This is a genomic window from Synechococcus sp. W70.1, from assembly GCF_047461515.1.
Classification (GTDB): domain Bacteria; phylum Cyanobacteriota; class Cyanobacteriia; order Thermostichales; family Thermostichaceae; genus Thermostichus.
Map to the genome: position 1 here is coordinate 1 of NZ_JANSHH010000010.1, position 55,196 is coordinate 55,196.

The window sequence follows — 55,196 nt, forward strand, 5'->3', positions numbered from 1 at the left end:
GTTGACGCTTTCTTCCTGCTTCCACGACCCGTAGCTAGTGGCAGAGCTTACCCCTACCACCCCGCCAGAGGGATCTCCACAGGCGTCACTTCCCCGCGAGCTGCAGGTAGGTGCTCCTTGCCCCCATAAGGCACACCGGCTAAAGACGGAGCCAACTTTAGCCTAGGCAAAGTGCCTACCAGAAAAGATGTACTCGCAAGCCTACTCGCTCAGCCCATCTCCGTCAAGGCAGGAGGTTGGTTATGCCACAAAGTGGCTGATTATCCAGGGAATCAAGGACTAGAGGAGAGCCATAGAATGAGGAAAACCTGAGGACAAGAAAGCATGGGACGGCAACAACGGGTGGCCATCTTGGGGGCCACAGGAGCAGTAGGAGCGGAGCTGCTGAAACTGCTGGAAGAGCGCCACTTTCCGGTGGCAGAGTTGAAGCTGTTGGCCTCGCCCCGCTCAGCGGGCACCTATTTGACCTTCAAGGGGGAACGGATCCCAGTGGAGCCAGTTTCAGAAGCGGCCTTTCGGGGTCTGGACCTGGTGTTGGCCTCTGCCGGTGCCAGTGTCTCCAAAACCTGGGCCAAAACCATCGTCGAGGCAGGAGCGGTGCTGATCGACAACTCCAGCGCCTTTCGTCTGGATCCCGATGTTCCGCTAGTGGTGCCGGAGGTCAACCCCCAGGAAGCCTTCCGTCACCAAGGGATCATTGCCAATCCCAACTGCACCACCATCCTAATGTGCGTGGCTATCTACCCCCTGCATCGCCACATCCCGCTGCGCCGCGTGGTGGCTGCTACCTATCAATCGGCGAGTGGAGCTGGGGCCCGCGCGATGGTGGAGCTAGAGGAGCAAACCCGCGCCTACCTGCAAGGCCAGCCCTTTCAGCCCCAGGTGTTCCCCTACCCCATCGCCTTCAACCTCTTCCTCCACAACAGCCCCCTGCAGGAGAACGGCTACTGTCAGGAAGAGATGAAGATGGTCAACGAGTCGCGCAAGATTATGGGATCCCCCAACCTGCGGCTCACTGCCACCTGTGTGCGGGTGCCGGTGCTACGTACCCACGCCGAGGCCCTCAATCTAGAGTTTGAACAGCCCTTCCCTGTGGAAAAAGCCCGGCAAATCCTGGCCCAGGCCCCTGGGGTGGTGCTCATTGAAGATTGGCAGCAGAACCGCTTTCCCATGCCCATTGATGTAGCCGGCAAGGATGAAGTGGCGGTGGGCCGCATCCGCCAGGATATCTCCGAGCCCAACGCTCTAGAGCTATGGCTGTGCGGGGATCAAATCCGCAAAGGTGCGGCCCTCAACGCCATTCAAATTGCCGAGCTGCTTTTGAAGGACTAATTCACTACAACTGTCCAGGTTACTGGCCCCGCTGTAACAGGGGCAGCCTGAGTGCTGTTCAACGTCACCGGGGAGTTGGGGTAAGTATAGGTACCGGCTGGTGTCAAAGCTACCGCTGTTTTTACAGGGATGGTCACTGTGCAAGTTCCTCCTACGGCTACTTGTCCTCCGGTGAATTGAATGGTGTTCCCGTTCACCGGAGCTGTGAGAGTGGGGGAGCCGCACGAAGGTGTAAAAATCCCCGCAGCGGCAACTTGCAAACCAGAAGACGGCGCTCCTGGCAAGGTGTGGTTAAAGGCCAAGCCCGTCAATGGAATGGCTGCGTTGTTGGTTATTGTAAACGTCAGAGTTCCATTCCCGGTAACGGGAGCTGGGCCAATTGGGCCAAGTGGGTTGGGAGCAAAGGCCATGGTAAAGGTGGGAGCTGGCACCGTTACCGTTAAGTTGATAGCAGCAGCGGTGGCATTAGGCGCTTGGTTGCTGCTCAGGGTTACCGCGGGGCTGGTCAGGGATCCCGCTGTGGTGGCCGTAACTTGAAGATCCAGGCTGATGGTGCAGCTAGCGTTGGCTGCCAATGAGCCGTTGACCAGCAAGATGGAAGTTGCTCCTGGTGCAGCTGCCAGCGTCCCGCCACAGTCGTTGTTCAAGTTATTAGGATTGGCAACGATTAGGCCGGCAGGGAGTGGATCGGAGAAAGAGAGGCCAGTCAGCGGCAGGGCGGTTGTGTTGGTTGGGTCGGGGAGGTGGGGTTAAATGCCTTGTAATCGCTTTTCTTGTCATCTCTGCTTTCCTTTTAGTCATCGCCAATTGAACACACTAGAAGTGCGTTTTCCGTAGGGGTGAGCCTAGCGCTACTGGGGAGTCATTTTCAGAGGAGAAAGAGGCGGTGAATGGGAATTAGCCGGAAAAAGGGGAAAATTGAGAGGCATTGGGCCTTCAGGGAGAGTGATCTGTGCATCCAATTGCAACGGGATCCCTGGCTAGCTTTGTGGCCGGCTTGGCGACGGGGTTAGGGGCTTTGCCGGCGCTGTTTCTTCCCTCGCTCTCGGAGAGGGTGCAAGGGATCTTGCTAGGGTTTGGGGGTGGAGTGATGTTGGCAGCCACCTCGTTTTCGCTGCTGGTGCCGGGTACCGAAGCGGCCCTGGCGCTGGGACATTCCCAATTCCAGGCAGCGGTAATTATGGGGGCGGGCCTGTTGTTGGGGGCGATCTTTCTGGAAAGTGCCCACCAGCTTTTTCCCCACGAGCACTTTTTCAAAGGGCCTGAGGGGGTGAACCGCGCCCATCTAAAGCGGATCTGGCTCTTCATCATTGCCATTGCCCTGCACAACTTCCCAGAGGGTCTGGCGGTGGGGGTGGGATTTGCCACTGGCCAAGTCAGCGATGGGTTGGCGCTGGCGCTGGGGATTGGCCTGCATAACATACCGGAGGGACTAGTGGTGGCCTTGTCGCTGGCAGGCCAGGGGTATTCGCGGCTGTTTGCTTTTGCCATCGCTTTGCTGACGGGTTTGGTGGAGCCCATCAGTGGCATCTTGGGAGCGACGGTGGTTGCCTTGGCTCAGCCGCTGCTGCCCTGGGGCATGGCTTTTGCTGCCGGCGCGATGCTGTTTGTTATCTCGGGTGAGATCATCCCTGAGTCGCACCGGCAGGGGTTGGAGCGGGAGGGCACCTTTGGCGTTCTCAGTGGGTTTGTGTTGATGCTGCTGCTCTATATTGCGCAGGGCTAGAAAGGGATCCTCTCCTGTCTTGACGCGAGGTTTTCAATGCTGAGCAACGAGCCTTTTCTGTGGCCGGGGATCAGGGGAGCATGCCTGCCTGCGGCTACAAGGGTTGGGGGGTGGCGTATACGAGTTGCAGTGGCTGGCGGAGCGGCTGTTGGCGGCTGGCCTAACGGTGCAGGGGTTTAACTACCCCGGCCATGACCGCCCAGCACCCCGCATGCCTCCTTCCCGCTGGACGGAGTGGTATGGGCGGGCTTTGGAACATTACCTAGCCCTGCGGCAGGAGTACCCGCGCGTTTCCTTGGTGGGCTTTTCCACCGGCTGCCTGTTGGCGTTGCACCTGGCCTTTTCCCATCCTGTCCACAAATTGGTGCTGCTGGCGCCGTTTTTTGCCATTCGCCACCGCTGGTACTACCTCTTTCGCCTGGAGCAGTACCTCAACAGCCTAGGCTGGATCTTGGACGATGTCCCCCGCTTCCGCCTGCCGATCCGGGATGGCAATGTCCGCGCTTTGGCAGAAAAAGTGGCTCATTTTCGCAGCTTCAATCTGACGGCGGTGCGCAGCGCCCTCGAGCTCATCGAGCGGGTCAAGGGGGAGGTAGCCAGCATTCAAGTGCCCACCCTCATCCTGCAACCGCGCCAAGATACGGTAGTGGACCTCAACCAGGCGGTGTGGCTGTATTGGGAACTGGGATCTGCCGAGAAGAGCCTGCATTGGCTGGAGCACTCCGACCACGTTCTGACTTTGGACTGCGAGCGGGAGACCGTGTTTGCCCAGGTCTGTGCTTTTCTCACCCAGGATCCCGCTCCAGCCGCACTAGGGTAACCCGCTGCCAAGCGCCGCGCTCGTCGTAGTCACGCACCAGGCGCAGCAGGTGGCGGCCCTCCGGCCCTTCTGGAAACCAGCTTAGGCTGACGGAAAAGCGGCGATCCCGATGAAGGGTAGGGATGGGCAAGGGATCCGGCCCGCCAATCCACAGCCCTCCCGGCAGAGGATCCCGAGTCTCTATTTCCCCCCAGAACTGAACTTCAGTTTCGCTGGGCAAGCTATCGACCGCAGAAAAGCTCTGGGCAATCCCCCGCCATCTTCCTTGCAGGGCTGCGCTCAGTTGCGCTTGGGTAACCGAGGGAAAGTCGGCAACCAGATCCAGCGCTTGGCCGCGCCGCTCTAAGATGACGGTCACCCGCGCCAGGCAGCCCTGGGCGTCCCACTGTTGCACCACCCGCGCCTTGCGATCTCCCCAGAGAAAGCCTTGCTCAACGGCAAAGTCGCTAAACGGCGCTAGTTGCAGCCGCCCGTTAGAAAAGGAGCCATCGGGGAAAAAGCGCAGTCCGGGCGAGAAATCTCGGTAAACCCAGCTCTGGCGGCTTGTTGGGTTAGGGGATCCCTCCAGGGGGTAGTAGGCATTGGTTTGGCGGATCGCGCCCAACTCCAAAGCCTCAAAGGTAATGAGGCTGCGCTTTTGGCCTACTAGCTCCCAACCACCGTGGGCAGTAGGTCGATAGTCAGAAAAGAGGCCGTGCCATTCTCCCAAGTGTAGGGCTAGGCATTGTATCGGGGTTTTCATGAAGAAGCCTGAAGTGCAACGTTGAAGACAGAGCCGATGGGGAAGAAGCTCCGGGGTGGTATTTTACCTTTTGGGGATAACATCAGCTTTCTGATGAAAGGGTTGTGGTTTACCGCGGCTCAGAAAATGACAATGCAGCCTGCAGTTGCGGAGGCTTTAGTGGAACGAATAGGACACCGAGTACCTTGGATCCTAATGGGGTTATAAAAATGGAGCTTGGAGATAGCTTCTGTGATCCCGCTGCCATAGCGGGAAGGAGTTCTTTCAAGTTTTCGTCGTTTACCAGTCTGAAGTAGGACTCCACATGGTGGCATCGACGCAAAGCAGCCATACCCTAACCCGTAAACTGTTAAGGGGGTAGCAAGAGCAGATTAAGTCAGAAAAAACTAGCTAAGGACTCCGTCCCGCTAACGCGAACGAAGAATCCTCAAAAGATCCCAGAATGCGTACTTCTGGCTCCAGCAGGATCGACCATTGTTGATAGACTTTTTCCTGGGCTAGGCGAATTAGGCGGTAGATGTCATTGGCGCTGGCCTGGCCACAATTGACGATGAAGTTGGCATGGCGCTCGGAGATTTGGGCTCCGCCGATTCGGTAGCCCTTTAGACCCACTTGCTCAATTAACCAGCCAGCGGGATAGGTTTCGGGGTTGCGAAAGACGCTGCCACAACTGGGCAGATGATAGGGCTGAGAGCTTAGGCGCTGGTTGAGGTGGCGCTGGGTTTCCCACTGCACCTGGGCTGGATCTTGGCCCGGGATCAACTGCAATGTTGCCCCTATAACCGTCCAGGGCAAGTCCTGCAGCCGCGAGCGGCGGTAGCCAAATTGCAGGTCGGCGGGTTTCAAGCGGCAGGGCTCTTGCTCTTCATCCAAAATCTGCACCTCCACCACCACGTCCGCTATGGCATGCCCGTGGGCGCCAGCATTCATCACCACTGCTCCCCCCAGCGTGCCCGGGATCCCAATCGCCCACTCCAGTCCACTCCAGCCTTGCTTGGCAGCCGCCCGCGCCAGGTTGACCAAAGGTTCTCCGGCAGCGGCCCAGATCCTCCCCCCCTCCAGCAGTTGCAGCCCGCGCAAACGCCGGGTGTGGATCACTAGCCCCGGCAAACCGGCGTCACTGATGAGCAAATTGCTGCCTGCCCCCACCAGAGTGGCAGGGATCCCTTCTGCCCGCGCCCAAGCCAAACACTGCCGCAGCTCCAGGTTGCTGCCGGGCTCACAATACCACTCCGCCCTGCCCCCTACCCGCAAAGTGGTCAGAGGGGCCAGGGGGATCCCTGGGCGAATCCGTCCAGACAGCAGCGCTTCTTGCCCAGCAGGAAGAAGCTCCTCGTTACCAGCATGGCCTGCGGCGTCGGGCCCACAGGACCTGTTCTGCTGAGGCACCAGCGGAGCTGTCGTCATAGTGTTGATACCTCAGAAGCAGCCATGTTGAAAGCGTGGGTTCTTTGGCCAGGCTATTCTCCCTCCGGAGGAGTCTGGAGCTGTTCCCCCACCTGCGCTGCATATGCCCGCATCGTAGCCGCTATCTGCTGATTGAGGTCGCCTGCACCCAGAAAGATAGCGAGATCCCCGGCTTGCAAAATGGAGGTCAACACCTGCGGCAGTTGCGCTAAAGAAGACACATAGCGCACCTGGGGATGGTGTTCCGCCACCGCCACGGCCAGCCGCAAGCTGTCAGAATGCTCCGACGCTGGCTCTCCTGCCCCGTAGGTGGGCACAATCACCACCACATCTGCATTCTCAAAGCAGCAGGCAAAATCCTGAAACAGGGCGGCCAAGCGGCTGTGGCGATGGGGCTGAAATACTGCCACCACGCGCCGCTGTTGTAGCCGTGCTGCCTGCAGCGTAGCGCGAATCTCGCTGGGATGGTGAGCATAGTCATCGATAAAGGTAACCCCGCCCACCTCCCCTTTGGCCTCAAAGCGGCGCTGCACCCCTCGAAACTCGGCCAGGGCAGAGGCAATTACCGGAAACTCCAAGCCCAACTGTCGCCCAACGGCAACCGCTGCTAGAGCATTGCTGAGGTTGTGGGATCCCGGCACTTGCAGCCGTAGCTGACCCAGCAGGGATCCCCTTTCCCAGATCTCGGCGGCAGTGGAATTGCCCTTGTAGACAATCTGCCGCGCTTGGTACTGGGCTTGGGGATGTCCGGCCAGGCTGTAGCCCACGTCCACCTTGAGGTGGGTGGCCACGTTGGGGCAATCCAGGCAGGCCACTAGGGTTTGGCTCTGCTGACCATACTGCTGAAAGGCCCGGATGACCTGCTCCAGATTGGCATAGTGATCTGGGTGGTCTAGCTCAACATTGGTGATCACGCCAATCTTGGGATAGAGACGCACCAGCGAGCCGTCTGACTCATCCACCTCCGCCACCAGGTATTCTCCCTGGCCTAGGCGAGCGTTGCCGTCCCACGCCTCCATCTCCCCGCCTATGATGAGGGTGGGATCCCAGCCCGCAGCAAGCAGCATGTAGCCAATCATGCTGCTAGTGGTGGTTTTGCCGTGGGTGCCCGCCACACCGATGCTGGGGCGATGGTTAAACAAAGCCGCCAGTAAATCGGCTCGGTGCCAAACCTTTAGTCCCTTGTTTAGAGCCGCCGCTAATTCCGGGTTGGTGGGGCGAATGGCGCTGGAGTAGACCACCTGGGGATTCCCAATCAACCCCTCTGCCGTGTGACCTTGAATAACGCGCACCCCCAACGCCTCTAAGCGGCGAGTGCGGTTATTGGCAACAATATCGGACCCCGAAACGCGAAACCCTTTCTTCGCCAAAATATAGGCCAAAGCGGACATGCCGACCCCCCCAATTCCAACAAAGTGATAGGCCGAAAGGGAGGAGTTCGACAGCTCCAAGCTTTGCCCAAGTAGAGATGAAGACGGAGCCTGCACCGAAATGCCGGGATCTTCTCCCCCCGCTGTCTCCACCATTGCAACGTTGCCTCACTCCTCGCACACACCTAAAACCAAAGCTGCTGCCTGCCAAAAGGCTCGGGCAAGCCAGATCATATCAGCAGTTTTTCGCTTTCTGCAGCAGGGAAGCAAAGCCTAAGGAAAAGAAGCTGCTTGAAGTGCAATTTCGAACTTGACACTCTTTTCCACGAAGCTTTAACTTTCTTAATAAGGGGGTAGCTGTAGGCTTGAAGTTGACGGCAAAATGAGACCCCGACTGCTGTGGTTATTGGCAGGAGCCGGGCTGGTTGGCTGGGCAGCGCTAGCTACCTTAGGGTTGAGCCAACAAGGAGCTATCCAAGGAGCAACGCCGCCGCCAGCCGAAACTCCGGCAGCAGGCGGGGCAACGCCGTTGGCTACCTCGGTCGGGGCTCTGGGCCGTCTGGAGCCGGCGGGGGGCGTTATCCGTGTTGCTGGCCCTCCTGGCGAACGACTGGGGGAGCTGTTGGTAGCCGAAGGGGAGCGGGTGGTGGCGGGGCAGGTATTGGCCCGTCTGGAAAGCTACAGCGAGCGCTTGGCGGAGAGGGAGTACGCTGCCGCCCAACTGCAAGAGGCCCGTGCCCGTCTCGAGGCTGAGACCCGCTTTGGCCAGGCTCAAATTGAAGAAGCACGCACTCGCCTTAGCCGGCTGGACGAGCCCCAACAGTTGCAGATCCGCTCCCAGGAAGCCGTGGTGGAGCGCATTCGGGCGGAGCTAGCCGATGCTGAGGCCAACCTGGCTCGCTTTCAGGCTCTCTGGCAGGAGGGAGCTATTTCCCAGCAGGAACTCGATCAAAAGGCTCTGGTAGTGCGACAGCGCCAGGAGGACTTACAAGCTGCCGAGGCCACCCTCAACCAACTGCGTCTGGCCCGCGAGCGGGATCTGCGCAACGCCCAGGCCCAAGTGCAAGCTGCTGAAGCGGCGTTGAGACGGGCCCAAGCGCAGGTGCAGCTGCAGTCTTTGGCCCGCAACCTGGAACTGGCGGAAGCCCGCTTGGAGCGCACCCTCATCCGTGCCCCCCGGGCTGGCCAGGTGCTGAAAATCCACACTCGGCCGGGGGAAGTGATCGCTGCTAACCAAGGGATTCTCGAGCTGGGCAACACCGACCAGATGATGGTGGTGGCCGAAGTTTACGAAACCGACATCCTGCGGGTGCGACCAGGACAACGAGCTACCATCAGCAACCGCGTGCTGCCAGAAACCCTACAGGGCCGAGTGGAGCGGGTAGGCTTGCAAATTGGCAAGAAAGACGTGCTCAACACTGACCCTGCTGCTGATGTAGATGCGCGGGTGGTGGAAGTGTACATCCGCCTGGATCCAGAAAGCAGTGCCCGCGTGGCCGGCCTGACCAACCTGCAGGTGAACGTGGCCATTGATGCTGAGGGGTAGAGGGGGCGATGTCCAGCCTGTTCAGCTTTATTGGGCGCCGCATTCCCCTAGCCTGGCTGCAGTTGATGCGGGAGAAGATCCGCCTGCTGGTGGCTCTAGCAGGCATTACCTTTGCCTGCATCCTCATGTTCATGCAGCTAGGCTTCCAGGACAGCTTGCTGGAGAGCGCCATCCGCTTCCATGTTGCCCTCAAAGGGGAGATTTTCCTAGTCAGTCCCCAGTCCAACGCCCTTATTGCCATGAACACCTTTTCCCAGCGGCGGCTCTATCAGGCGTTGGGCTTTGAGGGAGTGCGAGCTGTCTCGCCTGTGTATTTGAGCTTTGCCCTCTGGAAAAACCCTGAGACCCGTCGCACTCGCAGCATTTTTGTCGTGGGGGTGGATCCCTCTGCCGACCTTGTGGATTTGCCAGGGCTAACCCCCGACGAGCTGGAGGAGATTAAAAAAGCCGACGTAGTGCTCTTTGACCGCCGCTCCCGCAGCGAGTTTGGTCCAATTGCCCAATGGTTTGAGGCCGGACAAGAAGTCGTTACCGAAGTGGGCAACCGCCGGGTGCGGGTAGGGGGGTTGTTTGAGATGGGGGCTACCTTTGGCGCCGATGGCACCATCCTTACCAGTGACCTCAATTTCCTGCGGATTTTTCCTCAGCGCGAGCGTGGCCTGGTGGATATTGGCGTGGTGCAACTCCAGCCAGGGGTAGATCCCAAGCCGCTGCTGGAGCAGATGCGGGCTCTGCTGCCCGAGGACGTGCGGGTACTCTCGCGGGCAGAGTTCATTGACATGGAGCGGAGCTATTGGGAGGAAGGCACGGCCATCGGCTTTATTTTCGGCCTGGGGGTGGCTATGGGCTTTATCGTCGGCATTGTGATTGTCTATCAGATTCTCTACACCGATGTATCTGATCACCTAGCGGAGTATGCCACCCTCAAAGCCATGGGCTACACCGACACCTACCTGTTGGGGGTGGTGCTTCAGGAGGCCCTTTTGCTGGCTGTTTTGGGCTACATTCCCGCTTTTGCCTTGGCAGTTTTGCTTTACGATTTGACGGCCAGTGCTACCCTATTGCCTATTGCCATGACCTTTAACCGAGCGATGTTGGTCCTGGGGCTAACGGTGAGTATGTGCTTTATCTCAGGAGCCATTGCTGTGCGGCGGCTGCGGGCTGCTGATCCTGCCGACATTTTCTAACTGCTGAAGCAGGAATCCAGAATGGTGGCTTCCTTAGTTAGTAATTTGAGATTCTGAGCTTCCTATGCTGACTTCCCTTCTCAATCAAACTGCCTCTAGCCCCCCTCAAAATACTGCTGAGCCAGTGGTCAAAGTCGAAGGGCTAAACCACTATTTCGGTGAGGGATCCCTGCGCCGGCAAGTCCTTTTTGACATCAACTTTGTCCTGCACCCGGGGGAGATTGTGCTGTTGACTGGACCCTCTGGCTCGGGTAAGACCACGCTGCTCACTCTCCTAGGAGCCTTGCGCTCGGTGCAAGAGGGCAGCCTGCAGGTGTTGGGGCAGGAGCTGCGAGGAGCCAAGCCCAGCACCCTTGTCCAGGTTCGCCGCAAAATTGGCTATATTTTCCAGGCTCACAACCTGCTGCGATCCCTGACGTCAGCCCAGAATGTGCGCATGGCCCTAGAGCTGCACAACGGCCTGTCTCCCCAGGAGAGCCAACGGCGGGCAGAAACAATGCTGGCAGCGGTGGGTCTTGGGGATCGCGTCCACTACTACCCGGAACAGCTTTCAGGGGGTCAAAAGCAGCGAGTGGCGATTGCCCGCGCCCTCGTCAGCCACCCCAAGTTGGTGCTAGCGGATGAGCCGACGGCCTCCCTCGATAGCAAGTCGGGCCGCGAGGTAGTGACCCTGATGGAGAAGTTGGCGCGGGAGCAAGGTTGCACCATCCTGCTGGTAACCCACGACAACCGCATCCTTGACATTGCTGACCGGGTGCTGCACATGGAGGATGGACGGCTGGAGAGCCAGCCCATTGCCTAGGTTGCTCCCTGGGAGGCGTGACGGCGGTACCAGTCGATGGTGCGCTGCAGCCCTTCCCGCAACCCCACCTTGGCCACAAAACCAATCTTCTCGCGGGCCTTGGAGACATCTAAGCAGCGGCGGGGCTGGCCATTGGGCTTGTCAGTTCGCCAGCGAATCTCTCCCTGAAACCCCATCAGCTCGCAGATGAGGGCAATCAGATCCCGAATGGAGATCTCTTCGCCGGTGCCCAAATTCAGGGGCTCGGGGCTGTTGTAGAGCTGGGTGGCTAGAAGGATCCCCCGAGCTGCGTCTTCGGCGTAGAAAAACTCGCGCGTGGGGCTGCCATCTCCCCACACCTCCACGTAGTTCTGGCCCCGCTGCTGGGCTTCATGCACCTTGCGGATTAAAGCGGGGATGACGTGGGAAGTTTCGGGATCGAAGTTGTCCATGGGGCCGTAGAGGTTGACCGGCAGGAGGTAGATGCCGTTGAAGCCGTACTGCTGCCGGTAGGCCTGCAGTTGCACCAGCAGGGCTTTCTTGGCAATGCCGTAGGGGGCGTTGGTCTCCTCCGGGTAGCCGTTCCAGAGATCCTCTTCTTTGAAGGGGACAGGAGTGAACTTGGGGTAGGCACAGATGGTGCCCACGCAGACAAACTTCTCCACGCCCGCCAGGTAGGCAGCATGGATAAGCTGGGATCCCATGATCAGGTTGTCGTAGAAGAGTTCTGCTGGCTTGGCCTGGTTGAGGCCGATGCCCCCCACGTGGGCCGCCAGGTGGATGACGATATCCTGTCCCTGCACCACCTCTTGGCAAACTTCCCAGCGGCGTAGATCCTGGGTGCGGGAGCGTGGGATTCGCACCTGCTCCGGCTTGACGCCCAGGAGGTACAACTGTTGCAGGACATGTTTGCCCAAAAAGCCACTCCCTCCGGTCAGCAAGATGCGCTTTTGGCTGAGATCGATGGCAGTGGACATGGCTGGCGCGGAAAATTCCCGGCTTTCATTATGGCAGGGCGGCAGCTCCTAACTGCCCAAGCTTGAAGACAGCTCTGCCTGCAGCCGCTCTTGAGCCGCTTGGAGAGCTTGCGCCAGTTTCTCCGGCTGTTTGCCACCAGCCTGAGCTAGGTTGGGCCGCCCCCCGCCACCGCCGCCGGTGAGCTTGGCAATCTCGCCGATAAAGGAGCCCGCCTTCAGGCCAAGTTTCTGGACAGCCGGGCTAAAAGCCGCTACAAAGCTCACCTTGCCCGCTTCGGGCACCGATCCCAACACCACTGCCCCTTCCCCCAGCTTGTGGAGTAGGTGTTCGGCAGCGGTTTTTAGCGCCTCTGGGGGAGTGGCTCCCAGTTCCGCCACCAAGATCTGCAGAGGGCCCACGGCTACAGCCTGGGGCAAGAGCTGCTCTGCCTGGAGCAAGGCCAGCTGGCTGCGGGCCTCCTCAAGGGCCTTCTGGGCGGCCTTTAGCTCCGCCTGCAAAGCAGCAACCCGCTCTGGGATCTCCTGGGGCTTGGCCTTAAACTGGGCGCTCAGCTCCCGCACCACCCTGTCGCGCTCGTTCAAGTACTCCAGCACCGCCGGCCCGGCTACAGCCTCGATGCGGCGGATCCCGGCAGCTATGCCCGTCTCAGAGATGATCTTAAATAGGCCAATCTCGGCGGTGTTGCTGACGTGGGTGCCGCCACAGAGCTCCATCGACACCCCCGGAAAGTCGACCACCCGCACCTCGGCGCCGTATTTTTCCCCAAACATGGCGATTGCCCCTCTGGCTTTGGCCTCTGCCAGGGGCAGGATGGCTACCTGAGCTGGATGGGCCTCGGCAATCCAGGTGTTGACCAGATCCTCAACTTGCTGCAGCTCTTCGGGAGTAAGGGGACGCGAGAGGGTAAAGTCGAAACGCAGCCGGTCAAAAGCCACCAGGGATCCGGCTTGGCTAATAGAGGGATCAACCACCTTCTTCAGGGCTGCCTGCAGGAGGTGAGTGGCGCTGTGGTGGGCCTGGGCGCGCCGCCGACAGGCCAGGTCAATTTGGGCCTGCACGGGATCCCCCACCCGCAGGATCCCCCGTTCCACCTGGCCAAAGTGGACAAACAAATCCCCCCGCTTCTGCACGTCCTCCACCCGCACCCATACTCCATCCCCAGCCAGGTAGCCGCGATCCCCAATCTGGCCCCCGGATTCGGCATAAAAAGGTGTGCGATCCAAAACCACCTGCACCACTTGCCCCGCCTCCACTTGGGGCACGGATTTCCCCTCCACCAGCAGGGCTTCGACCACGCCGCGGGCAGAGGACTGGCTGTAGCCAAGAAACTCCGTCTCGATTAAAAACTCGGCCAGCTCATCCAGGGATCCCTGGACCATGACGTCAAGGGTTTGGTGGGCAGCGCGGGCCCGCTGCCGCTGTCTTTCCATCTCCTGCTCAAAGCCCTGCAGATCCACACTGAAGCCGTGCTCCTGGGCAATTTCTTGGGTTAGCTCCAACGGGAAGCCGTAGGTGTCAAAGAGCTTGAAGGCGTCGGCCCCAGAGATCTGCTTTGGCGCGCCACTGGCTGTAACGTCTGCAAACAAATCAAACAGCAGCCGTTCCCCCCGCTCCAGGGTCTTGAGGAACTGCTCCTCTTCCCGCTGCAGCTCGGCTTTGATCACCGCCTCCCGCTCCCGCACCTCAGGATAGGCAGCCTCCGCCAACTGGATGGCCGTCTCCACCACCGGCAGGCTAAAGGGCTCGCCAATCCCTAGGAGGCGCCCGTGGCGCACCATCCGCCGGATCAGCCGCCGCAGCACATAGCCCCGCTCCACGTTGGAGGGGATCACCCCATCGGCAATTAGGTGCATCACCGCCCGCGCGTGATCCCCGATGATCCTGAGGGAGACTTTCTGCTCGGGGCTGGCCTGGAAGTAGTCCACCTGGGCGATCTCGGCCGCCTTCTGCACAATGGGGAAGAGCAAATCCGTCTCATAGTTGTTGGGGACTCCCTGGAGTACCTGAGCCAGACGCTCCAGCCCTAGGCCCGTGTCAATGTTTTGCTTGGCCAAGGGGGTGAGGTGGCCCTCGCTGTCCCGGTTGAGCTCCATGAACACCAGGTTGTAGATCTCGAGAAAGCGGGAGTCGTCCCCTAGGTCGATCTGCTCGTCCCCCAGCTCCGGCTTGAAGTCGTAGTAGATCTCCGAGCAAGGGCCGCAGGGGCCAGTGGGGCCAGCAGCCCAGAAGTTGTCTTCCTCCCCCCTGCGCTGGATGCGTTGGGGCGGGATCCCTATCTCATCGCGCCAGAGGGCAAAGGACTCCTCATCCTCCCGGAAGACGCTCACCACTAGGCGCTCCGGCGGCAGGCCAAACACCCCTGTCACCAGTTCCCAGGCCCAGGTGATGGCCTCTTTTTTGAAGTAGTCGCCGAAGCTAAAGTTGCCCAGCATCTCAAAAAAGGTGTGGTGGCGGGCTGTCCGTCCCACGTTCTCGATGTCGTTGGTGCGCACGCATTTCTGGGCAGTTGTCACCCGTGGGTAGGGCGGATCCTGATGCCCCAGGAAGATGGGCTTGAAGGGCAGCATGCCAGCAATGGTTAGCAGCACTGTCGGATCCTCCGGCACCAAGGAGGCGCTGGGCAACACCTGATGGCCCCGCTGGGCATAGAAATCTAGAAAAGCCTGCCGGATGGCGGCCCCAGAGAAAGATGAAGGCATGGCCAAGGCGAAGGGTAACTGTATTGATAATTCTAGGTTCTTTGCTACGGGGGCAGTCGAACTCTGGAGGTCTGGGTTTTGTCGACACTGCCAGTCAAAGCAGCACAATCTAAGCATTTCTCCGATTGAGCCCGCGTGGGCAAACGCTAGAATCATCCTGTTAGAGCTAGAGGTGTAAAATTCACCTCTCCTTGGTCTAGCCTAGGGGTGTCTCTAGCGACGCGCTTGCCTAGCCATTGGCCCCGTCTTGGTTGACTAGACGTCAGCCGGTAGCGTTTGGAGGGGTATGCTTAGCTGCTACTGCCTCAACCCCAACTGTCCGCAGCCAGAAAATCCGCCGGATGCCTCCACCTGTGCTGCCTGTGGACAGCCGCTGCTGCTGCGCAATCGCTACCGGGCCTTCAAGCGCTTGGGACAGGGGGGATTTGGCGCTACTTTCTTAGCTCGAGATGAGGACATGCCCTCCAAGCCCTGGCGGGTGATCAAGCAGTTGCGCCCAGTGGAAAATTCGCCCCAACTGGCCAAGCTGGCGGAGGAGCTGTTTAACCGCGAAGCCGAGGTGTTGGAGCGCCTGGGGGAGCATTCGCAAATCCCCACGCTCTATGCCCACTTCCAGGAAGGCGGCAAGTTTTACTTGGTGCAGGAGTTTATCGAGGGAATCACCCTTGCCCAGGAGGTGCGGCGTAACGGGCCTTTTTCCGAAGAACAAGCCCGGCAAGTGATGCAGGAGGTGCTGCTCATCCTCAGCTATGTCCACAGCCACAACACTGTCCACCGCGATATCAAGCCGGCCAACCTCATTCGCCGCAAGGAAGATGGCCGCCTGGTGCTGATTGACTTTGGGGCCGTGAAGCAGCTCGGGCCGGGCTACAAGGTGTCGGAGGAGGGAACGGCTATCCGCTCCCTGGGCTTTTCTCCGCCGGAGCAGATGGCTGGCCAGGCGGTAGGCCCCGCCAGCGATCTCTACGCGCTGGCTGCTACCTGCCTCAATTTGATGACGCTGGAGTCGCCGGCCAAGTTCTACAACCACAACACAGGCCAGTGGGATTGGTCGGATCGCCTGCAGCTCAGCCCTGAGTTCGACGCCATTTTGCGCCGTATGCTGCAACCGGCCATCAGCCAGCGCTTTGCCACGGCTACCGAGGTGCTGCGGGCTCTACAAGGAATCGGCTCCACCCCCCAGCCAATCCTCTTGCCCAACTCTCCCCTGGCTGCCCCTTCCAGCCCCTCGCTGATCTCAAACCATTGGGCCAGGCGACCTTTAACCTCTCCTCCTCTACCTCGAACCGATGGGTTTTCGCCTAAGCCACTCCCTCAGCCCGAAGCAGGGGGCCTACTGCCTCCAGGATCCATTCCTACCGGCTCTACCCACGTGGGTCTGACTAGCCGCATTTCCGGCAGCGGGCGCATGAAGCCGGCTACCCCTCCGCGGATCCCGTCTTTGGCTGGAGCGGATCTGCGGGGCCAGTCCTTTGCTAACCGGAACTTGGCCGGCTACGATTTGCGCCGCGCCGATCTGCGGGGGGCCGATTTCTCGGGAGCCAACCTGCAGGGAGCCGATCTGCGGGGGGTTCGCTTCAACACCCCTCAGCCCCGCTGGCTGCGCTTTTTGAGCCGGCTTCTGGGCTCGGCCAAGACCCTGGGCGGAATCCTAGCAGGCCTGGGAGGACTTCTGGGATCGGCGGGCCTGGGGTTTTTGCTTGTCCATCTCACCACGCGCAACGTGGCTTACGCCTTGGGAGCAGCCGGGATCGCGGTGGCGGTGGCTAGCTCCGTGCTCTGGTCTGTAGGCAGCAGGGCCTCGCTGCTGCATCAGTCCGAGGAAAGGGGCAAGCGCTTCACCAACTTCTCCAAAGCTGACCTGCGGGGAGCCCAGATGGATGAGAAGTTGCGTAAGTTTGCCCGCCGCCAGGGAGCCATCTTGAACTGACGTTCTGCCTCAGGCAAGAGGGGGAGGAATGACTTGGCGCAGGGCCTGGTTGATCTGTTCTGCTAAAAGCCGGCAATTGACGGCTTTCCCTTGCCGCCGATCCCCCGCTTGGTCATAAAAGACAATGCCCTCGGCGTGGGAAAACCCCAGGGACAGGAACAACAGCTCCAAAACCTTGAAAGAGGCCGCCTCCAGCTCCGGTGCCTGCTCCCGCAGCTCTGCCAGCGTCGCCTGGGCATCTTCCAGATGGCCAAAAGCTGGGATCCAAAGATGGCTGATGGGCTCCCTTCCTGGAGAGTTTTCCTCCACTCGTGCCGTTATCCAACCGCCATCGGGGTAGCGCAGGATGGTGTACTGCAGGTGATCCAGATGCTGGGCCACCTGGGTAAGCACCGCCGTTACCTGCTGCATCGCTGCGGCCGGGATCCCGTTCTGCGGGGCTTCCTCCACCAGGGTTGCGGCCTGGGCCGCCAGACTAGGTACCATGATTGACAACCACCCTTACTTAGGTTCAGAATGAGTATTCGCAGCTCCTGGGGCTGTAGTTCAATTGGTTAGAGCACCGCCCTGTCACGGCGGAAGTTGCGGGTTCGAGCCCCGTCAGCCCCGTACTCATTGGGAACACTCTAGCCTACTTTGGCAAGGAGGTCAGCCCTGCTATCATAGGTACCCTGCCCCGTCAGGGAGATGTGCCTTGCGGTATCTGCGCCCAGATTTGCTCCAGCTGCAGCCCTACAATGCCGTGCCGCCCTTGACGGCCGACAAGCTGGATGCCAACGAGTTTCCTTGGGATTGGCCAGCGGGCTTTAAGCAGAAACTCTCCCTCCTCTGGGAAGAGAAGATACTAAGCAACCGCTATCCCGATGCCCAGCACTGGCGCCTCAAGCAGGCCATTGCAGCCTATGCAGGGGCGGCTCCTGAGCAGATTAGCGTGGGCAACGGCTCCGACGAGCTCATCCGATCCCTCTTGATTGCCACCTGCCTGGGCGACAGGGGCGGCATTTTGGTGCCAGAGCCCACCTTCTCCATGTACGCCATCCTGGCGGAGAGCCTGGGGATCCCGGTGGTGCGCGTGCCCCGCCACCCCGAGACCTTTGCCCTAGATCTAAAGCAGTGCCAAGAGGCTATGACAGGGCAGCAGGTGCGGGTGGTGTGTTTGGTGGATCCCAATTCCCCCACCGGCAATGGTCTAACGGCAGCTGAGTGGGAGTGGGTGGAGGGGCTGCCGGAGGAAGTCCTGGTCATCCTAGATGAAGCCTATTTCGAGTTCAGCCAGCACACGGCCCTGCCCAAGCTGGTAGAGCACCCCAACTGGGTTATCCTACGCACCTTCTCCAAAGCCTTTCGCCTGGCAGCCCACCGAGTGGGCTATGCCATTGGCCATCCTCAGCTCATCCAGGTGCTAGAGGCCATCCGCCTACCCTACAACCTCTCGGCCATTTCCCAGTGGGCCGCCCAGCTTGCCTTAGAGCATGCCGACGAGCTTTTGGCCGATGTGGCCCTCATTCGTCAGGAGCGGGAAGCCCTTTACCATGCTTTGCAAGAGCTACCGGGGGTGCGGGTGTGGCCTAGCCAAGCCAACTTTCTCTACTTTCGGGTAGCCGGCTGGGATCCCCAAGAGTTGCAGCGGGCCTGGCAGGAGCTAGGAACCTGTGTGCGCTGTAGCGGCGGCGGGCTACGCCTGACAGTGGGTAGTTCTGAGGAGAACCAACGGGCCTTAGAGCGCTTGCGGCAGATTTTACAGTCAGGGAGGTAAGGGGATCCCTAAAACGGCGGTCTTGGAGGATGGAAGTGGATCTGGATCCCACTTGAGGGCAGCACCTTTTCCGACTTCTCTTTCTAAAGAAGCGGGATCCAAGCGATTGTTTGGCTGACGCAGGGAGGCGTTCTCCCCACGCCACTGCAGGTCTTGGAAAGCGGCGAAGCCTACACTGTTCAAGGGTGGGTGCCGGGAGCTAATCCGGAGCGCTTCCACCTTGAGGCCACCGCTCAGCACTTGGCCATACCCTGCCCAAGGCCGAAGCCGCTCAGGTTGTTAAGGAGGGGTAACTGCGCCAGAGGCCGGGACGGTCGAAAGCCAACCTCCGGGCCTTCCCTCTCCCAGGAAGTTGGCGGCGAGGAAGCTAGCCAAGCCACTCCAAGCGCACTTCCTCCCCTACCTTGAAGTCGACGCTGCGGCTGGCGTTGCCTTGGTTTTGCACAATCTCCACCCAGCCGGCGCTGCCCACCAAAGCCAGTAGCTCGCCTTCGCTTCCCTCGGCAAAGGTGGCTGCAGAACGAATGGCAACGCCTTTGATCCAGGCTCTCCAGTGCCGTCCCTCCACCCACTGACCCGGTAGGTTGGTGATGCCATTGCCAAAGTGGTCGATAGCCTGGATGACTCCCCGGCAGCCGTTGTCCTCCAGCTGCGGTGGCGGCCAGCTCCAGCGAACCAGCTCGGCCACGTCTAGGGGATCCCCCAGCTCTGCCAAGGGGATCCCGTTGGCCAGATGGGCAGCCACAGGGGCAAAAATGTCCCGCCCGTGAAAGGTGCGGCTGGGAGAGGGAGTGCGCCAGTACTGAGACCGGGTGAGTTCCACAGCAGCTAGAGGCGGAGATTGCTCCAAAATACCGCTAAAAAGGCCATTGTCGGGGCCCACCAGGTAGCCAGTTTGGGTTTGGATGGCCACTGCCCGCCGCCGAGTTCCCACCCCCGGATCCACGACTGCCAGGTGAATGCTGCCTGGAGGCAGATAGGGGTAAGCCGTCATCAGGGCAAAACGGGCTGCTGCCACGTCCTGGGGCGGGATTTCGTGGCTGAGGTCGATAAACTGCACCTGGGGTGCAATCCCCCAAATCACCCCCTTGAGAATGCCCACGTAGGGATCCTGAAGACCAAAATCCGTGAGTAAGCTAATGATTTTCATTGGCGGGTCAAGCAGCGCTTGCCTACCCTCTGCTCCTGCAGGGGGTTTTCACGTGGAGGGGGAGTCTTTTGCCAGCTCCGGCTGGGGCGGAAGGGGCTCGGCGATGTTGGGCAACTCCAGGCAATAGCCTGCGCCATAGACAGTTTTGATGTACTGGGGGTGGCGGGGATCCGGCTCCAGCTTGGTGCGCAGGTGGCGGATATGGACACGGATGGTTTCAATGTCATCGTCGGGATCGTAGCCCCATACCTCCTTGAGGATTTCGCTGGGGGAGACTGTCTGGCCGTGGCGCTGCAAGAGGCAGTGGAGCAGGTCAAATTCGAGGTGGGTGAGCTTAACGGTTTTGCCAAACCACACCGCCTCAAACCGCTCCGGCACCAACGTCAGGGGGCCATAGGTGAGGATCTCGCCGTGCTTGGCCGTTTGCGGGATCCGGTCGGCGCGGCGCAACAGAGCCCGTACCCGCACCAGCAGCTCCTGTACCTCAAAGGGCTTGGTCAGGTAGTCGTCGGCACCGGCGTTGAAGCCCTCGATCTTGTCCCGGGTCTGGCCAAGGGCAGTCAGCATCAAAATGGGAATATCGCTGGTGCGCTCCTCCCGCCGCAGCCGTTGGCAAACTGTCAGTCCATCTACTTGGGGTAGCATCAGGTCGAGAATGATGAGATCGGGGAGAGTTTGCAAAGCCAGCGCCTGACCCCGAACCCCATCCGTAGCCGTGACAACTTCGTAGCCCGCCAACTCCAGATTGATACGCAGAATATCTAGGACTGAAGGATCGTCCTCAATGATGAGTATGCGAGCCATAGAGGATTGCAGCCCGAACTGCGGATAAAACGTTTTGTTAAAGTCGCTAACAAAGAATCGAAGCTTTACAACTCAAAGTTTACTGGCATTCTACGGCCATTGCAGCCGGCAAGCACGGCTAGAGGCCAGAGCTTTTCAACCCAATAGAATGCTGCCTCTGGCCTCCGGTTGGTGGGCACCTGGAGACAAGCTAGCGGGCGGGCCGGAAAATGCCGAAGCAGGAGGTGTAGCCGTGTAAGAAGGTGGATCCCCCTACGGGGCCAATCTCCCCATTGCAAAAAAAGCCTCCTAGCGGCACTTCTCCCAGGATTTCTCGAAACTGCTGCGAGTCAAAGTTGGGGACGCCATACAGCCCCTTGCCTCGCCCCAAACAGGCGAACATCAGCGCCCCCCAGGGCTGCGGGCTTAGGGCAGAGTCTTGCCCCAAGTTGCGCTCAAGGCAATAGCGCCTGAGAGCCGACCGCAAGTCCTCTGCCGAGGTCTGGGCATCTCGCAGATGAAACTGCACGGTCTGGCCGGAGCGCACCCGATCCCCAATGGCTATGGCTCCCACCCGCGGATCCACGCCGAGAATCACGCGAATGAGAAAATCCCCCGGCGTCGGATCCAACTTAAACTCATCCATCAGCAGGCCAATGAAGAGAGCGTGGCGAGCCAACTGGCGATCCGCTGGGCTCAGCCGTTCCACCAAATCCTGCAGAACCACTAGGGGAGGTCGCCCCTCCAAGCTGAGGATGACGTTGCCCTCTGCTTCGGTAACGCGCAAGGGATCCCCAATGGGACGGCACCCCTGGGCTACCACTGCATCCAGTACCACGTTGCCGGAGAGAGCTAGCCCCACTGTTCCTTCTCGATACAGCTCCCGCCGGGGGGTGGAGGTACGTGCATCCAGCAAAAACAAAGCATTGCCCCGAGGACCGCGGCCACCACTGGCCAATCCCCCCACCTTGACAGCTCCGGGATAGGCAAAATCCAAACCCTGCACCAGCTCGGAGATGCGGGAGGAAAATCCATCGGCTAAGAGCAAGAAATGGGGCTGGGCCTGGGGCGCAACTCCTACCTGCTCAATCCAGGCTGAAGGCGGGGCATCCAAGTCTGGCAGTTGATCCCCGCGCAGATGAAAGGGGTGCAACGCCACATCCGGCAGCACCGCCAAAGAGAGCGACACCGCCGGCCCTTCTTCAATTTCCTGACCGCCGCCAACAATGCCGCTACCCGAGCAGCCAACTAAAACGTCCACCTCGAGCAAGTCAGACAATAAGGGCAGCACGCGAAGGTACTCGCTGGCAAAGGCTGCTGACACAAACAGGATCCCTAAGTTGGGCCGCAGCGGCTGGGGGGGAAGGTAGCCCGTGAGCAATCCTGGCAAGCTGCCGGATCCTACCACCTGCACTTGCCGGGTCAAGGCACTCTTGAGCTGAGCTGCCTGAAGTTTAGCCTTGGCTTCCTCCACCACCTGCTGCAGAGCCGCTTCCAGGGAAGGAAGCTGGGAGAGTGCGTTTGCCCACTGCATCGGCCTGTTCTTAGAGGTTGGGAGCTTGCTCTTTTAGGCTAGCAATTTATACCCGGAGTGGTTGTTCTCAGCTAGCCCCGCTGGGATCAGGGTAGGTAAAGCAAGGGATCCACAGGCGCGCCCCCCCCAGGGCGGACTTCAAAGTGCAGGTGAGGCCCTGTGCTGTGGCCCGTGTTGCCCCGGCTCATGATCACCTGGCCCTGCTGCACGTACTGGCCCTTGGACACGTAGATCTGGTGACCGTGGGCGTAGCGGGTAACGATCCCGTTGGGATGGCGAATATCCACGTAATTGCCATAGCCATCGCCGGCATTGCCGGCAAAGATCACAACCCCCTCCTGAACGGCCACAACCGGGGTTCCTAGCGGGCCGGCAATATCGATCCCCGAGTGGAAGCGACCGCGACGGTAGCCAAAGCCAGAGGTGACCTGCCCTGGGACTGGCCAGATAAAGCTCCTGCTGCGGGCCACGGGAGGCGGAGCTGCCAGCGCTGGCCGAGCTTGGGACTGTCGCCAGGCTTGGCGCGCGGGAGTCGGGAGGGGGAGCTGCCTGCCAGGGGCCGGAATCATCAGGCGTTGGCCGATGCGCAGCCAATGGGGATTGTGCAGGTTGTTGGCCTGGATGATCGACCGCTGGGTTACCCCATAGCGAGCAGCAATCCGCTCGATGGTGTCACCAGCTTCCACCGTGTGGGTCAGGGATTGCCCCTGCTGGGCACGGCGTCGCTCCTCGGCCTGGAGTCGAGCCTGTTCTGCAGCTTGGCGCTGGGCTTTCTCTTCGCGGGCCTTCTGAGCAGCGATCATCTCCTTCTCGCGCCGGATCAGCTCGCCCACATCGCCAGGGATGAGCAGCCGTTGACCAATGCGCAGATACTCCGGCCGATCTAGGGGAGTAGCCTCGATGATCCGCTGCTGCGGAACCCCATAGCGCTTGGCAATGTCTTCCAAGGTGTCTCCCTGCTTGACGGTGTAGATCAACCCCGGCTGGCTGGGGATGAGCAACTTTTGCCCTGGCTGCAGCGGTGTACTCGCTTGAATGCGATTGGAGACCGTAATGGCGGCAGCATCGAGCTGGTACATCTGGCTCAAGCGCCAGAGGGTTTCTCCCGGTTGCACCTCATGCTCGAGAATGCCTCTAGGCCCTTCCCCCGTTGGGATCTGGCCGGCCTCGAAGGCTTGCCGCAGTTGGGCTTTTTTCAGCTCGTAGTTCTGCTGCAGGGCACTAGACAGGGTATACACGGAGGGTGAGATCGGCTCGGCCAGCTTCGCTCCCCAAGGGTGACGAGAAAGCTGGCGTTGCTGCAGACTAGCAGCCCCTGCCAAGCCCAACATCAGCAGAAGACTGGTGGCCCAGGCTGGATACCCTCGCGAGGGAGCCCCTGTCTCTGGAGAGGCTGGTTCCTGAGAGGAACTTGGCAGCGACTCTTGCCAGGCCTCTGCCTCGGGATCCGCCTCCAGCTTCAGGAGCCACACCAGGCCAGCTAAGCTGAGAGAAAGGGCTAGCCCAGGCCACCACTGCCTGGATAGAGCGGAGAGCACCCTGCCTCCTTCCCCAGAGGGATCCGGAGCTGGCGGGGTCTCTAACCAATCCTCGGCTGGAGAGAAAGCCCTCGGGATGTCTAGCTCCTCCCTCTGGGAATTTGAGAGCGTCGATTTTGGAGGCATCCTCACACCAACGGCTAGAGTGCAAGAGAAGAAGCCAAAAACAAGGCAATAGGCCCCTGGCAATGAGCTGCCTTTGCAAGCGGCAAGGCTCAAGCCAATGTAACGAAGCTTTGTACTCAGGTTAGGTTACCGTAGTTAGTAAATCTAGACAAGTCTTCGCAGGTAATCTCCGCTAAGATGCTTGTCCTGCAATGATTCCAGCCTTCTACCCCTTGCGATTTTGCCTAGCCTCATCCAAGGGAGGAGGAAAGCGCTTCTTGGAAACAGAGCCCACTTTGCTGTATCTGAAACTACAACTACAAACTGGGACTTTCCATGGCTTTGGTTGTCTATAACACCTTGGCCCGGCGCAAAGAAGTATTTCAGCCCCTGTCTGCCGCGGAAACGCCCCCTGGGGAGAAGCCTTTGGTGCGGATGTATGTCTGCGGCGTTACGGTTTACGACCTCTGCCACCTGGGCCATGCGCGCACCTATGTGGTGTGGGATACAGTGCGCCGCTACCTAGAGTGGCGCGGTTACCGGGTCAAGTATGTGCAGAACTTTACCGATGTGGACGACAAGATCCTCAAGCGGGCGCTGGAGCGGGGCGAGTCGATGCAGGCGGTGGCAGAACGCTTCATCGCCGAGTATTTCCAGGACATGGATCGCCTCAACATCAAGCGGGCCGATCTCTACCCCCGGGTAACTCGCTCCCTGCCGGCAATCTTTGAGCTAATCCAGTCCCTGGAGCTCAAGGGCTTTGCCTATCGAGTGCGGGCTTGCCAGGAGAGAATCTCAGGCTATGACGTCTACTACGCCGTCCGTAAATTCCCGGCTTACGGTCAGCTCTCCGGTTGCAAGCTGGAGGAGCTGGAGGCAGGGGCCAGTGGCCGGGTAGGAGAGGAAGGAGCCGGCAAACGGGATCCCTTCGATTTTGCCCTTTGGAAAGCGGCTCCCCCCTCGGAGCCGGGGTTTGAGTCCCCTTGGGGCTGGGGGCGGCCAGGGTGGCACATCGAATGCTCTGCCATGGTGCGGGAAAACCTGGGGGATCACATCGACATCCACGCTGGCGGTGCAGACCTCATCTTTCCCCACCACGAGAACGAGCTGGCCCAATCGGAGCCGATTACTGGCAAGCCGCTAGCCAAGTACTGGCTGCACAACGGCTTTGTCAAGGTCAACGGCGAGAAGATGTCCAAATCGTTGGGCAACTTTACCACCCTGCGCCAGGCCCTTGCCCTCTACCACCCCATGGCCCTGCGGCTGTTCTTGTTGCAGACCCACTACCGCAGCCCGATTGACCTCACCGAGGCTGGAATGCAGGCGGCTAGCCGCGGCTGGGAAACCCTCGAGAAAGGGATCCACTGCGCCCAGCAGTTCTGCCAAGGGGAGACGGCCTCCCCTGCTGCCGAGGCCATGCAAGCCTTCCAGGAGGCCATGGACGATGACTTTGGCACCCCTGGGGCACTGGCTCTTGCTTTTGAACTGGCCAAGGAACTTATCCGCGAGCACAACCTGTTGACCCACGAGGGCTGCACCCACCTGGAGCCGCAGGTGCTAAGGCAAAAAGGCGCCGCTCTGCTGGAGATCCTGGCCACCCTAGGCTTCTGCTGGACCCAGCCTGCCACTGCGCAGGGATCTGAGAAAGGCGTTGCCAAGGGAGAACTGGCCAAGCTTCCACCTCTTGAAGATGCGCAGATTGAGGAGCTGGTGGCCCAACGCACGGCAGCCCGCAGGGCAAAGAACTTTGCCGAGGCGGATCGGATTCGAGAGCAGCTAAAGGCCTTGGGGATTACCCTTATCGATCAAAAAGATGGCACCACTCGTTGGCTGCGGGAGTAGGAAGCCTGGGGTAGCGGTCTATCTTGAAAGGCTAGCGGTGGCCTGGCGGTAGAACTCGCGCATCTCAGCAAACCACTCAGCCCGCGAGGGATCCCAGGTGTAAAACATGTGGCCGCCGCGGTAGTGGCGCAAGCGGAGGTTGGCCTTGAGGCGGGGATCCAACTTCATCAAATCCACCAAGTGGTTGGAGGCAAAGTAGGGCGTAACCAAATCGTAAAAGCCGTGATGGATGCTCACCTGCATGTGGGGGTTGAGGGCCATGCTGCTGCGCAGCTCGTCCATGGCGCCAATGAAGCCCTGCTTCAGCTCCCCCTTGGGAGTAAAGCGCCACGACTTGAACACCTCCAGGTTGAGGAGGTGGTAAGTTAGCTCCGTCTCCACCTGCAAGGTCTCCCGCAGGTGACTGTTGATGGCAGCAGTAAACAGGCGATCTATCCCATCCAGGGTGGGATCGGATCCCTCGAAGGTAGGTCGATCCGGAAAGGGATCCACGGTAGTTACAGAAGCGTCGTAAAGCCCCAACACCAGCCGCTGGGAGCGCAACAGCTCGCGGGCAAAGCTAGCCGGGTCGATCCGCCCCCCTTTGTGGGCCACATACTCCGCCGACAGGCCGATCCCTGCCGCCATCTCGGCGTAGATAGCCTGCCGCTCTGCCTCCGGCATCGCCTCCCCCATGGCCAGAAGAGGCAACAGATGTTGCCGGGCAAAGTTTTCCGCTTTGGGCAGCAGGATCTGCAAATCCTCCCCCCAGCCACATCGCCCATGATGGGCCGCCGTGGCTACATAGGAAGGGAAAAGCATGGCCCAGGTGCTGAGGTTGTAGTCGTTGGCCTCCAGCAACCCAAACTCAAGCGCTGGCGAAATGAGAATCGCCCCTGAGAGGCCCACGCCAAACTTGGACTGCAGCTCCTTGGCCAGCCGTGCTACCCGGAACCCCCCGTAGCTCTCACCGGCGATAAAAATCGGAGAGAGCCAGCGTTTGTGGCGCGAGAGGAAGCCCTGGATAAACTCGCCCAAGGACTGGAGATCCCGCTCCACATCCCAGAAGGGCGCTTCTTTGGGAGGCTCCTCCTTGTCCTGCGGCTGAGCAGGCTTGGGGGCAGAGGTTGCCGCCGCTTCCTGGGACGCTTTGGAGGATTGGGAGTCTTCGGTGAGGGCGCGGCTAAAGCCGGTTCCTACTGGATCAACAAAAACTAGGTCGGTAAAGGGCAGCCAACTTTCGGCGTTATCCACCAGTTGCACCGGCGAGGGCGGCAGACTGCCGTTGGGCCCAAAGCGGATGCGTTTCGGCCCCAGGGATCCCATGTGCAGATAGGCAGAGGCAGCCCCTGGCCCTCCATTGAAAACAAAGGTAAGAGGGCGGTGCCGGGGGTCAGAGTTCTGCTGCAAGTAGGCGACGTGGAAGATCTCTGCTACGGGCTTTTCTCGGCGGAAGAGCCTTTGCCAGCCAGCCAAGGCCTTGTAGGGGAAGGGCTCTCCGCCAGCGGTAAAGATGTGCTCAGTAACGTGCAGGGCAGGGGTGGACTTGGGTTCTACTGCCATAGTCTGAGGTTCCTCCATTGGGGCAGAGCGCTGGGCGTAAATGCCGGGGCTTGCGCTGCCTTTAGCTTCCCCCTACCACTGGGCTAGAGGGATCCCCTAGCTGGCTAGATGAAGCAACGTCCACCAATCCTACAAAGCCAGCGGAGCTTCTAAGGTCAAATAAAAAGACTGACCAGGACGCAGCACCACTACCTGGGGAGCGGTAACATTCCCCACCACTACTCCAGCTACCGCGCCCCCCAGAACGTTACCTGGCGAGAGGTTGCCTGTGAGGGCCCCCAGCAACACGCCAGCGGCTGCCCCGATAGCCGCATCTTCGGCAATGGCCCTAGGTGTGTACTGCCGGGGATCCTTCTCGTCGGGAAGGACGCTGGAAGAAGCCCGCAGGCTATAGGTGCGACCGCCAAGGACAATGGAGGTGGCCACAAAGCGGGATCCACCGGGGGCTGGCTCCATTTGTCCGAAAACGCGACTGCCGGCTGGGATGACCAAACGCCCCTGGCTGTCGAAAATGTTCTGAGTAACAGCCACCTCCAGAGGATAGATGGTGTCTGGATAAAAGTACTGCGGTCCTTCGCTGCTGAGGCTGCCGACAGGGATAATGGTCCCCTGATCAAGGCGGTAGGTCCCCAACTCGAAAAGGGCCTGCGCCTTCACCGGCAAAGAGACTAGCCCAGGGATCCCGGTTAAACCAATTGCGGCTGCTACTAGAATGGCTCTCATCGCAAAATCTCCTGTTAGATAGAGGCTCACAGCCCTTCCGCGCTAGCCAGCCTGTTTCCTCTACATTTTATCCAGTCAAGGTTTCGGCTCTTTCTCCGAGCCGAGCAGCCTTGCCTTCAACTTTGAGCAGTTCTAGTTGCCTCCTTCTGTGCTCTTGGGGCAGCTAAGGTCTCACTGCAAGTTAAGATTTATCGGTTTGAGCCATGAGGATTCAGTCAATGCTTTCGTTGCTAACAAAACCTGGCTCCTCTACAGAGTCATCGGTTGCAGGGGATTGCAGCGCATGTTTGAGAGCATGCCAAGCCAGGTTGGCACACTTGATGCGCACTGGGAACTGGGCGACTCCCTTCATGGCATTGAGGGAGCGATACTCCTGAGGGAACTCTTCGCCGCCGCGCATCATGGCCTGGAAGCGCTCCACCAACTGTAGAGCTTCGGGGATGGTACGCCCCCGCACGGCATCAGCCATCAAATCGGCGGAAGCCAGAGCAATAGCACAACCTTCTCCCTCGAATTTGATATCGACGATCCGCTCCTGGTTGGGATCCAGTTGCAAAGTGAGGTCAATAGTGTCGCCACAGGAGGGGTTGTGGCCGCGTTGGTGGCGATGAACTGGATTTACCCTGCCAAAGTTGCGAGGCTTTTTGTAGCGCTCGAGAATAACTTGTTGATAGAGTCCGCGCAGGTTGTCAAGAGGCATCGTTGTTCCCAGGTCGCCGCTTTGGCCGGAGAGATAAAAACCTCAGGAGCCTAACTTAATCTTAACTTCGCTCCTGGCAAAGTTGGGCTTGCAAAGGGGGCAATCCCCATCTGCTTTAGGCAGGAGCCATGGCGAGGCTACTTTGGGGAGCGTGGCTCCCCCACAAGCTGTGGCTAAGTCGGTGGCCAAACCAGCAAGGGGCTTACGGTCGGCTAGAACCAGCAGAGGTCTAGTCGGGGCCGCAAACGGCTTTCAGAGGAATCCCAACCAGCGCCGCCAGCTCCACCAGGGAACTCCTTTTCGGCGAGCCTGGAACAGCTCGGCCACTTCTTCGCCACTGGGCCGGGCTCTAAAGGTCTGGAGGACGCTGTAGAGGCCGGACTCCTCCTGCTGCCACACGCTCCAGGGATCCGGATAGGCGCGAAACAGCGCCCCTTCCGCCAGCGAGCGCAGGTAGTAGCTGGTCTCAAAGGTACTCAGGAAGCGTTGGCGCAGCCGCCGACCGGCTAACCCTACTCCTACCGTGGCCGCATCCTGGAGCTGCGGGTTGAGGAGAACAACGGGCTTGGGATCCCTGCTGCTGACCGCCTGGCAAACCCGCTCCACCTGATCCAAGTTGTAGACGGCGGGCATGACGAAGAGAAGGCTCTGGTCTGGGGTGGGCTGGGTACGGGCCGTCAGGCTCTGCAGTTCCACCCCTTCGGGCAGGGATCCCCACTCCCGCTGGGCCAGCGCTGCTCCGCCGGCATCACTAAACAACACCAAGGCCGGTGGCTGGAGCAACTGCAAGAACGGACGAGCCAAGACTTCTGGCTTAATCTCCGGAGCGAGGATCTCGATGAGCAGGCGGCGATACCCTGCTTGTATGGCCAGCTGTGTGGCCTGGATGGCCTGCTCACAGGCCTGGGCTAGGTCGACAGGTAAATTAGGAAATTGGGCTAGTTGTAGGTGCTCGGTCACAGGCCAATCCAACTTAAGATTCTTCCCAAGCCCTGTGGGTGAGTAACTCCTCCAACACCCGCACCCCCCGCAGTTGGTTGGAAAGGGGCAGGTGGCCCTTGGGCGCAGACAGATCCCAGGTAAACTCGTCAGGGTAGCGGGTCCAGTGGTAGCCTTGCTTCCAGCCAATGAGCGACCAAAAGCGCTCCCAATTGCGATTTACCCCCAGCCATAGCTGCCGCTGCACCGAGTAGCCAAAGCGATCTCCGGAAGCTGCCCGCCAGAGGCGATCGATGGTGCGCAGATCCTCTGCCGGGATCCGGCTCACCTCGGAAAAATACAGCCAGCCCCGCCGCACTGCCCCCTCTCCTGCTGCGCGACACAATAGTTGCAGACTTAGGCGATCCGCCTCCCGCCAGGCTCCCGCCGACAACAACTCCTGCAAAGGCCGGTAGTCGATGTTCAGGGCTGAGATCAGAGGGACGGTTACCATTGCCCAGCTGCCAAAGGTCTTCCTCGATATCTTAGTCCCCTCAGCTTTCGGGCGGGTACCGGGGTGGATCCCCGAGGAGGAGGCGATAGCCAATGTAGGCTACCCCCAACAGCCCCGCCAGGATCCACAGGAAAGTCGAGAAGGGTAGGTAGGAAAAGAAGACAACATAAACCCGGCGGCTGAGCCAAGAAAAAATCAGATAGGCTGCCGCTAAAATGCCGATCCCTTGCAGCGTGCGAAAAGCTGGCACCCGCGAGAGGGGCATGCGCTGGCGGGCCACCCAGATGGAGGCGAGGAAATAGTAAGGAGGAACCAGCAACAGGAACATATTCGCCTGCTTCACCACCGCTTCCCAGCCGGCTGTGTTGGTGGCGTAGGCCAAGTAACCCGCCCAGAAGACAAGGCTTACCGCTGCCAAGCCGAGGTTTAGGCTGAGCAGAAACGGCTCTTCCCACTGCCCAGGGATCCAGTGGCAGAGAACCCAAACCAACCAGGGGGCAGCAAAGAGCAAGAGGGCAATCGTCAAGCCGTTGTCGTTGAGCTGAGTAAAAAACGTTTCCAGGGTCATGAGGGCGAGAGGAGGGAAGGTGGGTTTTGCTCGATAGTAGTGTAATTCCAATCCAATGCTAACCCCCTCCCCACCTAGGGAAGGGGCAGCGTGCCTGAACCGGCTCCGACTACAAACCCTGCAGCACCGTATCCTGGCGCACCGAGAGGTTCTGGATGCGGGTATCCTGGGCAGCCGGGGTGTCGGCTTGAGTAAACACGCCGATCTGCCGCAAGTACCGAGCCAGAGCGTCCTGCTCGCTGCCAGGGGTATCGAAGGTGAGGCCGGAGCCGGGGGCCAAGTTCACCCGGTTGGGGTTGGACAGGCGCGGGAAGGGATAGTCATCCCCACCGTTGGCCAAGAAGTCCAGCGTCACCATGCGGAAGCTACGGCGGGGATCTCCCTGCAACTGGCCGTTGCGCACCACCACATCCGGGCCCCTGGGCGTATCCACCCGCAGGGAGATGACGCGGGATCCCGGTGGCCGCGAGGGATCGAAGCTGAAGGCAAAGCCGCCAACCTGCGGGAAGCGGCCCGGTGTAGCTCCTGGCTGGGTTTGGGCCACCCCATGTTCTACTATCTGCTTGAGCTCCTCGGCGGTGACAGTCACCAAGGACAGACCGTTGTTGAAAGCAAGAGCAGTTTCAATATCCAATTGCGAAATTTGGCCCGCCTGCTTGCCAGCCTCAGGGTTGGCCACCGGAGGGATCCGCCGTACTGGCTCGCCGCCGCCGCCGGTGGTAGCCCCAATGGGAGCGCGAATGCCGCCGCCGTTTTTGAGGGAGATGACGGTGGTGGGGTCAACAGTTCTGGCGTAGGCCAAGTTGGCATCAGCCGTGAGGTTGCCCAAGTTGGTTTCCTCAGTGCGCACCTCGGCCCGCAGGCCGTTGAGGAATTGGGTGGTAGAGCCAAAGGTACGGCCATCCTTGGCGCGGATGATGCTGCCGATTTCGTTGGCAATCCGCACCACCTCGGGATTGGGAGTGCCGCGCACGGCTGCCACCCCTTGGTCATCGGTGGCGTAGGCGCCGCTCACCGGATCGATGCGGGCAATCACCCCGTTGGCGTCGAAGCTAACCACCAAGCGGCCCACGTAACGGTAGTTGGCGCCGGTGTTCACCACTGCCACCGGCTGACCGCTAGCCGAGGTGCGCAAAATGGGGTAGTCGCCCGTGCGCACATCCTCGGGGCGCAGGCGGTCAGTGGGCTTGGCAAGGACGCGGTGGGAGCCACCCGCAATGATGACATCGACATCCCGCAGCTGGGTGGCCAGGGTCACCTCATTCTGGAGTTGCTGCAGGTGGGCTAGGAGGATGATCTTATTGATGCCCTGCGCAGTGAGTTGGTTAACGAAGTTTTGGATGAGGGCAGCATTGACCTGGTCGGTGTCGTCCACCCTGCCTTCCACCCTCACCTCAGGGCCGGGGCTAGAAATAGCAGCTAGGCGCGTGGTCGTGGCTCCCACCAGGCCGATTCGCTCTCCTCCCACGGTAATCACTGCTGTCTTGACGATCTTGCCGCGGATGGAGCTGGCCTCTTGGCCATCGCCAGCAAAGTCAGAGCTGGCCAACTCACCAGTGCCGCTGAAGCTGAGGTTGGCGCTCAAATAGGGAAAGCGGGCACCTGCGTAGCCGCGGCTGGTGTCGGGTCGGATCAAGTCGCGAATTTGGCGCGTGCCTTGGTCAAACTCGTGGTTGCCAAAGGCAGCCGCCTCGAAACCGATAGCGTTGAGGATTTCCATGTCGGCTTTGCCAGGGGTGCGGTCATACCGGCCCCGCAGCGAGGGATCCGCGCTGGCGTTGTAGAAGGGGCTGGGAATGTAGTTGTCGCCGCTGGAGAGCACCACCGTGTTGGGAAACTGAGGCCGCAGCGCATTGATCACCGCGGAGAAGCGAGGCGCATCCTGAACCGCGGCAACCGAAGCCTCGAGATCGCTAGCGTGCAAGATCTGCAGGGTAAAGGTGGGCGGCTGAGAGGAGAGCCTAACGTTGGGATCTGAGGCGATAAACCCTGCCCCGCCGCCGGCTGGAGGAACTGAGCTGCTGTCGGTGGTACCGCAGGCGCTGGCCAGGCTCAGCAGCAAGCAGCACAGCCCAACCCGCAGGAACTTGGCCAGAGCGTTCAGCCAAGCTGGAAGCCCTCCCTCAGCAGGGGCAGCCCCTCGAGCACGACCAGCTGGTTTCATGACCACTCAAGACGCATCCGCATTCACGTTACCAAGGCTGGACAGGAGATTTCGCTATGACCTGTTTAAGGTTAGGTCAAGCGCAGGTTAAGCTTCCCGGGGATCCCAGCCAAACTGCTGCAGATCCACCCGACCTTCGGCGTCAAAGGGGATCCCTTCAGCTTGGAGTAGGACTTTTTGCAAGTCGTCGTAGCCAAGGCGAAAGGGGGAGTAGGAAATGCGCCCTTGGGCGTTGATTACCCGATGCCAGGGGATGTCGGTCTCTTGACCTTGCAGGCGAAACAGGGCATAGCCCACCTGTCGGGCATAGCCAGGACAGCCGGCAAGCCGCGCCACCTGCCCATAGGTAGCTACACGCCCCGGCGGGATCCGCCGCACGACTTCATAGAAGCGCTGGTAGAGGCTCACAGGGATCCCTCCCTAAACTCTGTAGACAATGGAATTGGCTGATGACGGGCACCGACCCTTTAACCTATGGGCTACCTAATTGCGGTACTGCCGGATCGCCTGGCTGCCGAGGCGGCCTACAGCGCCCTGGAACAGGCCGGTTTCCCCCTGGAGCGATTGCACCTACTGGGGCGGGGCTACAAAACTGCGGATGAGTTTGGGCTAATCGACCCGGCCCAAGCCGCGCGTCGCCAGATGCAGCGCCTGGCCATTTGGCTAGTGCCCTTTGGCTTTTTGGCGGGGGTGGGGTTTAGTCTCCTCAGCGGCCTGGATACCTCCCTGGGCAACCATCTGATCGGCGGCCTGTTGGGTGCGCTGGGCGGGGCCATGGGCAGCTTTTTTGTGGGGGGCAGGGTGGGCCTGACCAGTGGCTCCGGCGATGCCTTGGCCTACCGCAACCGCCTCAATGCGGGTAAGTACGTACTCATTGTGGAGGAAGAGAATGAAACCCGCCTCCGCGAGGCCACGCGGATCTTGCGCCAATTTGAGCCGGAGAACCTGCAGGGGTACAGAGAGCGCCCCTAGACTGGGAGATCTGGGCAGCTATTGAGAGAACTCAGGGAGGTCCAAAAGCATGTCCTGGCTGTGGCAGCAAGTCCCATCGCCGCTTGGGCGGTGGCGGAAGGAAGGGATCCCCAGCTTTGCCGCTGCTGGGGGTGCACTGGCAGTTACGGGGTTTTTTTCGCCGGCTTCTGCCCACCACGCCCTGGGAGGGAAACTGCCTGCAACGGCCTGGGAGGGATTTCTCTCCGGGCTGGCTCACCCTGTCATTGGCTTGGATCACCTGGCCTTCGTCGTGGCCATCGGTCTTGTGGCGGCGGGGCAGCCCTGGCGCTACGGGATCCCTTTGGGCTTTGTGTTGGCAGGTCTGGTGGGCACTGGGATCCACCTGGCCGGCTGGGACCCCCTGGGACTGACGGAGCTGGCCATTGCCTCTTCCGTGGTTCTCTTCGGCTTGCTGCTGGTGCAACCGCGGCAGATCCCAAGTTGGCTCTTGCTAATAGGGGGATCCCTGGCGGGGCTATTCCATGGCTATGCCTACGCCGAAACCATTATCGGCGCCCAACCCATGCCTTGGGTGGGATATCTACTGGGGTTGAGCACCGTCCAGTATGGGGTAGCTCTCCTGGCCCTTTGGGCAGCAGAACGCTGGGGGTTGCGGATCCCTGGCTTAACTCGCTGGGCCGGCTGGGCGATTACAGTGGTGGGGGCTGCCTTCCTGATCTTGGCAGTGGTGGGCGGGTAAAAAGCGCTAATTTTGCTCCCTTGCGCTTGGGATCCCCGATCCGGTACAAGGATAACGGTGAAGATAGGTAACAACAAGGGGAGATCCCATGGAGCGCACCTTTATCGCCATCAAGCCGGACGGCGTGCAGCGGGGTCTAGTGGGCACCATTATCCAGCGCCTGGAAAGTCGGGGCTACCAATTGGTAGGCCTGAAGCTGGTGCAGGTAAGCCAAGAGCTGGCAGAAGCCCACTATGCTGAACACAGGGAGCGCCCCTTCTTCCCCAGTTTGGTCAAGTTTATTACCTCGGGGCCGGTGGTGGCTATGGTTTGGCAGGGCAAAGGGGTGATTGCTGCTGCTCGTAAGCTAATCGGCAAAACCAATCCCCTAGAAGCCGAGCCAGGCACCATCCGTGGCGACTTTGGTATTGACATTGGCCGCAACCTTGTCCATGGTTCTGATGGCCCGGAAACCGCCCAGCGGGAGATTGCCCTCTGGTTCCGAGATTCCGAGCTGGTGAACTGGATCCCTGCTGCCCAAAGCTGGATTTACGAAGAGCCCTGAATGGCAGAGAGCTCCAAGCCTCAAGATTCAAGCAGCTGGTTTGGCATCACAATGAGGGTATTGCCCTTGCGATCGACCACGTATACCTCCTGGCCGGGTTGGATCTCCACGTCAGGAATACTGCATTTGGCGTTCCAGGTGGAGCCAAGATAGGAGACTCGCCCCTGCTTCCCTGGCGGAATGGCTGTAACTGCCCGCGCTTCCCGCGATTCTTTCAGGATATCCTCCAACTGGGCCGGGCCCTTAGGTACCAGGCGTTGGCTGAGGAGGATCAGCGCAATCGAGAGCAGCACCCAGGCCAAGAACTGGGCCCAAGCCGGCAGCCCCCAATAAGCCAAAAGAGCAGCCCCCAGCGCCGCCACACCCGTTGGACCAGCCACCAGCCCCGGCAAAAACAGCTCAGAGGCAACCAGAAGCAAGCCAAAGGCAAGCCAAGGCCATACCATAGAGCCCAAGGATCCCACTACGTTTATTATGAGCCGCGGCACCTGGAGGCTGGGCAGGGACTAGCCGCCTAGGCGGTAGTTCTCCAAAAACTGCAAGGGATCTTCCTGGGGAGGAGTCTTGGGCAGGTTCCTGGACTCGGCAAGCCGCATGAGCGTCTCCCAGTCTGTATTCATGATGAAGTCCACCGCTCGACGGGCTGCCTCTCGGTGGGGGCAGGCCTCGCCCAGGACACATCCATCCCGGCACAGTGTGGCGCAGTCGTGCTCAAAGCTCTGGGGATCCGGGCCAGCCATAGGGTCTTCCTCTCCTGCGGTTTCATCTTCTCTTTAGGATACCTGAAGAGAATCTTGCGCTTGCCGGGGATCAGAGCTGACGGGGATAGGGTAGAGGGGGTGAGGAGAGCCGCTCAAGAGGAGCAGCAATTCCATGGAGTTTGCACAACTGCAGGCCCTAGTAGAGCAGGCCCTAGAAGATAGGAAGTTAACCCGCACTGAGTTGGATCAAATCGTCAGCGCTATCCGCTCCGATGGCAAAATCTCCCCCGAGGAGCTGCACTTGCTAGAGTCCATCCGCGAGAAGGTGCTGCACCGGGAAATTCAGGTAGTGGAAACCGCCGATTGAGCTCCCTTTCGCAAGTAGAGGGTGACTTCGCTGCGGTTATGGAACAGGTGGCGTGCCCTCACCACGGCAAAGGTACTGCTTAGGATATCGAGCGTTTGCTGCAGCACCCGCAGGCGGCGGCGGGAGGGAAGTTTTAAGGTCATCAGGGCTGCCCCCTCTGGCTCCAGATGAGGGGCAAAGGCTGTCATCAGGTGGGCAGAGGTGCGGCCATCCAGGCGCATGTCGTTGAGGATGAGGTGAAACCGCTCCCTACAGCGGGCCAGGTAGGCTTGAGCGCTGAGGCGATGGTAACAAATGCCGGCATCGGAGTGGAGACGCTCGTCCAATGCCGCCGGATCCACCGCTGTTACCTCCTGCCCGTAGAGGCGCAGGATACGCGACCATCCCCCTGGTGCTGCCCCCAGATCTAAAGCCCGCCCTCCTGGCTGCAAAGGGATGTGGAACACCTGGATGGCTTCCAGCAACTTGAACTCAGAGCGGCTAATCTGACCGGGATCGCGGCGGAAGCGATGGATGCCGCCCGCCCAGTTGGAGAGGTTTTGCTCAGCCAGCGACAAGCCTAGCCAAACTCGGATCCCTGTCGAGTTAGCCAGGATCACCACCGAGATCACCTGTTGGGGATCCCTGACCTGCAGCGGCGATCCCACTGCCGCCACTACCTGGGCTGCCAGGGCTTCGTTGATCTGAAAGGGCTTGAAGTTGAGCTTGCCAAATAGGCGCGTCTGTACGGAAAAGCTGAGGGCCGGGTTGATGGCGGCCAGCAGCTCTTCATCTAGGCGGAGTCCTGCCAGGGATCCCTCGTCCAGCCAAAGCTCCCGCTGGATGGGACAGATGTGGCGCAAAAAAATAGGTGGGTTGGCCTGCCAGCTCTGGGCAAGGTCGGCAAAGGAACGCCGGCTGCACACCCACATCAACCCCGTGGCCTCGGGAAGGAGCTGGACGACGGCCTCTGGATCCGCAGCCACGATTTCCCGCCTTGCCAGATCCAGAAACTTTGGGTCAGCGCTGCCCAGCCACTGGTGGGTAGCAGGGGAAAGCGACCTGCTCAGCGGGCTCCTCGCTGCCATCGCAGGTAGGGCAAAGAGGCAGCTACCTCCTGAATGCGGTCGCGGGCAGCTAGCAGCTGCGCCGTGGCATCCCAAGTGCCCTGCACCAGCATCTGCCAAGCCCCCTGGGGGATCTCGACGGCGGCGGCGTTGTCTTCCCAGCGCACCTGTTTGTTGAGGAGATCCAGCGTTAACTGGAGCTCTGGGTTTCTGGCCACTGCCTCTTGGAGAGTTTGAATCACGCTCGCAGGCGCTGTGACACAGGGGATCCCTAGAGTCAGGCAGTTGCCGAAAAAGATCTCGGCAAAGCTTTCGCCAATGAGGGCTCGAATCCCCCACTTGGCCAGGGCTTGGGGGGCATGCTCTCGACTGGAGCCACAGCCAAAGTTGGCGTTGACCAGTAAAATCTCCGCACCCTGGTACTGAGGCAGGTCAAAGGGGTGCTGGCCAGCCGCTTGGGCGCGGTCGTCAGCAAACACGTGCTGGCCCAAGCCGTCAAAGGTGACGCATTTGAGGAAGCGGGCCGGGATGATCCGGTCGGTGTCAATGTCATTGCCCACCAGCGGGATCCCTCGGCCTGTGATGCTTAAAACTTCGCTTGCCATGCAAACTCTTGCGGGAACTTCAGCCTCAGCCTAGAGATTGGCTAACGGTCAGAAGCGGCGGTAGAGCTGGTTCTCCAAGTTGCGCACTTGTCGCTCCAGGCGATCCAACCGCCCGCGCAGCTCGTCCATTTCCGACTGGCAAGGCACGCCTAAGTCCTGCAAAACGTTGCGCACCTGCCGCTGTACGTAGGATTCCAGGTTGCTCTGTTCAGATTTCACCTGGTTGAGCAGGTTGTTGAGGAGGTTAGAGGCCTCTTCTGAGCTAAGCTGCCCCTTTTGCACCAGCTCATCGGCAGCCTTCTTCAACTGCTCCGCTAGCAGCGTAGTGGTGCCAACGCCCACGAGCAAGAGCTGACGTAAGATACTGTTGTTGTCCAATGCTGCCCTCCCGAGAACGCTTGACCAACGGCACGGGTCTCCATGACCAAAGACCGGATTTCCAGCCCCCTTCTTCAGGACGGTTTCTGCCATCATAACAAATGGCCTCTGCCAACTCAAAAGAGTACTTGGGCTTCGGCCCAGAACTGTTGCTGGCAGCGCGGAGCGCCTGCAGGAATCCTTGCCCTCAGTGAAAACGCCAAAGCGCTGGCAATAGCGTTGAGCATTCCCTAAAAGATGCGGGAAGATCAGGAGTAAGGGACCGGGATCCCACTACTATCTCGTTTGCTGAGGAAACCCAATGCACGACCTGGACAGTTTGCCAGAACCGGTAGCCAATGCCCTGATCAAAAGCCTGCTTACGGATCTGGAACGGTTGATCAACCAGCATGGTTTGTCCGAGGTTTTGGTGGGGTTGGCCATGTATTGCAATGTGCAGTTCAAGGCCAAGCTCAATAAGCCCAACCGCACTGAGAAAGATGAGGAGCTGGGGTTTTACTTCCGCGACGCTGCCAAAGCCCTAGAGGTAGCAGCCAGCCTCACCTACCGCACCATCGATCGCTCCCAGCCTAGCCAGCCGGCCCAACCCAACGCCTAGACACCAGCGATCTTGCCGTCATCCCCAACTGCTCTCCTTGAGGGAGAGAGGAAGGGATTTAGGCTGACAAGAGATCCCTTGCAGTTTTTATCCTGGTGGGCAAAAGTCTAGCGAGGCCGAGCGTGAAAATTGTTTGGGAGCGCAGCATTTACGCAGGCAATGGCCGCGTGCCCTGCGTTATCTGCGGCGGATGGGTCACCCCCATCCAGAGGAAGGGGCAGCAGGTGCTGCTGGCGGTAGTCTACAACGACCGCGGCCAAATCTATGGCGAGATCTGCCGCAGTTGCCTCAGCCTGGGGGCCAAGGGCATCAAAGAGTATCTCCGAGAGCGGATTGCCCGCCTGAGGAGGCAACTGCAAGACCTGGAGGAGCTAGAGCGGGAAGAGGTGCAATTGCCCACCTTGGAGCAGGAGCTGAGCGCTTACCTGGACTGAGGGCTACCCTTTCTGCCGCTCAATCGAGTTAGCCAACGGTTCAGTCCGAAGTCAACCCCTCCAGCTCTAGCTCTTGCAGACCCTTTAGCTTGCCCTTGCGGTTGCCTGCCCGGATGTCCGATCACCCGATCTTGATTGGAATCGCGTCGGGTAAGGATCAGCTCCAGCCGGTCAATATGGGCTTGCCGACCAGGGGTAACTCCGCGAAAACGAACCACTTCTAGGGATTCGATATTCAGGTGAGTCTTACCGGATGAGCTGGAAAGGATCTTGATCACCATCGCCAACCCCTCCTTCCATAAGGGCAGCATGAACAGGACGGCCGCCAGATTCACCGGAAAAGGGGCAAGCACAACTGCCATGATTGCGAAAAAGGCAATGAAAGCGTTCCAAACGATGGCGAACAAAACCAAGGCGCGGAGTTGATTGGCCCGGATCACCTCCTCATAGATCTGTTCGGGCTTGTGCAGTTGAATCCGGCTGTCTGCCGGCTGTTGAGGAGAAAGGGCGGCTGTTGCTGAAGCAACCGGCAGCGGTCGGCGATCCAACTGCTCCAGCGCCTCCAGGGCCTGCCGGGCGGAGGCGGGACGATTCGCCACCAGAGGCTCCGTCAACCACCGCAGCCAGTCGCGAAAAGGTGGACTCAGTTGCACCACTTGCTCAAACCCAATTCGGGATCCCTCCTGGGGCAAGTCCGCCGGATGCTGGCCCGTGAGCAGGTGAATCAGCGTGGCGCCCAGGCTGTAGAGATCGGAGGCGGGCACAGTTCTGCCGCCAAATTGCTCCAGGGGCATGTAGCCGTAGCTTCCCACCACCGTGTAGGATCCCTGCTCCCGGGGGGCAGCAGCCTGCACAGAGCCAAAATCCACCAGGTACACCTGCCCGTCGGCTGCCAACAGAATGTTGCTGGGCTTGAGATCCCGGTGGATGACCGGCGGATGGAGTTCGTGGAGGTAGATGAGGATGCGCAGCAGCTTCTGCGCCAAGTCGCGCACCTCCGGCTCGGCAAAATGCCGCCCTCGCTCCATCCACTCCTGCAGGGAGGGAGCCTCGATGTAGCTTTGCACCAGCGCCAGGCCGCGCCCCCCTTTCAGAGCAATCTCAAAGCAATCGCGGTACCGGGGAATGGCTGGGTGGGAGAGGGTCTGTAGGACTTGGGCTTCCCGCTCAAACAGCTTCAGATTGTCCCAGTTGAAATCCGGCCCAAACAGGAGCAGCTTGATCACAACTGGCTCTGAGGTGAGGAGATCCCGTGCCAGGTAGGTGTGTCTGCCACTGCGCTTGCTCAGCCGCCGCTCCAGTTGATACCGCTGGCGCAAAACGGGAAGCTCTGGAGCCATACTCCTTTGCTTCTGGGGCCCTTTTTTTGCTCAGCTCCATAGTAGCCGCTCACCCAAACCCACCTGCAGCAGGCTAACGGCACCAAGGGCAGCCGTGCGTTTTGGATTTGCCCTAGCCAGTCAAAAACTTGGCCCCTAGGCGCGAGGAGAAAACTTCGTAAATAACCGTCAAAGGTTGGCCTCGGTGCAGCAAAAGATAATGCCTAGCCCAGAAAGGGCCAGGACAGTTGAGCAGCCGGGCAATGGGCTCAGCTTCGCCGTAGTAGAGGCGACGCACCTCGCGAAAGGTCTCCAGTTTTTCTTGGATTAGATTTTGGCCGATGGGCAAATCGGGATGGGGCAAGTATCGAGCCAGATGTTCCGCGTTCCACCAAGAGGTGGCATAGAGCAAGGGCTGTTGCGAGGCCGCTCCGCCCAGCCAAACCCGCCGCCGCATCAAGGGGGATCCCAGCCGCGCCAGATCCCTAGCCAGTTGTGGCATGGACTTGGGGACAGCGCTTTGCTCGGCCAGCAGCTCGACCTGGACTGTATCTAACAGATGGGCCTGAATTGGTTCCAGGGTCAGAGTGGCCAGATTGCGAGTGGTCAAGCCATCCCCCAGCAGCAACAACCGCAACAAGGGATCCACCCCTAGCAGCTCCGGCTGAAGGGGGTCAGCCTCTCCCTGCCACTGCAACCGCAGCGGCCACCACTCGGCTTGACCCATGTTGCCTAGGAAAGTCTCCTTGGCAGAGCCAGCCGAGGGCCAAGGGGATATTGCCCCAGGAGCATGGTCGATGGAGAGAGGGGGAGAAAGTTCCAAGATGGCGGTGCGGTTGTGAAGTTCTGTATCGACCCCTAGTCTAGCCCACTCCCCCTCTCCTCTCCGAGGACTTTCCTAGCTCGTACCTGGCTGAATCAGCAGCCGCACCACCCAGGGGACGACCACGATGACGCTAATTAGACGAGCTAGGTGCATAACTACCACCGTGCTGGCCTGGGCCCCCATGTCCAGGGCAATTAAGCTCATATCAGAGATACCCCCTGGGGCCGTGCCCAAGATGGCAGTAAGGCGCTCGATCCCCAACCAGCGGGAGATCAAAAACCCCGATAGAACGCCGGTGCTCACCGCAATCACGGTACACACTAGGGCTGGCCGCCACAGATCCTTGAGGGCGAGCAATGTCTCGGCGGTAAGCTTACTGCCCAAGAGAATACCCAGTATCACCTGCAGGACAAAGCGGATTCCAGGTGGAGGAGTGGGAATTGGGATGGCCCCCCAGACATTGACCAAGCCGACTGCCACCATCGAGCCTACTAGAGCTCCTGCTGGCAGCCTCAGCTTGACTGCAATCAAGGCGCCTGCCAACCCAATCAACACCGTCCAGAGATAGCTCATCATTGTGGCTTGGCCTCAAGGCAAGAGGATGACTAGCAATTGGGGTTGGGCCTGCTCCCTCCACGGCATTCGGCGCAGATGCCGTAGAAGTCAAGCACATGGTACTCGATAACAAATTGGTAACGGCTAGCAAGCTGCTCCTCCAGATCCCCCACGGGACAATCTGGCAGAGGCACCACCCGCCGACATTCGGTGCAGATCAGGTGATGGCGACTGTGGCCGTTGCTGGGCAGAAGCTGGTAGTAGGTTTGCTGATCCCCCAAGTGGACGGCCTGCAGCTTGCCCTCGTTGCGCAGCGCCTCCAAGACCCGATAGACAGTGGCCAAGCCCACCATGTGGCTGGCATTGCGCAGCTTCAGGAAAATCTCCTGGGCCGAGAGGGGCCGCTCGCTTTGCTCCAACACCTCCAGGATCAATTTGCGGTTGCGGGTCTGGCGGGAGGAGGACATGAGCCTTTTCCCTTGGGGGTTACTGGGAGAGTCAGCGCTCAGCGTCGGCTTCAGCTTTCATGCGCTCCAGGGTTTGGTGCATTTGGTCAAACATTTGGCTAAGAGAGAGCCCCAACCCCCCCAGTTGGGTTTGCAATTGCTTAATGGTCAGTTGGGCCATAAAATCGTCGGAAAGCTCCAGCCGCTTCATGAAAATGCGCTGGCGCTCCAGCAACTCTTCCATGTGCTGGATAAAGATTTTTTTGCCTTCCCGGTCAAATTGACCGTAGCGCTCACCAAGTCGCATCAGGTTTTGGAAATCCCGAAACAGTTGCTTAGCTTCTTCCTGAACAATCTCCGAGTCGAAGAAGCCCATGGCTTTCCCCTTGCCCCCAACAAACGACATCCGATATACCTATCCTATCCGATTGCCTTGGGGAATGCAGGCGTTGCTATCCTCTGGCCAGTGCGGGATCCCGTCCTGTAGGTAATTATTGGCTATGCTCCTCCTTCCCTGTGTTAAGGCTTACACTCAGCCGGCTTTGGCCCAGCAGTGGTGCCAACGGGTACAGGGATCCCGACCTCTGTTTTTGGCCTGCCTGGGGTTTACGGAAACAGCCCTTATTCCAGGCATCTCTGCTGCTGGCGCCACGCCCTCTCTGCGGCGCTACACCGCCCTGGCTGATGGGGAGGTGCTGCTGACTGGCCGTTCTTGCCGCTTGCCCACCTCGCCCGAGGGCTATCCCTCGCCAGTGGTCATCAGCCGCGCTGTCTTGAGCGAGCTAGGGATCCCCTGCCGCGTGTTCGACTGTGGTCTGCTAGAGCCTTTGCCAGGCGCAGAGAAGGTGCCTTCGGGAGGGCCAGCCCGCTGTCTGAGCACCGGCCAGGCTTTGTCCTCGGAGCAGGTGAGATCCCTGTGGCAGGAGGGGTATGAGCGGGGATCCCAACTGGAAGCCAGCTACTGCGTCGTCGGAGAGTGCGTGGCCGGCGGTACTGCAACAGCGCTGGCGGTGCTGCTAGGGCTGGGCTGGCAGGCAAACGGCATGGTCAACAGCAGCCATCCAGTTTGTAACCACGCCCAAAAGCTGGCCTTGGCCCAGCGGGGTCTAGCCAATCTCTCCCCCACTGCCCCTGCGCCAGAGGTAGTGGCTGCCGTGGGGGATCCTGTGCAACCCTTCATCGCCGGGCTAGCCATGGCAGCCGCCCAGCGGGGGCCGGTGCTGCTGGCGGGAGGAACGCAAATGCTGGCGGTGCTGGCCCTAATGCGGCGCTGGGGAGAAGAGGAAGGGATCCCCTGGCCCCCTGAAAACGTGGTGGTGGGCACCACCCGCTGGGTGGCGGAGGATCCCTCTGGCAACACAGTGGCTCTGGCGGAGCTGTTGGGCAATGTCTGCCTCTTGGCCACCCAACTAAGCTTTGCCCAGAGTCGCTACTCCTCTCTTCAAGCCTATGAGCGAGGCTATGTCAAAGAGGGAGTAGGGGCTGGCGGCCTGGCAATTGCCAGCAGCTTGTATGCTGGCTGGGGTCAGGCAGAGCTATTGGCTGCCGTTGAGCGCAGCTACGAGCACCTGCTGCTTCAGGCCGGCTCCAGCGGAGCCATCGTCAGACCCTCCCGCAGCAACTGCTGATGGTAGAGCTCCGCTTGCTCCTGTGGGCCGACCCAGACAACGGCCTGCCCTTCCCTGTCCACCTGCATTGTCAGTTGCCGCGCCAAGGGCAAAGTCATGCCGGGGATGTACTTGAGCAAGCATTCGGTAACGTGCTGGAAGGTGTTGATGTCGTCGTCTAGGACGATCACTTTGAAGTTGGGGTAGGGTTTGCGAACCCGTGTTGTAACCGAAGACAACTGCTGCATGGTACGGGTTGGAGTTTCCGTGATTGCGGTCATGGCAGCTCAGGAGTGAGACAACCTCTAGGTGCTTGGAACTAATGACCCAGCTTCCGGCAGCGGCCTCTTGACCACTCAAGCCAAGCTGTGAAAGCCGCCCGCTTGTGATTTTTCTGAAATCTCTACTACTAGTTTAGTTTTAGCCAGTTTTGTGACTAGGGTCAGCCTGGGCCTGCTTGCGGATTCCCGCACCAGTTTCTTGCGGAAGCGCTGCAGATGCTTGCCGCTGCTGGGATCCAAGCGGATTCTGGCAGAACTTCTAGTCCCCAGAGGGCCGTCGTTCTTGACTTTGGGCAAACTGTTGCAGCTGCCGCAGCATTAGCAGTTGGCCTAAGCCCAAGGGCAGAAGTGAGACGGCCTCTACCCGCAACTGCACCCAGCCGTTCCCCCACCGCCAGTCGCAGTAGCCATCGGCACCACCCCACATCACCAGCCGCAGCCGTTGGGGCAGCAGGATTTCCACCTGGTGCAGGATGGAGATAGGGCCCCACTGGGCGGCAAAGGTGCTGCCTTGCTCTAGCTTGGGGGGAAGGGATCCCTGCAGTTGCTGCGGCCAAATCCACTGCTGCAGAAGTTCCACCTCCGTTAGACAGCGCTGCAGAGTCGAGGAGCTGGCCTCGACAGCGATGCGGATAGTGGAGGACTGGAGCGTTCCTAGCATATAACCCTGGAGCCAGGGCATAGGCCGGTCAATACTCCTGAGTCTATCCTGGTCGATTGCCAAAGATCTGCCTTTGAAAGCCCCTCGTCCCCACCTGGTGGCCATCTTGGCCCAAAGTCTGGATGGCAAGCTCGCCGCCCACCGCGGGCAAAAACCCCACTTCCCTAGCCCTGAAGACTATCGGCACCTGGAAACCCAAGCTGCTCGGCAACAGGCTTTAATCATGGGGGCAGCCACGCTGCGGGCCTACGGCACCGCTCTCCGCCTGCGGGATCCGGAGCTCATCCAACGCCGAATTGCACAGGGTCTCCCCCCTCAGCCCCTGACGATCATCTGTTCCGGCAGCGGCGAGATTCCGGAAGAGTTGCCGTTTTTTCGCCAGCCCCTCACTCGCTGGCTGTGGACGACGCCGGCGGGCTCCCGCCAGTGGCAGGGACGGCCCGGTTTTGCCGAGATCTGGGTGGCCGCGGATTGGGATTTGACCGCTCGCCTAGCCCGCCTGCGGCAGCGGGGGATCGAACGGGTGGGCCTCCTGGGCGGGGGGCGGCTCTTGGGGGCGTTTTTGCAGGCGCAAGCCTTGGATGAGCTGTGGGTGACGCTGGCGCCAGTGCTGCTGAGTGGCTACGCTGATGCCCCGGCTAGCATCGAGGGCTGGCAACTGCAGGGATCCCCGCCCCGCCTGGAGTTGCTTGAGTGCCGCCGCGGTTCCCAAGAGCTGTTTTTGCACTATCGAGTTGAGTGGAGCTGAGGGAGCAGTCGAGAAAATTTTTTTGGACACATTGAGATTTCCCAAAAATCCACAGGTTTTCCCCAGACTTTCCACAGGCAGGCGGGTTGTTTTCCACAACGTCTTTCGCTCTAGAAGCCGCCTCGAAGGGTTCTGTGGAAAAGTTGCCCTTGCTAAGGTTCACGCGATTACACCTTGAGAAACGTAACGGGATCGCGCCGCTTTTTCCGATCCCATCAAGGCCACGGGAGAGCTCTGGTTCTGTTGGATACTCCCGCCTAGGATTGACATCCCCCCTAGGGCAGAGGGCAGAATAGCCCCACCCGAGGTGAGGAGGAGGCTTCCCCGGCAGCTCTCCTCGGATGCCTAGAGAGACCAGGGGGCGGCTAGGACCTCCCCAGCCGCTTGCAGGCGGCCAATGGGCAAGCCCTTTTACCCCGTTTCTTGAGGAGCCCGTGCGGTCTTTGAGGTACCCAAGTTAGAGGACTGGCTTAGCTTGTTCAATTCCTTCCTAGGCCGGCTTAGCTGTGGCCCAGGGTAGAGCCTCTTTTTGCTGCGACTGTTTGAGTGTTGACTTTAGGTAGGTGGTTGAGCTATGGATTCTCCTACCGTCAGCATTTCGAGCGAAATCCCCAAGGAGCTCCACGAGACCCTCAAAAACTACCTCTCTCGTCATCCCGACTGGGATCAAGATCGGGTTGTAACAGCAGCCCTCTCGCTGTTCTTGCTCCAAAGCGGAGATGCCGATCGGCGCGCTGCGCGCATCTACCTAGACAGCCTCTTTCGCCGCAACTAGGCTAAAGCTGTCGGAATCCCAACTTAGGGCTATTGGGAACGTCCTGTTAACCCCGGTAGGTCAAACCGTGCCACAGGGCTTTGGTCGAGGGAAAGGCAAGCGGCAGGTGGCTGGGCCTCAGAACTCAGGACAAGGAGCCAGCCTGCCCTCTTTCCCCTCCCCAGAGGCGGCTCTGGCTTTGGTCGAGCGCCACCGACAAGCAGGGGATCTGGGGGCAGCGCTGCGCCTTTGTCGACAGCTTACCCGCGCCCATCCGCACCTGGCTGCTGCCCAAGCGCTGCTGGGATCCCTCTATCTGCAAATGGGAGATCCCCGTCAGGCCTTGACCCCCCTACAGTTGGCTGTGCACCTGCAGAAGGACTGGGTGCCTGCCTGGCAGGAGCTGGGCGATGCTTGGATGCTGCTGGGCGACCCGGCGGAGGCAGCGCGCGCCTATCAGGAGGGGCTGGCCTTTGCTCCCGGCAATGGGCAACTGCTGTTTCGGCTGGGCAGTTGTTGGCTGGCCTTGGGGCAGCGGCAGCGGGCAATTGCAGTCCTGCGCCAGGCTGCGGCAGCGCACCCTCCCCAGCCCTATGCTCTAGCCGCCTTAGGCAATGCGCTGATGTTCGAGAACCAGCTTGAGGAAGCTGAAGGCTGGTTTCGCCAAGCCCTTGCCCTGCTGCCCCAGGAGGGGCGGATCCTCGTCAACCTCGCCCACTGCCTCCACCTGCAAGATCGTCTGGAGGAAGCAGCCGACTGCCTGCAACAGGCCATCCCGCTGCTGCCCAAGGATGCTCAGCCCCACAACAACTTGGGCACGATCCTGCAAGAGCAAAACTGCCTCGAGGCCGCCCTTGAGTCCTATCGGCGGGGCTTGCAACTGGCCCCTGATTCGCCGGAGATCCACTACAACCTGGCCACTGCCCTGCTCACCCTAGGCCGCTACAAGGAGGGGTGGCGGGAGTACGAATGGCGGCTGCAGCGCCAGGGGGCGGCCTACCCCCGCTTTCCCCAGCCTCTGTGGACGGGATCCCCCTTGGGCCAGCAGACTCTGCTCATCTACGCCGAACAAGGTTTGGGGGACACCATCCAGTTTGTGCGCTACCTGCCACTTTTGGCTGCAGCCCATCCGCAGGCCTCCCTCTACTTTCGCTGCCCGCCATCTCTAGTCGAGCTGCTGCGGGCCTCCTTTCCTCAGGTTCAGATTATTTCCGAGACGGATCCCCTGCCTCCCTTCGACTGGCACCTGCCCTTGCTCAGCCTGCCCCACCGCTTGGGCACCACTCTGGAGACGATCCCTGCCTGTCTTCCCTACCTGGTCTGTCCCCCGGAGAGCTCCGCCTGGCCAGAAGAATGGCCTGAGGTTCCTCAGAAGGGGATAAAGGTAGGGCTGGTGTGGGCCAGTGGCCGCCGCGCCGATCTTGCCCTCAACCGGGTGCAGAGGTTAAAAAGCTGTCCCCTCAGCCTCTTTCTCGAGTACCTTGATCTGCCCCAGGTGCAGTGGGTTAGCCTGCAGGTGGGTGAAGATCTAAGCCAGGTAGAACCCCTCCTCAAGCAGCACCAGGTGGTGGAGCTGGGATCCCGTTTCCAGAATTTTGTTGATACTGCTAGGGCAGTTGCCCAGTTGGATCTGGTGATTAGCGTCGATACCGCCGTTGCCCACCTAGCTGGGGCGCTGGGCAAGCCTGTGTGGGTTCTACTGCCCTTTGCAGCCGATTGGCGCTGGCTGCTGCAGCGACAAGATAGCCCCTGGTACCCCGGCGTAATGCGCCTATTTCGCCAAGAAGCCCGCGGCAACTGGGTTGAACCGCTACAGCAGATGCGAAGGGCCCTGCAGGAGCACTTGACAGGGATCCCTTCTTAGCCCTCTCCTTTTTCTCCCTTTGGCACGATGCGCTGAAACAGATAGCCAGTACCGCGGGCTGTCAGGATAAGCTCAGGGTTGCTTGGGTCATCCTCCAACTTAGCCCGCAGCCGCGAGATGTGGACATCCACCACCCGCGTATCCACATGGCGCTCTGGGGTATAGCCCCATACCTCCTGCAGGATCTGGGCGCGGGAAAACGGCTCCCCCGAGCGGCTGACCAACAGCTCCAGCAAACTAAACTCCATTCCTGTCAGGCGGATGCGCTCGCCCCGCTTGTAAACTTGGCGCTTGTTGGTATCAATGCAAAGATCCCCAACCTGGATAACCCCAGAGCTAGGGATCCCCTCATGGCTAGACCGGGCCACCCGCCGCAGCACCGAGCGAATGCGGGCCTCCAGCTCCTTGGGTGAAAAAGGCTTGACCACGTAGTCATCCGCCCCTAGTTCCAACCCAGTAATGCGGTCGGCCACATCCCCCAGAGCCGTGAGCATGATGATGGGGATGTCGGACTCTTTGCGCAACTCTTGACAGACCCCATAGCCATCCAGCTTTGGCATCATGACATCCAGCACCACCAGGTCGGGATGCTGCTTGCGGAAGACCTGCAGGGCCTCTTCGCCGTCGGCTGCAGTAACCACCTCGTAGCCGATCATCGAGAGGCGAGTTTCCAAAATGCGGCGGATGCTAGCCTCATCATCAACCACGAGAATTCGTTCTTTACGCTGGGCTTCCACGGTGCTGCAACTCCTGTACTTCACTTTAATAACTTGGCTTGGAAAAGTTAGGATGAAGGCTACCTCCTGCCACCGGCGAGCAGGTGACGGAGGGATGTTTCTGGACAAGCAGACTCGGCCTCCCCACGGAAAGCTGCCAAACCCATGCTTAGAAATAGAAACTGCAGCCCAGGACACCCCCCACTAAGGAACCCAGAAGGCCTGTTTGGCAATAGGTTGGAAAGACACCGGCTTTCCTTCCCTTTAGCTGTTGCTTTCTCTGCAAACCCTCGCGGCTGACCGCGGCTAAAGCTGAGAAGCCCTTGTTAAGAATTTACCTCATGGAACCTAATGTATCATCTGGAAGCGGCTACTTAATCCACCCCAGAGCTCTATTCTGCCGCCATTCGGCTCAACTTGATACATGTCTTCACAACTTCTTCAGCCGGCCGCCAATTCTTTTGGAATTGCCCTCAGAAAAGGTTGGGGCAAGGGGGGATCCCTGCTCGTTTGCAGTGGGGAAGCCAACTGCAGCGCCGGCAGTAGGGTAACAGCCAGCTAGCAGGCGAGCAGACCGGATTTCTCGCTCGGCATACTGCTCCAAAATTTGGCGCAGCAAGCGCTCTGCCCCCAGCCAAGCTGTCAAAGGCAACGTTCTGTCGGCCAGCGGTGGCAAGGTGGGGTTGGGCAGGGATCCCAGGGCCTGCAGGACGGCACTGGAGAGCCGGGCAAGGGAGTTGGGCTGCTGGGCTCTCCGACAGGGCTCGCAGATCAGGCCGCCCAGCTGGGGACAGAAGAAAACCTCGCCCGCCAACTCCCCCCCACAGGAGCAACAGGCTTGTAGCGAGGGGGCAAGCCCCCCCACCACCAAAAGGTGGTAGAGCCCATGGACAAGGAGTGGCAGAACTGCCTCGTGTGTAGGGGCCTGCTCGATGCGCTGCAAGTGTTCTACCAAAAGCACAAACAGCTCTTCCTGAGCCTGATCTGGCAGGGCCAATAGCAAAGCCACCTCTGCCAGGTACTGGGCGGCTGTGAGGTGGGCCAAGCTGCGGCCCAGACGGGGAAAACTCTGCAGGGTTTCTGCCTGGACAATGCGCTGCAGACGCTGGGAGGCATTGGCTTGAGCTGACCACCGCCCCCGGACAAGCAGCAGGTCGTTAATGACAAAGGGCTCCAGTCGCCCTCCCCACTTGGAAGACGGCTTGCGGGATCCCTTGGCTACTGCCCGCACCAGCCCCCGCTCGCGAGTTAGGATGGTAACCACCCGATCCGACTCCCCCAAGGGGATGCCTTTGAGAGTGATGCCGGTAACCCGGTAGGTTCGCCCGCTCATGCTCTGCCAGCTTCCCTAGCCTGCAGCTCTTGCATTAGCTCCAACCCCCAAGAGGTGCCGATCCGGGTGGCTCCTGCGGCAATCATTGCCTCCGCCTGAGCCAGAGTGCGAATGCCGCCTGAAGCTTTCACCCCCACTCGGCCCCGGCTAAGCTGCGCCAGCAGTTGCACATCCGCCAAGGTTGCCCCTCCCATCCAGCCGGTGGAGGTCATCAAAAAGGCAGCTCCCGCATCCATGCAGATCTCCGCAGCCAGCTTTTTTTCCTCCTCATCGAGCTGGGCCGTCTCCAAAATGGCTTTGACGCAAACTCCCGTCTCCTCCACAATTTGGGCAATCTCGGCATGGAGCCAATCCAGCTCCCGCGCCTTGAGCCAGGCTAGGTTAATGCGAACATCCAGTTCCTGGCATCCCTGCTCCACAGCCAGTTGAGCTTCGTAGAGTTTGGCCTCCGCTGTGTTGGTACCCAGGGGAAACCCCACCACCGTGCTCACCCGTACTGGCGACCCGTGTAGCCGCTCAACCACTCGCGGCACATAGCAGGGAGGTACGCAAAAGGTGGGGAAGCCGTAGCGCAGGGCAATTTCGCACCCCTCCTCAATTTCCTCCGGGGTAACCATAGGCAGCAGCAGCGTGTGGTCAATGTACTCTGCCAAGTTGATTGGCCTTTCCGCCAGGCCTTTGGGCTCTAAAGAGACCATGGGTTGTTGGGTAGTTTCCACAGCGCCATTTCTACTCTAGCCCCCAGCAGCCCAGCCGCGACTTGGCCTTTTTGGGCAGAGCAGGGTAGCAGATTTTTTTTGATAGTCTGGTTGGGGGGCCACTTGTATCCACCAACTCTGGCAAGGCATGGCGGAAAACCGGACTGGCGCGTTTATTGGTGGGCTGCTGTTGGGAACGGCGGTGGGCACGCTCATTGGCCTGCTTCTAGCCCCCCGCAGCGGACGGGAGACGCGGCGACTGTTGAAAAAATCGGCAGAGGCGCTGCCAGAAGTGGCAGAGGATGTAGCCAGCAGCTTGCAGTATCAGTCAGAGAAACTGTTCGACGCTGCTCAACGCAGTTTGGATGAGGCCCTGCTGCGGCTACAGCAGGCAGTGGTGGTGGGGAAGGAGGCCATGTTGCAGAAGCGAAAGGAGCTGCTCCAAGCCCAAAACTCGCGTTCCCTTGGGGGGGAAGAAGCTGATTTGGAAGCCGGCGATGGAGAGGAGACGGCGGGATGAGCGATCCGGTCTTTTGGCTTGGCCTCTCGGTAGGCCTGGTGGCAGTGGCCATTTTGGCGGTGATCCTGACCCTGCTGCCTGCCGTCATTCAACTGGGTCGAGCCGCCCAGAGTGTGGAGCGCTTCTTCGATACGCTGCTGCGGGAGCTGCCGCCCACTCTAGAGGCTCTGCGCCTGACGAGCCTGGAAGTGAGCGAGATTGCCGACAGCCTTGACGAGGGGGTGAAAGGGGCGGGTCAGGTGGTGAAGCAGGTCAGCCGCTCCCTGGAAGGAGCCCGTACCCAAGCCCGGGATGCCCAAGTCAATGTTCGCAGCTTTTGGGCGGGAGTACGAGCGGCCTGGCAGACTCTTGCCCATGGAGCTCCTCCTGCTGAGGTGAGCAACCCTCGCTTGCGCTCGGGTGCAGCTCCTCCTCTCTCCCGAAGGGATGCCCCTCCTTTGGCCGAGCGGCTAAGACCAAAGGGAGGACAAGCGGCTGCCCAACCTTCCCAAGCAAATGCTGCCAAGTCCTAGGCGTTCCTGAGGATTTTCTGAAAGACAGGCACAGGGGGCTGAGGCTCTTGACCAGGGGGAAGCTGGCCCCAGCGAGCATCGGGATCCCAGCGCAGTTGGGTAATGTCGGTGAGGGGGAACCCCAGTTGCTGCAGGATCTTGAGGCTGAGGTTGGGAATGATGGGCGAAAGGGCCACCGCCACCCAGCGCACGCTTTCTAGAACGGCATAGAGAATCTCCGCTACCCGCTGGCTTTGCCCCTGTTTATGCAACGTCCAGGGAGCTTGCTCATCTAGGTATTTGTTGCTGGCCTGGGCCAGGCTGAGGGCCTTGCGGGCAGCCGAGCTGAGATCCAGCCGCTCGTAGGCGTCAGCCACTGTCGGGGCTAGGCGCTCAGCCAAGGTTTTGAGGGGATGATCCGGAGGGATCTCGACGGCGGGAATGCGGTAGTCAGGTTGGTATTTTTTGAGCATGGCGAGGGTGCGGTTGAGCAGGTTCCCCAGGTCGTTGGCTAGGTCGGCATTGAGTACCTCGACGAAGCGGCCCTCGCTAAAGTCTCCATCTTTGCCCAGCTCAATTTCGGTCAAGAAATAGTAGCGCACGGCATCGGCGCCGTATCGCTGCACCAGCTCAAAAGGATCCAGCGTGTTCCCCAGGCTTTTGCCCATCTTGAGGCCATCTTTGGTGAGAAAGCCGTGGCCAAAGATTTGCCTAGGCAAAGGCAACCCCGCCGACATGAGCATGGCCGGCCAGTAGATGGCGTGGAAGCGGACGATATCTTTGCCCACCAGGTGCACGTCGGCAGGCCAGTAGCGGCGCAGAGCATTCTCCAGCGTCGGCTCGTCCTCGGGATCTAGAGCGGCGCTGATGTAGTTGATGAGGGCGTCAAACCAGACGTAAAGGGTTTGGCTGGGATCCGCCGGGAAGGGGATCCCCCAGGAGACGCTAGGGCGAGAGATGGAGAAGTCCCGCAGGCCCTGCTTGACAAAGTTAATGACCTCATTGCGGCGGCTTTCTGGTTGAATGAACTCTGGATGCTCCGCGTAGAGAGCTTCTAGTTTTTCCTGGTAGCGAGAGAGGCGAAAAAAGTAGTTTTCTTCGTCTTTCCACTCTACTTTTTTGTTGGGATGGATCGGGCAAAACCCGCCTTCCAAGAGCTCTGACTCGTCCTTAAACTCTTCGCAGGCAACACAATACCACCCCTGCTGCCGCCCAACAAAGATATCTCCCCGATCCCAAACCCGCTGGAAAAACTCCCGCACAATGGCTTTGTGGCGAGGGTCAGTGGTGCGGATGAAGCGGTCATAGCGGATGTCCAGCAACTGCCAAAGCTGGGCAAACTGGGCCGCGATCTCGTCACAGTGCTGCTGCGGGGGAAGGCCGCGCTCTTCAGCGGCGCGCTGGATCTTCTGGCCGTGCTCATCGGTTCCCGTTACCATCAGCACCTCCCTACCCCGCAGGCGGTGGTAACGGGCGATGGCATCGGCTGCCATGGTGGTGTAGGCACTGCCGATGTGGGGGGCAGCGTTGACGTAGTAGATCGGTGTGGTGATGACGAAAGTGGAACCCGGCATGAGCCCTCGCAGCGCTTTCCCCCATGATAAAAGTTGCCGGAAAGTCCGACAGGCTATGTTCACCCTCAAGGGATGGAGCTGCGGCATCCTGGGGGCTGGGATCTTGGGCGCCGGGGCGGCCCTAGCTCAGCCCGTGTCGGCAACCCGCATCCCCTGTGAGATTTTCATCGCTGGGGGCGGGCTGGGAGGCGTGGCAGCGGCCTACGAGGCCCTGCAACTGGGGCGACAGGTGTGCATGACCGAAATTACCGACTGGATTGGCGGCCAGGTGAGCGCCCAAGGGGTCTCGGCTTTGGACGAGCGGCCCCTACAGCGGGAAAACGAGATCTTCCCGCGAGGCTACAGAGAGTTTCGCCGCCGGGTGCGGGAAAAGTATGGCGGGGATCCCAACCCCGGCAAGTGCTGGGCAAGCGTGCTCTGTTTTTCTCCCCAGGTGGGACATCAGGTACTCCGGGAGATGTTGGATCCCTATCTGCAGTCGGGGCAGTTGCGGCTATTTACGGAGACAGTGGTGAAGGACTTGGAGATTGAGGGCTACCAGATCCGCAGGGTAGTGGCTATCCGCAACCTCCCCAAGCACGCTGGCGTCGCGCCGGAGCAGCGGGGGGATCTCTCTAGCTATTTTTTGGACTTCTACCGCTGGGAGCCCACGAAGGACTGGGATAAGGAGATCCTGCACTTTGAGCCGCCTCCCGAGCGGCAGGGAAAAACCCTGCCTTGGATAGTGATTGATGCTACCGAAACCGGCGAGCTGCTGCCCCTGGCGCGAGTGCCCTACCGTCTCGGCACGGATGGGGAAAGCCGCTGGGAGCCCAGCTCCAAGCCCTACAGGGATCCCTATTGCACCCAGGGGTTTACCTACACCTTTGTCATAGAGCGCTCCGCTGTGCCGCAGGTGCCCATCAAGCCAGAGTTCTACGACGATCCCCTGCACGGCCCCTACTACAGCTTTGAACACCCGCGCTTTAACTTCGGGAGGGTCTTTACCTATCGCCGCATTCGCGGACAGGTGTTTGGCTTTGGGGAAGAGGCCATCCGCGTGGGGGATCAATCCATGCAGAACTGGACCTGGGGCAACGACTGGCGCATCACCGGGCCAGAGATGAACCTCATCCTCACCCACGAGCAACTGCAGGCCTCGGGCCAACTGCAGCCGGGTGGCTGGATGGGGGGCTTGCGGGTGGAAGCCCTGCGTCGGGCCGAGCAGCATGCCAAGGGCTTCTTCTACTGGCTGGTGGCGGGGAGGACGGACTTTCTGTTGCAGCAGGCGGATCCCAACTTTCAAAAAGACTTTTACTTGCGCTATCGCTACCTCAAAGGGCCCAACAGCCCCATGGGAACTGCCAGTGGTCTTTCCAAGTACCCCTATATTCGCGAGTCGCGGCGCATCATCGGGCGGCCGAGTTTTTCCTACCCAGGGGGGTTCACCGTCTACGAGTCGGATATCACCACGCGGGAATCGGCGTTGAATCGCGGTCGCCCCTTCATCTTCTACGACTCGGTGGGGGTGGGCCAGTACCCCATCGACTTTCACGAGTGTCTACTGCCGGATTTTTCGCTGCCCCCCAGCCACAACCAAGACGCCCAGGCCCCCAGCTACCCCTACCAGATCCCGCTGCGCGCCCTGATCCCACAGCGCATCGACAACCTCTTGGCCGGCGGCAAAAACATCGCCACCAGCCGCATCGCCAGCGCCTCCTATCGAGTGCACCCCGTGGAATGGGCCATCGGCACGGCAGCCGGCCACACAGCTCACTTTGCCCTGGCACGGGATCTAGTCCCGGCGGAGATCCTGCGGGAACCGCTCTCGAACCTGCAGCTGTTGCCCGCCCTCCAGGCCCAGATCCAGAGCCTGGGCAACCCCATTCAATTTCCTGGCACCACCATCACTGCCACCGACTGGGCCCAGTCCCGCTAGCTTAGAAAGGCAGGGTTGGAAGCTGGCCGATGGATGCCATTGGGGTTGAACCTTGGGGACTGGAGACGATCCGCCCTTCGCTGTGGTCAGCCACGGCTCTATGGAGCATAGGGCTCTCCTCTAGTCCTTGATTCACCGTTCGCGTAAGCGGGACGGAGTCCGTA

57 protein-coding genes and 1 tRNA gene are annotated in these 55,196 nt (G+C 60.1%); 23 read left to right on the top strand and 35 right to left on the bottom strand.

The window, feature by feature from the left end:
• Positions 1-324: 324 nt before the first annotated feature.
• Entirely contained in the window at positions 325-1,332 is a 1,008-nt protein-coding gene (locus NW808_RS01635) for an aspartate-semialdehyde dehydrogenase (RefSeq protein WP_414420059.1), read from the top strand.
• Here the strand turns inward: NW808_RS01635 and NW808_RS01640 are convergent.
• Positions 1,329-1,979: a hypothetical protein gene (locus NW808_RS01640; RefSeq protein WP_414420060.1), complete on the bottom strand. Its 651-nt coding sequence runs from the start codon at positions 1,977-1,979 to the stop codon at positions 1,329-1,331. The two genes, NW808_RS01635 and NW808_RS01640, sit on opposite strands and share 4 nt — an antisense overlap.
• A gap of 305 nt (positions 1,980-2,284) precedes the next feature.
• Here NW808_RS01640 and NW808_RS01645 point away from each other — a divergent pair, with 305 nt between their 5' ends.
• Entirely contained in the window at positions 2,285-3,058 is a 774-nt protein-coding gene (locus NW808_RS01645) for a ZIP family metal transporter (protein ID WP_414420061.1), read from the top strand.
• Positions 3,059-3,161: 103 nt separating this feature from the next.
• The gene (locus NW808_RS01650) at positions 3,162-3,878 is read left to right on the top strand and encodes an alpha/beta hydrolase (RefSeq protein WP_414420062.1); all 717 of its coding nucleotides are present in this window, start codon (positions 3,162-3,164) and stop codon (positions 3,876-3,878) included.
• Here NW808_RS01650 and NW808_RS01655 read toward each other — a convergent pair.
• The 3 genes from NW808_RS01655 to murC all read right to left on the bottom strand — a co-directional run bounded on the left by NW808_RS01655 (position 3,844) and on the right by murC (position 7,553).
• Positions 3,844-4,620, bottom strand: coding sequence for a DUF3598 family protein (locus NW808_RS01655; protein ID WP_414420063.1), 777 nt, complete (start codon positions 4,618-4,620; stop codon positions 3,844-3,846). The two genes, NW808_RS01650 and NW808_RS01655, sit on opposite strands and share 35 nt — an antisense overlap.
• Positions 4,621-5,010: 390 nt before the next feature.
• On the bottom strand, positions 5,011-6,027 hold the full coding sequence (murB, locus tag NW808_RS01660) for a UDP-N-acetylmuramate dehydrogenase (RefSeq protein WP_414420064.1): 1,017 nt from the start codon (positions 6,025-6,027) through the stop codon (positions 5,011-5,013).
• A 53-nt stretch (positions 6,028-6,080) separates the two neighbouring features.
• Positions 6,081-7,553, bottom strand: a complete 1,473-nt coding sequence (murC, locus tag NW808_RS01665; RefSeq protein WP_414409959.1) for a UDP-N-acetylmuramate--L-alanine ligase — start codon at positions 7,551-7,553, stop codon at positions 6,081-6,083.
• 226 nt (positions 7,554-7,779) lie between these two features.
• Here murC and NW808_RS01670 point away from each other — a divergent pair, with 226 nt between their 5' ends.
• The 3 genes from NW808_RS01670 (at position 7,780) to NW808_RS01680 (ending at position 10,932) form a co-directional block, all read left to right on the top strand.
• A complete protein-coding gene (locus tag NW808_RS01670) occupies positions 7,780-8,943 on the top strand; it encodes an ABC exporter membrane fusion protein (protein WP_414420065.1) in 1,164 nt (387 codons plus the stop codon).
• 8 nt (positions 8,944-8,951) lie between these two features.
• Complete coding sequence (gene devC, locus NW808_RS01675; RefSeq protein ID WP_414409957.1) at positions 8,952-10,130, top strand: ABC transporter permease DevC; 1,179 nt, start codon at positions 8,952-8,954, stop codon at positions 10,128-10,130.
• A gap of 64 nt (positions 10,131-10,194) precedes the next feature.
• On the top strand, positions 10,195-10,932 hold the full coding sequence (locus NW808_RS01680) for a DevA family ABC transporter ATP-binding protein (protein WP_414420066.1): 738 nt from the start codon (positions 10,195-10,197) through the stop codon (positions 10,930-10,932).
• On the opposite strand, the gene NW808_RS01685 is transcribed toward NW808_RS01680, so the two are convergent.
• Both NW808_RS01685 and alaS read right to left on the bottom strand, forming a co-directional pair.
• Complete coding sequence (locus tag NW808_RS01685) at positions 10,929-11,888, bottom strand: GDP-L-fucose synthase family protein (RefSeq protein ID WP_414394442.1); 960 nt, start codon at positions 11,886-11,888, stop codon at positions 10,929-10,931. The genes NW808_RS01680 and NW808_RS01685 overlap by 4 nt on opposite strands.
• A 48-nt stretch (positions 11,889-11,936) precedes the next feature.
• The gene (gene alaS / locus NW808_RS01690; RefSeq protein WP_414420067.1) at positions 11,937-14,588 is read right to left on the bottom strand and encodes an alanine--tRNA ligase; all 2,652 of its coding nucleotides are present in this window, start codon (positions 14,586-14,588) and stop codon (positions 11,937-11,939) included.
• A 286-nt stretch (positions 14,589-14,874) separates the two neighbouring features.
• Here alaS and NW808_RS01695 point away from each other — a divergent pair, with 286 nt between their 5' ends.
• Entirely contained in the window at positions 14,875-16,518 is a 1,644-nt protein-coding gene (locus NW808_RS01695) for a protein kinase domain-containing protein (protein ID WP_414420068.1), read from the top strand.
• Between the two features lie 9 nt (positions 16,519-16,527).
• Here the strand turns inward: NW808_RS01695 and NW808_RS01700 are convergent, their stop codons facing one another.
• The gene (locus NW808_RS01700; protein ID WP_414420069.1) at positions 16,528-17,004 is read right to left on the bottom strand and encodes a hypothetical protein; all 477 of its coding nucleotides are present in this window, start codon (positions 17,002-17,004) and stop codon (positions 16,528-16,530) included.
• Between the two features lie 49 nt (positions 17,005-17,053).
• Here NW808_RS01700 and NW808_RS01705 point away from each other — a divergent pair.
• Positions 17,054-17,127, top strand: a tRNA-Asp gene (locus tag NW808_RS01705).
• 85 nt (positions 17,128-17,212) lie between these two features.
• Positions 17,213-18,274 (top strand): histidinol-phosphate transaminase, encoded by a 1,062-nt coding sequence (locus tag NW808_RS01710; RefSeq protein WP_414420070.1) that lies wholly within the window; start codon positions 17,213-17,215, stop codon positions 18,272-18,274.
• Between the two features lie 367 nt (positions 18,275-18,641).
• Here NW808_RS01710 and NW808_RS01715 read toward each other — a convergent pair whose 3' ends face one another.
• From NW808_RS01715 to NW808_RS01730, 4 genes are all read right to left on the bottom strand, one after another.
• Positions 18,642-19,424, bottom strand: coding sequence for an S-adenosyl-l-methionine hydroxide adenosyltransferase family protein (locus NW808_RS01715; protein ID WP_414420071.1), 783 nt, complete (start codon positions 19,422-19,424; stop codon positions 18,642-18,644).
• Between the two features lie 48 nt (positions 19,425-19,472).
• Positions 19,473-20,228 (bottom strand): response regulator transcription factor, encoded by a 756-nt coding sequence (locus tag NW808_RS01720; protein ID WP_414412271.1) that lies wholly within the window; start codon positions 20,226-20,228, stop codon positions 19,473-19,475.
• Positions 20,229-20,418: 190 nt separating this feature from the next.
• Complete coding sequence (locus NW808_RS01725) at positions 20,419-21,741, bottom strand: FIST N-terminal domain-containing protein (protein ID WP_414409952.1); 1,323 nt, start codon at positions 21,739-21,741, stop codon at positions 20,419-20,421.
• A gap of 86 nt (positions 21,742-21,827) precedes the next feature.
• On the bottom strand, positions 21,828-23,279 hold the full coding sequence (locus tag NW808_RS01730; protein WP_414420072.1) for a LysM peptidoglycan-binding domain-containing protein: 1,452 nt from the start codon (positions 23,277-23,279) through the stop codon (positions 21,828-21,830).
• A gap of 441 nt (positions 23,280-23,720) precedes the next feature.
• On the opposite strand from NW808_RS01730, the gene cysS reads away from it, so the two are divergent.
• Entirely contained in the window at positions 23,721-25,226 is a 1,506-nt protein-coding gene (gene cysS / locus NW808_RS01735) for a cysteine--tRNA ligase (protein ID WP_414420073.1), read from the top strand.
• A gap of 18 nt (positions 25,227-25,244) precedes the next feature.
• Here cysS and NW808_RS01740 read toward each other — a convergent pair whose 3' ends face one another.
• From NW808_RS01740 to NW808_RS01775, 8 genes are all read right to left on the bottom strand, one after another.
• Complete coding sequence (locus NW808_RS01740) at positions 25,245-26,768, bottom strand: S10 family peptidase (RefSeq protein ID WP_414420074.1); 1,524 nt, start codon at positions 26,766-26,768, stop codon at positions 25,245-25,247.
• 129 nt (positions 26,769-26,897) lie between these two features.
• Positions 26,898-27,491 (bottom strand): hypothetical protein, encoded by a 594-nt coding sequence (locus NW808_RS01745; protein WP_414409948.1) that lies wholly within the window; start codon positions 27,489-27,491, stop codon positions 26,898-26,900.
• 211 nt (positions 27,492-27,702) lie between these two features.
• Entirely contained in the window at positions 27,703-28,191 is a 489-nt protein-coding gene (gene sufU, locus NW808_RS01750; RefSeq protein WP_414420075.1) for a Fe-S cluster assembly sulfur transfer protein SufU, read from the bottom strand.
• 252 nt (positions 28,192-28,443) lie between these two features.
• Positions 28,444-29,151 carry a DUF1995 family protein gene (locus NW808_RS01755; RefSeq protein WP_414420076.1) on the bottom strand — a complete coding sequence of 236 codons (708 nt, stop codon included), beginning with the start codon at positions 29,149-29,151 and terminating at the stop codon, positions 28,444-28,446.
• 13 nt (positions 29,152-29,164) lie between these two features.
• Positions 29,165-29,623, bottom strand: a complete 459-nt coding sequence (locus tag NW808_RS01760; RefSeq protein WP_414405948.1) for a GUN4 domain-containing protein — start codon at positions 29,621-29,623, stop codon at positions 29,165-29,167.
• Positions 29,624-29,663: 40 nt separating this feature from the next.
• The gene (locus NW808_RS01765) at positions 29,664-30,191 is read right to left on the bottom strand and encodes a hypothetical protein (protein ID WP_414420077.1); all 528 of its coding nucleotides are present in this window, start codon (positions 30,189-30,191) and stop codon (positions 29,664-29,666) included.
• Between the two features lie 109 nt (positions 30,192-30,300).
• Complete coding sequence (locus tag NW808_RS01770; RefSeq protein WP_414420078.1) at positions 30,301-32,355, bottom strand: bifunctional metallophosphatase/5'-nucleotidase; 2,055 nt, start codon at positions 32,353-32,355, stop codon at positions 30,301-30,303.
• Between the two features lie 87 nt (positions 32,356-32,442).
• On the bottom strand, positions 32,443-32,763 hold the full coding sequence (locus tag NW808_RS01775) for an MGMT family protein (RefSeq protein ID WP_414394488.1): 321 nt from the start codon (positions 32,761-32,763) through the stop codon (positions 32,443-32,445).
• Between the two features lie 66 nt (positions 32,764-32,829).
• Here NW808_RS01775 and NW808_RS01780 point away from each other — a divergent pair, with 66 nt between their 5' ends.
• From NW808_RS01780 to ndk, 3 genes are all read left to right on the top strand, one after another.
• Positions 32,830-33,327, top strand: a complete 498-nt coding sequence (locus tag NW808_RS01780; protein WP_414420079.1) for a hypothetical protein — start codon at positions 32,830-32,832, stop codon at positions 33,325-33,327.
• A 49-nt stretch (positions 33,328-33,376) separates the two neighbouring features.
• A complete protein-coding gene (locus NW808_RS01785; protein WP_414420080.1) occupies positions 33,377-34,048 on the top strand; it encodes a HupE/UreJ family protein in 672 nt (223 codons plus the stop codon).
• Between the two features lie 88 nt (positions 34,049-34,136).
• The gene (gene ndk, locus NW808_RS01790; protein ID WP_414394494.1) at positions 34,137-34,592 is read left to right on the top strand and encodes a nucleoside-diphosphate kinase; all 456 of its coding nucleotides are present in this window, start codon (positions 34,137-34,139) and stop codon (positions 34,590-34,592) included.
• Positions 34,593-34,612: 20 nt separating this feature from the next.
• Here the strand turns inward: ndk and NW808_RS01795 are convergent, their stop codons facing one another.
• The gene (locus NW808_RS01795; protein ID WP_414409942.1) at positions 34,613-35,038 is read right to left on the bottom strand and encodes an NfeD family protein; all 426 of its coding nucleotides are present in this window, start codon (positions 35,036-35,038) and stop codon (positions 34,613-34,615) included.
• Positions 35,039-35,098: 60 nt separating this feature from the next.
• Positions 35,099-35,332, bottom strand: a complete 234-nt coding sequence (locus NW808_RS01800; RefSeq protein ID WP_414394500.1) for a hypothetical protein — start codon at positions 35,330-35,332, stop codon at positions 35,099-35,101.
• Positions 35,333-35,465: 133 nt separating this feature from the next.
• Between NW808_RS01800 and NW808_RS01805 the strand changes: the two genes are divergently transcribed.
• Positions 35,466-35,660, top strand: a complete 195-nt coding sequence (locus NW808_RS01805) for a hypothetical protein (RefSeq protein ID WP_414420081.1) — start codon at positions 35,466-35,468, stop codon at positions 35,658-35,660.
• On the opposite strand, the gene NW808_RS01810 is transcribed toward NW808_RS01805, so the two are convergent.
• From NW808_RS01810 to NW808_RS01820, 3 genes are read right to left on the bottom strand one after another with little or no spacing between them, the layout of a single operon-like run.
• Positions 35,636-36,727, bottom strand: coding sequence for an SAM-dependent methyltransferase (locus NW808_RS01810; RefSeq protein ID WP_414405942.1), 1,092 nt, complete (start codon positions 36,725-36,727; stop codon positions 35,636-35,638). The genes NW808_RS01805 and NW808_RS01810 overlap by 25 nt on opposite strands.
• Positions 36,706-37,311, bottom strand: coding sequence for a 3-isopropylmalate dehydratase small subunit (gene leuD / locus NW808_RS01815; protein ID WP_414420082.1), 606 nt, complete (start codon positions 37,309-37,311; stop codon positions 36,706-36,708). Before leuD ends, NW808_RS01810 begins: the two co-directional genes overlap by 22 nt.
• Positions 37,312-37,359: 48 nt before the next feature.
• Positions 37,360-37,689: a phasin family protein gene (locus NW808_RS01820; protein ID WP_414394511.1), complete on the bottom strand. Its 330-nt coding sequence runs from the start codon at positions 37,687-37,689 to the stop codon at positions 37,360-37,362.
• A 301-nt stretch (positions 37,690-37,990) separates the two neighbouring features.
• Between NW808_RS01820 and NW808_RS01825 the strand changes: the two genes are divergently transcribed.
• Positions 37,991-38,287, top strand: coding sequence for a hypothetical protein (locus NW808_RS01825; protein ID WP_414394512.1), 297 nt, complete (start codon positions 37,991-37,993; stop codon positions 38,285-38,287).
• A 122-nt stretch (positions 38,288-38,409) separates the two neighbouring features.
• A complete protein-coding gene (locus tag NW808_RS01830; protein WP_414420083.1) occupies positions 38,410-38,721 on the top strand; it encodes a hypothetical protein in 312 nt (103 codons plus the stop codon).
• On the opposite strand, the gene NW808_RS01835 is transcribed toward NW808_RS01830, so the two are convergent.
• The 5 genes from NW808_RS01835 to NW808_RS01855 form a co-directional block, all read right to left on the bottom strand.
• Positions 38,709-40,061 carry a serine/threonine protein kinase gene (locus NW808_RS01835; protein WP_414420084.1) on the bottom strand — a complete coding sequence of 451 codons (1,353 nt, stop codon included), beginning with the start codon at positions 40,059-40,061 and terminating at the stop codon, positions 38,709-38,711. The genes NW808_RS01830 and NW808_RS01835 overlap by 13 nt on opposite strands.
• Positions 40,062-40,173: 112 nt before the next feature.
• Complete coding sequence (locus tag NW808_RS01840; protein ID WP_414420085.1) at positions 40,174-40,767, bottom strand: chorismate pyruvate-lyase family protein; 594 nt, start codon at positions 40,765-40,767, stop codon at positions 40,174-40,176.
• Between the two features lie 171 nt (positions 40,768-40,938).
• Positions 40,939-41,442 carry an AbrB family transcriptional regulator gene (locus tag NW808_RS01845; RefSeq protein WP_414420086.1) on the bottom strand — a complete coding sequence of 168 codons (504 nt, stop codon included), beginning with the start codon at positions 41,440-41,442 and terminating at the stop codon, positions 40,939-40,941.
• Between the two features lie 29 nt (positions 41,443-41,471).
• Complete coding sequence (locus NW808_RS01850; protein ID WP_414420087.1) at positions 41,472-41,888, bottom strand: Fur family transcriptional regulator; 417 nt, start codon at positions 41,886-41,888, stop codon at positions 41,472-41,474.
• A gap of 31 nt (positions 41,889-41,919) precedes the next feature.
• Complete coding sequence (locus NW808_RS01855; RefSeq protein ID WP_414394812.1) at positions 41,920-42,243, bottom strand: DUF1825 family protein; 324 nt, start codon at positions 42,241-42,243, stop codon at positions 41,920-41,922.
• 124 nt (positions 42,244-42,367) lie between these two features.
• On the opposite strand from NW808_RS01855, the gene cobT reads away from it, so the two are divergent.
• Positions 42,368-43,495: a nicotinate mononucleotide-dependent phosphoribosyltransferase CobT gene (gene cobT, locus NW808_RS01860; protein ID WP_414420088.1), complete on the top strand. Its 1,128-nt coding sequence runs from the start codon at positions 42,368-42,370 to the stop codon at positions 43,493-43,495.
• Here cobT and clpS read toward each other — a convergent pair.
• Positions 43,444-43,755 (bottom strand): ATP-dependent Clp protease adapter ClpS, encoded by a 312-nt coding sequence (clpS, locus tag NW808_RS01865; protein ID WP_414409933.1) that lies wholly within the window; start codon positions 43,753-43,755, stop codon positions 43,444-43,446. The genes cobT and clpS overlap by 52 nt on opposite strands.
• Positions 43,756-44,014: 259 nt before the next feature.
• Entirely contained in the window at positions 44,015-44,416 is a 402-nt protein-coding gene (locus NW808_RS01870) for a hypothetical protein (protein ID WP_414420089.1), read from the bottom strand.
• Between the two features lie 73 nt (positions 44,417-44,489).
• Here NW808_RS01870 and NW808_RS01875 point away from each other — a divergent pair, with 73 nt between their 5' ends.
• The 3 genes from NW808_RS01875 to NW808_RS01885 all read left to right on the top strand — a co-directional run bounded on the left by NW808_RS01875 (position 44,490) and on the right by NW808_RS01885 (position 47,782).
• On the top strand, positions 44,490-45,164 hold the full coding sequence (locus tag NW808_RS01875; protein ID WP_414420090.1) for a RibD family protein: 675 nt from the start codon (positions 44,490-44,492) through the stop codon (positions 45,162-45,164).
• 574 nt (positions 45,165-45,738) lie between these two features.
• Positions 45,739-45,939 carry a DUF2811 domain-containing protein gene (locus NW808_RS01880; RefSeq protein WP_414394537.1) on the top strand — a complete coding sequence of 67 codons (201 nt, stop codon included), beginning with the start codon at positions 45,739-45,741 and terminating at the stop codon, positions 45,937-45,939.
• Between the two features lie 106 nt (positions 45,940-46,045).
• Complete coding sequence (locus NW808_RS01885; protein ID WP_414420091.1) at positions 46,046-47,782, top strand: tetratricopeptide repeat protein; 1,737 nt, start codon at positions 46,046-46,048, stop codon at positions 47,780-47,782.
• Here NW808_RS01885 and rpaB read toward each other — a convergent pair.
• The 3 genes from rpaB to deoC form a co-directional block, all read right to left on the bottom strand.
• A complete protein-coding gene (gene rpaB / locus NW808_RS01890; protein WP_414394542.1) occupies positions 47,779-48,519 on the bottom strand; it encodes a response regulator transcription factor RpaB in 741 nt (246 codons plus the stop codon). The two genes, NW808_RS01885 and rpaB, sit on opposite strands and share 4 nt — an antisense overlap.
• Before the next feature lie 409 nt (positions 48,520-48,928).
• Complete coding sequence (recO, locus tag NW808_RS01895) at positions 48,929-49,831, bottom strand: DNA repair protein RecO (RefSeq protein WP_414420092.1); 903 nt, start codon at positions 49,829-49,831, stop codon at positions 48,929-48,931.
• On the bottom strand, positions 49,828-50,529 hold the full coding sequence (gene deoC, locus NW808_RS01900; protein ID WP_414394546.1) for a deoxyribose-phosphate aldolase: 702 nt from the start codon (positions 50,527-50,529) through the stop codon (positions 49,828-49,830). The genes recO and deoC overlap by 4 nt, the downstream gene beginning before the upstream one ends.
• Before the next feature lie 148 nt (positions 50,530-50,677).
• On the opposite strand from deoC, the gene NW808_RS01905 reads away from it, so the two are divergent.
• Together NW808_RS01905 and NW808_RS01910 are read left to right on the top strand one after the other, a co-directional pair.
• Positions 50,678-51,049: a YtxH domain-containing protein gene (locus NW808_RS01905; protein ID WP_414406298.1), complete on the top strand. Its 372-nt coding sequence runs from the start codon at positions 50,678-50,680 to the stop codon at positions 51,047-51,049.
• Positions 51,046-51,561 carry a hypothetical protein gene (locus NW808_RS01910; protein ID WP_414406299.1) on the top strand — a complete coding sequence of 172 codons (516 nt, stop codon included), beginning with the start codon at positions 51,046-51,048 and terminating at the stop codon, positions 51,559-51,561. The genes NW808_RS01905 and NW808_RS01910 overlap by 4 nt, the downstream gene beginning before the upstream one ends.
• On the opposite strand, the gene metG is transcribed toward NW808_RS01910, so the two are convergent.
• Complete coding sequence (gene metG, locus NW808_RS01915; RefSeq protein ID WP_414420093.1) at positions 51,558-53,114, bottom strand: methionine--tRNA ligase; 1,557 nt, start codon at positions 53,112-53,114, stop codon at positions 51,558-51,560. The two genes, NW808_RS01910 and metG, sit on opposite strands and share 4 nt — an antisense overlap.
• Here metG and NW808_RS01920 point away from each other — a divergent pair.
• Positions 53,092-55,032 carry an FAD-dependent oxidoreductase gene (locus NW808_RS01920; RefSeq protein WP_414420094.1) on the top strand — a complete coding sequence of 647 codons (1,941 nt, stop codon included), beginning with the start codon at positions 53,092-53,094 and terminating at the stop codon, positions 55,030-55,032. The two genes, metG and NW808_RS01920, sit on opposite strands and share 23 nt — an antisense overlap.
• Positions 55,033-55,196 lie beyond the last annotated feature (164 nt).

Excerpts from the sequence above, each read along its gene's own strand:
- NW808_RS01635 (WP_414420059.1), top strand. The coding sequence starts at position 325 with ATGGGACGGCAACAACGGGTGGCCATCTTGGGGGCCACAGGAGCAGTA.
- NW808_RS01655 (WP_414420063.1), bottom strand. The coding sequence starts at position 4,620 with ATGAAAACCCCGATACAATGCCTAGCCCTACACTTGGGAGAATGGCAC.
- murB (WP_414420064.1), bottom strand. The coding sequence starts at position 6,027 with ATGACGACAGCTCCGCTGGTGCCTCAGCAGAACAGGTCCTGTGGGCCC.
- murC (WP_414409959.1), bottom strand. The coding sequence starts at position 7,553 with ATGGTGGAGACAGCGGGGGGAGAAGATCCCGGCATTTCGGTGCAGGCT.
- NW808_RS01670 (WP_414420065.1), top strand. The coding sequence starts at position 7,780 with ATGAGACCCCGACTGCTGTGGTTATTGGCAGGAGCCGGGCTGGTTGGC.
- devC (WP_414409957.1), top strand. The coding sequence starts at position 8,952 with ATGTCCAGCCTGTTCAGCTTTATTGGGCGCCGCATTCCCCTAGCCTGG.
- NW808_RS01680 (WP_414420066.1), top strand. The coding sequence starts at position 10,195 with ATGCTGACTTCCCTTCTCAATCAAACTGCCTCTAGCCCCCCTCAAAAT.
- NW808_RS01685 (WP_414394442.1), bottom strand. The coding sequence starts at position 11,888 with ATGTCCACTGCCATCGATCTCAGCCAAAAGCGCATCTTGCTGACCGGA.
- alaS (WP_414420067.1), bottom strand. The coding sequence starts at position 14,588 with ATGCCTTCATCTTTCTCTGGGGCCGCCATCCGGCAGGCTTTTCTAGAT.
- NW808_RS01695 (WP_414420068.1), top strand. The coding sequence starts at position 14,875 with ATGCTTAGCTGCTACTGCCTCAACCCCAACTGTCCGCAGCCAGAAAAT.
- NW808_RS01700 (WP_414420069.1), bottom strand. The coding sequence starts at position 17,004 with ATGGTACCTAGTCTGGCGGCCCAGGCCGCAACCCTGGTGGAGGAAGCC.
- NW808_RS01715 (WP_414420071.1), bottom strand. The coding sequence starts at position 19,424 with ATGAAAATCATTAGCTTACTCACGGATTTTGGTCTTCAGGATCCCTAC.
- NW808_RS01720 (WP_414412271.1), bottom strand. The coding sequence starts at position 20,228 with ATGGCTCGCATACTCATCATTGAGGACGATCCTTCAGTCCTAGATATT.
- NW808_RS01725 (WP_414409952.1), bottom strand. The coding sequence starts at position 21,741 with ATGCAGTGGGCAAACGCACTCTCCCAGCTTCCTTCCCTGGAAGCGGCT.
- cysS (WP_414420073.1), top strand. The coding sequence starts at position 23,721 with ATGGCTTTGGTTGTCTATAACACCTTGGCCCGGCGCAAAGAAGTATTT.
- NW808_RS01740 (WP_414420074.1), bottom strand. The coding sequence starts at position 26,768 with ATGGCAGTAGAACCCAAGTCCACCCCTGCCCTGCACGTTACTGAGCAC.
- NW808_RS01745 (WP_414409948.1), bottom strand. The coding sequence starts at position 27,491 with ATGAGAGCCATTCTAGTAGCAGCCGCAATTGGTTTAACCGGGATCCCT.
- sufU (WP_414420075.1), bottom strand. The coding sequence starts at position 28,191 with ATGCCTCTTGACAACCTGCGCGGACTCTATCAACAAGTTATTCTCGAG.
- NW808_RS01760 (WP_414405948.1), bottom strand. The coding sequence starts at position 29,623 with ATGGTAACCGTCCCTCTGATCTCAGCCCTGAACATCGACTACCGGCCT.
- NW808_RS01765 (WP_414420077.1), bottom strand. The coding sequence starts at position 30,191 with ATGACCCTGGAAACGTTTTTTACTCAGCTCAACGACAACGGCTTGACG.
- NW808_RS01770 (WP_414420078.1), bottom strand. The coding sequence starts at position 32,355 with ATGAAACCAGCTGGTCGTGCTCGAGGGGCTGCCCCTGCTGAGGGAGGG.
- NW808_RS01780 (WP_414420079.1), top strand. The coding sequence starts at position 32,830 with ATGGGCTACCTAATTGCGGTACTGCCGGATCGCCTGGCTGCCGAGGCG.
- NW808_RS01785 (WP_414420080.1), top strand. The coding sequence starts at position 33,377 with ATGTCCTGGCTGTGGCAGCAAGTCCCATCGCCGCTTGGGCGGTGGCGG.
- ndk (WP_414394494.1), top strand. The coding sequence starts at position 34,137 with ATGGAGCGCACCTTTATCGCCATCAAGCCGGACGGCGTGCAGCGGGGT.
- NW808_RS01795 (WP_414409942.1), bottom strand. The coding sequence starts at position 35,038 with ATGGTATGGCCTTGGCTTGCCTTTGGCTTGCTTCTGGTTGCCTCTGAG.
- NW808_RS01800 (WP_414394500.1), bottom strand. The coding sequence starts at position 35,332 with ATGGCTGGCCCGGATCCCCAGAGCTTTGAGCACGACTGCGCCACACTG.
- NW808_RS01805 (WP_414420081.1), top strand. The coding sequence starts at position 35,466 with ATGGAGTTTGCACAACTGCAGGCCCTAGTAGAGCAGGCCCTAGAAGAT.
- NW808_RS01810 (WP_414405942.1), bottom strand. The coding sequence starts at position 36,727 with ATGGCAGCGAGGAGCCCGCTGAGCAGGTCGCTTTCCCCTGCTACCCAC.
- leuD (WP_414420082.1), bottom strand. The coding sequence starts at position 37,311 with ATGGCAAGCGAAGTTTTAAGCATCACAGGCCGAGGGATCCCGCTGGTG.
- NW808_RS01825 (WP_414394512.1), top strand. The coding sequence starts at position 37,991 with ATGCACGACCTGGACAGTTTGCCAGAACCGGTAGCCAATGCCCTGATC.
- NW808_RS01835 (WP_414420084.1), bottom strand. The coding sequence starts at position 40,061 with ATGGCTCCAGAGCTTCCCGTTTTGCGCCAGCGGTATCAACTGGAGCGG.
- NW808_RS01840 (WP_414420085.1), bottom strand. The coding sequence starts at position 40,767 with ATGGGTCAAGCCGAGTGGTGGCCGCTGCGGTTGCAGTGGCAGGGAGAG.
- NW808_RS01845 (WP_414420086.1), bottom strand. The coding sequence starts at position 41,442 with ATGATGAGCTATCTCTGGACGGTGTTGATTGGGTTGGCAGGCGCCTTG.
- NW808_RS01850 (WP_414420087.1), bottom strand. The coding sequence starts at position 41,888 with ATGTCCTCCTCCCGCCAGACCCGCAACCGCAAATTGATCCTGGAGGTG.
- NW808_RS01855 (WP_414394812.1), bottom strand. The coding sequence starts at position 42,243 with ATGGGCTTCTTCGACTCGGAGATTGTTCAGGAAGAAGCTAAGCAACTG.
- cobT (WP_414420088.1), top strand. The coding sequence starts at position 42,368 with ATGCTCCTCCTTCCCTGTGTTAAGGCTTACACTCAGCCGGCTTTGGCC.
- clpS (WP_414409933.1), bottom strand. The coding sequence starts at position 43,755 with ATGACCGCAATCACGGAAACTCCAACCCGTACCATGCAGCAGTTGTCT.
- NW808_RS01870 (WP_414420089.1), bottom strand. The coding sequence starts at position 44,416 with ATGCTAGGAACGCTCCAGTCCTCCACTATCCGCATCGCTGTCGAGGCC.
- NW808_RS01880 (WP_414394537.1), top strand. The coding sequence starts at position 45,739 with ATGGATTCTCCTACCGTCAGCATTTCGAGCGAAATCCCCAAGGAGCTC.
- recO (WP_414420092.1), bottom strand. The coding sequence starts at position 49,831 with ATGAGCGGGCGAACCTACCGGGTTACCGGCATCACTCTCAAAGGCATC.
- deoC (WP_414394546.1), bottom strand. The coding sequence starts at position 50,529 with ATGGTCTCTTTAGAGCCCAAAGGCCTGGCGGAAAGGCCAATCAACTTG.
- NW808_RS01905 (WP_414406298.1), top strand. The coding sequence starts at position 50,678 with ATGGCGGAAAACCGGACTGGCGCGTTTATTGGTGGGCTGCTGTTGGGA.
- NW808_RS01910 (WP_414406299.1), top strand. The coding sequence starts at position 51,046 with ATGAGCGATCCGGTCTTTTGGCTTGGCCTCTCGGTAGGCCTGGTGGCA.
- NW808_RS01920 (WP_414420094.1), top strand. The coding sequence starts at position 53,092 with ATGACGAAAGTGGAACCCGGCATGAGCCCTCGCAGCGCTTTCCCCCAT.
- metG (WP_414420093.1), bottom strand. The coding sequence starts at position 53,114 with ATGCCGGGTTCCACTTTCGTCATCACCACACCGATCTACTACGTCAAC.